Source organism: Type-D symbiont of Plautia stali, assembly GCF_001485335.1.
GTDB classification, from domain to species: domain Bacteria; phylum Pseudomonadota; class Gammaproteobacteria; order Enterobacterales; family Enterobacteriaceae; genus Pantoea; species Pantoea vagans_C.
The window spans coordinates 115,343-164,604 of the sequence record NZ_BBOC01000001.1; the positions used below are offsets into that span (position 1 = coordinate 115,343).

At 54.1% G+C, this 49,262-nt stretch carries 48 protein-coding genes and 3 pseudogenes (1 of these 51 cut by a window edge); 33 read left to right on the forward strand and 18 right to left on the reverse strand.

From position 1 onward, the window contains the following. The 4 genes and pseudogenes from PSSD_RS00515 to PSSD_RS00530 all read right to left on the reverse strand — a co-directional run. A pseudogene (locus PSSD_RS00515) lies at positions 1–300 on the reverse strand (DUF4747 family protein); it reaches 592 nt to the left of the window's first position. 434 nt (positions 301–734) lie between these two features. After that, complete coding sequence (locus tag PSSD_RS00520) at positions 735–1,013, reverse strand: ogr/Delta-like zinc finger family protein (RefSeq protein WP_058968064.1); 279 nt, start codon at positions 1,011–1,013, stop codon at positions 735–737. Then, complete coding sequence (locus tag PSSD_RS00525) at positions 1,013–1,564, reverse strand: phage polarity suppression protein (RefSeq protein WP_058968067.1); 552 nt, start codon at positions 1,562–1,564, stop codon at positions 1,013–1,015. The genes PSSD_RS00520 and PSSD_RS00525 overlap by 1 nt, the downstream gene beginning before the upstream one ends. Beyond that, entirely contained in the window at positions 1,561–2,283 is a 723-nt protein-coding gene (locus PSSD_RS00530; RefSeq protein ID WP_058968070.1) for a phage polarity suppression protein, read from the reverse strand. Before PSSD_RS00530 ends, PSSD_RS00525 begins: the two co-directional genes overlap by 4 nt. A gap of 534 nt (positions 2,284–2,817) precedes the next feature. Here PSSD_RS00530 and PSSD_RS00535 point away from each other — a divergent pair. The 7 genes and pseudogenes from PSSD_RS00535 to PSSD_RS00560 all read left to right on the forward strand — a co-directional run bounded on the left by PSSD_RS00535 (position 2,818) and on the right by PSSD_RS00560 (position 6,726). Continuing rightward, on the forward strand, positions 2,818–3,084 hold the full coding sequence (locus PSSD_RS00535; RefSeq protein WP_058968073.1) for a helix-turn-helix transcriptional regulator: 267 nt from the start codon (positions 2,818–2,820) through the stop codon (positions 3,082–3,084). Then, positions 3,081–3,293 (forward strand): hypothetical protein, encoded by a 213-nt coding sequence (locus PSSD_RS00540; protein ID WP_058968076.1) that lies wholly within the window; start codon positions 3,081–3,083, stop codon positions 3,291–3,293. Before PSSD_RS00535 ends, PSSD_RS00540 begins: the two co-directional genes overlap by 4 nt. A gap of 7 nt (positions 3,294–3,300) precedes the next feature. Continuing rightward, positions 3,301–3,620: pseudogene (locus PSSD_RS28020) on the forward strand (ash family protein); the annotation flags it as partial. 24 nt (positions 3,621–3,644) lie between these two features. Further along, the gene (locus tag PSSD_RS28025; RefSeq protein ID WP_058968079.1) at positions 3,645–3,839 is read left to right on the forward strand and encodes a host cell division inhibitor Icd-like protein; all 195 of its coding nucleotides are present in this window, start codon (positions 3,645–3,647) and stop codon (positions 3,837–3,839) included. Next, complete coding sequence (locus PSSD_RS00550; RefSeq protein ID WP_058968082.1) at positions 3,836–4,060, forward strand: hypothetical protein; 225 nt, start codon at positions 3,836–3,838, stop codon at positions 4,058–4,060. Before PSSD_RS28025 ends, PSSD_RS00550 begins: the two co-directional genes overlap by 4 nt. Beyond that, positions 4,057–4,380, forward strand: a complete 324-nt coding sequence (locus tag PSSD_RS00555; RefSeq protein WP_058968085.1) for a DUF5375 domain-containing protein — start codon at positions 4,057–4,059, stop codon at positions 4,378–4,380. Before PSSD_RS00550 ends, PSSD_RS00555 begins: the two co-directional genes overlap by 4 nt. A gap of 12 nt (positions 4,381–4,392) precedes the next feature. Further along, a complete protein-coding gene (locus PSSD_RS00560; protein WP_058968088.1) occupies positions 4,393–6,726 on the forward strand; it encodes a phage/plasmid primase, P4 family in 2,334 nt (777 codons plus the stop codon). 37 nt (positions 6,727–6,763) lie between these two features. Here PSSD_RS00560 and PSSD_RS00565 read toward each other — a convergent pair whose 3' ends face one another. Beyond that, positions 6,764–6,970, reverse strand: coding sequence for a hypothetical protein (locus tag PSSD_RS00565; RefSeq protein WP_058968091.1), 207 nt, complete (start codon positions 6,968–6,970; stop codon positions 6,764–6,766). A 663-nt stretch (positions 6,971–7,633) separates the two neighbouring features. Further along, positions 7,634–8,317, reverse strand: a complete 684-nt coding sequence (locus PSSD_RS00570) for an O-methyltransferase (RefSeq protein WP_058968094.1) — start codon at positions 8,315–8,317, stop codon at positions 7,634–7,636. A 688-nt stretch (positions 8,318–9,005) separates the two neighbouring features. On the opposite strand from PSSD_RS00570, the gene PSSD_RS00575 reads away from it, so the two are divergent. The 5 genes from PSSD_RS00575 (at position 9,006) to PSSD_RS00595 (ending at position 12,277) form a co-directional block, all read left to right on the forward strand. Beyond that, positions 9,006–9,302, forward strand: a complete 297-nt coding sequence (locus PSSD_RS00575; RefSeq protein WP_039329941.1) for a contact-dependent growth inhibition system immunity protein — start codon at positions 9,006–9,008, stop codon at positions 9,300–9,302. Between the two features lie 111 nt (positions 9,303–9,413). After that, on the forward strand, positions 9,414–9,689 hold the full coding sequence (locus PSSD_RS00580; RefSeq protein ID WP_058968097.1) for a hypothetical protein: 276 nt from the start codon (positions 9,414–9,416) through the stop codon (positions 9,687–9,689). A gap of 404 nt (positions 9,690–10,093) precedes the next feature. Then, positions 10,094–10,948, forward strand: a complete 855-nt coding sequence (locus tag PSSD_RS00585; RefSeq protein ID WP_058968100.1) for a PA4780 family RIO1-like protein kinase — start codon at positions 10,094–10,096, stop codon at positions 10,946–10,948. A gap of 194 nt (positions 10,949–11,142) precedes the next feature. Next, positions 11,143–11,499, forward strand: coding sequence for a KPN_00521 family repetitive protein (locus PSSD_RS00590; protein ID WP_039329947.1), 357 nt, complete (start codon positions 11,143–11,145; stop codon positions 11,497–11,499). Positions 11,500–11,617: 118 nt separating this feature from the next. After that, on the forward strand, positions 11,618–12,277 hold the full coding sequence (locus tag PSSD_RS00595; RefSeq protein ID WP_058968103.1) for an epoxyqueuosine reductase QueH: 660 nt from the start codon (positions 11,618–11,620) through the stop codon (positions 12,275–12,277). 35 nt (positions 12,278–12,312) lie between these two features. Here the strand turns inward: PSSD_RS00595 and PSSD_RS00600 are convergent, their stop codons facing one another. Both PSSD_RS00600 and mgtA read right to left on the reverse strand, forming a co-directional pair. After that, a complete protein-coding gene (locus tag PSSD_RS00600) occupies positions 12,313–12,990 on the reverse strand; it encodes an SDR family oxidoreductase (RefSeq protein WP_058968106.1) in 678 nt (225 codons plus the stop codon). 159 nt (positions 12,991–13,149) lie between these two features. Continuing rightward, positions 13,150–15,876, reverse strand: a complete 2,727-nt coding sequence (mgtA, locus tag PSSD_RS00605; protein ID WP_058968109.1) for a magnesium-translocating P-type ATPase — start codon at positions 15,874–15,876, stop codon at positions 13,150–13,152. Positions 15,877–16,707: 831 nt separating this feature from the next. On the opposite strand from mgtA, the gene PSSD_RS00610 reads away from it, so the two are divergent. The 5 genes from PSSD_RS00610 to PSSD_RS00630 are packed head-to-tail and all read left to right on the forward strand — an operon-like array spanning position 16,708 to position 21,741. Continuing rightward, positions 16,708–18,354, forward strand: a complete 1,647-nt coding sequence (locus tag PSSD_RS00610; RefSeq protein ID WP_235589169.1) for an ABC transporter substrate-binding protein — start codon at positions 16,708–16,710, stop codon at positions 18,352–18,354. After that, the gene (locus tag PSSD_RS00615; RefSeq protein ID WP_039333518.1) at positions 18,354–19,406 is read left to right on the forward strand and encodes an ABC transporter permease; all 1,053 of its coding nucleotides are present in this window, start codon (positions 18,354–18,356) and stop codon (positions 19,404–19,406) included. The genes PSSD_RS00610 and PSSD_RS00615 overlap by 1 nt, the downstream gene beginning before the upstream one ends. Beyond that, positions 19,403–20,260, forward strand: a complete 858-nt coding sequence (locus PSSD_RS00620; RefSeq protein ID WP_058968112.1) for an ABC transporter permease — start codon at positions 19,403–19,405, stop codon at positions 20,258–20,260. The genes PSSD_RS00615 and PSSD_RS00620 overlap by 4 nt, the downstream gene beginning before the upstream one ends. After that, positions 20,250–21,083 carry an ABC transporter ATP-binding protein gene (locus PSSD_RS00625; RefSeq protein WP_058968115.1) on the forward strand — a complete coding sequence of 278 codons (834 nt, stop codon included), beginning with the start codon at positions 20,250–20,252 and terminating at the stop codon, positions 21,081–21,083. Before PSSD_RS00620 ends, PSSD_RS00625 begins: the two co-directional genes overlap by 11 nt. After that, complete coding sequence (locus PSSD_RS00630) at positions 21,076–21,741, forward strand: ABC transporter ATP-binding protein (protein ID WP_039333525.1); 666 nt, start codon at positions 21,076–21,078, stop codon at positions 21,739–21,741. Before PSSD_RS00625 ends, PSSD_RS00630 begins: the two co-directional genes overlap by 8 nt. 95 nt (positions 21,742–21,836) lie before the next feature. On the opposite strand, the gene PSSD_RS00635 is transcribed toward PSSD_RS00630, so the two are convergent. The 8 genes and pseudogenes from PSSD_RS00635 to PSSD_RS00665 form a co-directional block, all read right to left on the reverse strand. Continuing rightward, on the reverse strand, positions 21,837–22,622 hold the full coding sequence (locus PSSD_RS00635; protein ID WP_058968118.1) for an ABC transporter ATP-binding protein: 786 nt from the start codon (positions 22,620–22,622) through the stop codon (positions 21,837–21,839). Continuing rightward, entirely contained in the window at positions 22,622–23,467 is an 846-nt protein-coding gene (locus PSSD_RS00640) for an ABC transporter permease (RefSeq protein WP_058968682.1), read from the reverse strand. Before PSSD_RS00640 ends, PSSD_RS00635 begins: the two co-directional genes overlap by 1 nt. Positions 23,468–23,487: 20 nt before the next feature. After that, entirely contained in the window at positions 23,488–24,447 is a 960-nt protein-coding gene (locus PSSD_RS00645; protein WP_058968121.1) for an ABC transporter substrate-binding protein, read from the reverse strand. A gap of 46 nt (positions 24,448–24,493) precedes the next feature. After that, positions 24,494–24,631, reverse strand: coding sequence for a hypothetical protein (locus tag PSSD_RS27680; RefSeq protein ID WP_156138073.1), 138 nt, complete (start codon positions 24,629–24,631; stop codon positions 24,494–24,496). A 116-nt stretch (positions 24,632–24,747) separates the two neighbouring features. Continuing rightward, positions 24,748–25,170 (reverse strand): hypothetical protein, encoded by a 423-nt coding sequence (locus PSSD_RS00650; RefSeq protein ID WP_038645291.1) that lies wholly within the window; start codon positions 25,168–25,170, stop codon positions 24,748–24,750. A 96-nt stretch (positions 25,171–25,266) separates the two neighbouring features. Next, complete coding sequence (mmuM, locus tag PSSD_RS00655; RefSeq protein WP_058968124.1) at positions 25,267–26,202, reverse strand: homocysteine S-methyltransferase; 936 nt, start codon at positions 26,200–26,202, stop codon at positions 25,267–25,269. Then, positions 26,192–27,600 (reverse strand): annotated as a pseudogene (mmuP, locus tag PSSD_RS00660) (S-methylmethionine permease). Before mmuP ends, mmuM begins: the two are co-directional and overlap by 11 nt. 135 nt (positions 27,601–27,735) lie before the next feature. Beyond that, positions 27,736–28,074, reverse strand: coding sequence for a DUF2002 family protein (locus PSSD_RS00665; RefSeq protein WP_058968127.1), 339 nt, complete (start codon positions 28,072–28,074; stop codon positions 27,736–27,738). Positions 28,075–28,225: 151 nt separating this feature from the next. On the opposite strand from PSSD_RS00665, the gene PSSD_RS00670 reads away from it, so the two are divergent. The 11 genes from PSSD_RS00670 (at position 28,226) to emrB (ending at position 40,658) form a co-directional block, all read left to right on the forward strand. Then, the gene (locus PSSD_RS00670) at positions 28,226–28,543 is read left to right on the forward strand and encodes a DUF883 family protein (protein ID WP_039333539.1); all 318 of its coding nucleotides are present in this window, start codon (positions 28,226–28,228) and stop codon (positions 28,541–28,543) included. 334 nt (positions 28,544–28,877) lie between these two features. Continuing rightward, positions 28,878–29,120, forward strand: a complete 243-nt coding sequence (locus PSSD_RS00675) for a redoxin NrdH (RefSeq protein ID WP_038645282.1) — start codon at positions 28,878–28,880, stop codon at positions 29,118–29,120. Between the two features lie 4 nt (positions 29,121–29,124). Further along, on the forward strand, positions 29,125–29,529 hold the full coding sequence (gene nrdI / locus PSSD_RS00680) for a class Ib ribonucleoside-diphosphate reductase assembly flavoprotein NrdI (protein ID WP_039333544.1): 405 nt from the start codon (positions 29,125–29,127) through the stop codon (positions 29,527–29,529). Beyond that, positions 29,508–31,646 (forward strand): class 1b ribonucleoside-diphosphate reductase subunit alpha, encoded by a 2,139-nt coding sequence (gene nrdE, locus PSSD_RS00685; protein ID WP_072214929.1) that lies wholly within the window; start codon positions 29,508–29,510, stop codon positions 31,644–31,646. The genes nrdI and nrdE overlap by 22 nt, the downstream gene beginning before the upstream one ends. 8 nt (positions 31,647–31,654) lie before the next feature. Further along, entirely contained in the window at positions 31,655–32,614 is a 960-nt protein-coding gene (nrdF, locus tag PSSD_RS00690) for a class 1b ribonucleoside-diphosphate reductase subunit beta (protein WP_039333577.1), read from the forward strand. A gap of 446 nt (positions 32,615–33,060) precedes the next feature. Beyond that, complete coding sequence (proV, locus tag PSSD_RS00695) at positions 33,061–34,257, forward strand: glycine betaine/L-proline ABC transporter ATP-binding protein ProV (protein ID WP_058968133.1); 1,197 nt, start codon at positions 33,061–33,063, stop codon at positions 34,255–34,257. Continuing rightward, positions 34,254–35,456: a glycine betaine/L-proline ABC transporter permease ProW gene (gene proW, locus PSSD_RS00700; RefSeq protein WP_058968136.1), complete on the forward strand. Its 1,203-nt coding sequence runs from the start codon at positions 34,254–34,256 to the stop codon at positions 35,454–35,456. Before proV ends, proW begins: the two co-directional genes overlap by 4 nt. Before the next feature lie 63 nt (positions 35,457–35,519). After that, positions 35,520–36,515: a glycine betaine/L-proline ABC transporter substrate-binding protein ProX gene (gene proX, locus PSSD_RS00705; RefSeq protein WP_039333554.1), complete on the forward strand. Its 996-nt coding sequence runs from the start codon at positions 35,520–35,522 to the stop codon at positions 36,513–36,515. Between the two features lie 737 nt (positions 36,516–37,252). Further along, positions 37,253–37,783, forward strand: coding sequence for a transcriptional repressor MprA (gene mprA / locus PSSD_RS00715; RefSeq protein ID WP_039333557.1), 531 nt, complete (start codon positions 37,253–37,255; stop codon positions 37,781–37,783). 149 nt (positions 37,784–37,932) lie between these two features. Beyond that, on the forward strand, positions 37,933–39,105 hold the full coding sequence (emrA, locus tag PSSD_RS00720; protein WP_058968685.1) for a multidrug efflux MFS transporter periplasmic adaptor subunit EmrA: 1,173 nt from the start codon (positions 37,933–37,935) through the stop codon (positions 39,103–39,105). A gap of 14 nt (positions 39,106–39,119) precedes the next feature. Further along, a complete protein-coding gene (gene emrB, locus PSSD_RS00725) occupies positions 39,120–40,658 on the forward strand; it encodes a multidrug efflux MFS transporter permease subunit EmrB (protein WP_153011384.1) in 1,539 nt (512 codons plus the stop codon). Between the two features lie 39 nt (positions 40,659–40,697). On the opposite strand, the gene PSSD_RS00730 is transcribed toward emrB, so the two are convergent. Next, positions 40,698–41,816, reverse strand: coding sequence for a tRNA/rRNA methyltransferase (locus tag PSSD_RS00730; RefSeq protein ID WP_039333562.1), 1,119 nt, complete (start codon positions 41,814–41,816; stop codon positions 40,698–40,700). Positions 41,817–41,972: 156 nt separating this feature from the next. Between PSSD_RS00730 and trxC the strand changes: the two genes are divergently transcribed. The 5 genes from trxC (at position 41,973) to PSSD_RS00755 (ending at position 47,703) form a co-directional block, all read left to right on the forward strand. Continuing rightward, positions 41,973–42,392, forward strand: coding sequence for a thioredoxin TrxC (gene trxC / locus PSSD_RS00735; protein WP_039333564.1), 420 nt, complete (start codon positions 41,973–41,975; stop codon positions 42,390–42,392). A gap of 76 nt (positions 42,393–42,468) precedes the next feature. After that, positions 42,469–43,173: a tRNA-uridine aminocarboxypropyltransferase gene (locus tag PSSD_RS00740; RefSeq protein WP_058968145.1), complete on the forward strand. Its 705-nt coding sequence runs from the start codon at positions 42,469–42,471 to the stop codon at positions 43,171–43,173. A 76-nt stretch (positions 43,174–43,249) separates the two neighbouring features. Next, on the forward strand, positions 43,250–45,907 hold the full coding sequence (locus PSSD_RS00745; protein WP_058968148.1) for a bifunctional acetate--CoA ligase family protein/GNAT family N-acetyltransferase: 2,658 nt from the start codon (positions 43,250–43,252) through the stop codon (positions 45,905–45,907). Positions 45,908–46,023: 116 nt separating this feature from the next. Then, positions 46,024–47,379 carry a CDP-diacylglycerol--serine O-phosphatidyltransferase gene (gene pssA, locus PSSD_RS00750; RefSeq protein WP_058968151.1) on the forward strand — a complete coding sequence of 452 codons (1,356 nt, stop codon included), beginning with the start codon at positions 46,024–46,026 and terminating at the stop codon, positions 47,377–47,379. 3 nt (positions 47,380–47,382) lie between these two features. Further along, positions 47,383–47,703 carry a YfiM family lipoprotein gene (locus tag PSSD_RS00755; protein ID WP_058968154.1) on the forward strand — a complete coding sequence of 107 codons (321 nt, stop codon included), beginning with the start codon at positions 47,383–47,385 and terminating at the stop codon, positions 47,701–47,703. A gap of 3 nt (positions 47,704–47,706) precedes the next feature. On the opposite strand, the gene PSSD_RS00760 is transcribed toward PSSD_RS00755, so the two are convergent. Further along, complete coding sequence (locus PSSD_RS00760; RefSeq protein ID WP_058968157.1) at positions 47,707–49,011, reverse strand: MFS family transporter; 1,305 nt, start codon at positions 49,009–49,011, stop codon at positions 47,707–47,709. Positions 49,012–49,262 lie beyond the last annotated feature (251 nt).

The window sequence follows — 49,262 nt, forward strand, 5'->3', positions numbered from 1 at the left end:
TCAGGAATATTTATCCTTCCTTTTTCTTCATCAGAGGCTATATCTTTTTTTACAATATCAAACCAGTCACCATTGATATCAATATCTGTATACTTTAGTATTTCCCCCTCGTAAGGTTCTGTATAAACCTGTCCTTTCTTATATGCATAAAAAAGAAAGAGTTGCAAATGAGTCCCCCCTTAAATTCACATCAATAGCGTTTTTCTTTGCCGCCCTAAATAACTCGACGTATTTTTTTGGTGAGTGAGGATGTATTGTTATATTCACTGCTCCATAAGTTAATTTTTTTGCTCTCGCCATTTTTATTTTTTCATTCCTTATCAATTAGAAAAATTATATATACACTGAAGATTTAATAAAAACCACGTATTAACGTGCATAAGCAAATAATTAAATGACATAAAAAGTTACATTCATATTCATTCTGAAGCTAAGCTCATTTGATAACCGCTGCTAACTAGTCCTTTCAACAATCGAAGGCTTAATCTCTCAAATCATTGCCAGCGCGCACTCGTACCCCCGCCACGCCTGCCCGCTTCATTGAGTGGTTTTCATGCACATGCATGAATGGCCATATGCCGCGCCGCTACTGGGCTGATGTGCCGGTCATGAGTGCCTGAGACTCATGCGTTTTCATGCAGCATAGACATGCAGTCGTGAGCAGAGAGGCCAGCCAGGAAAAAGAGGCGTAAAAAAACCGGCGCAGTGGCCGGTTCAGACTTAGCAGACAAGTTTCAGGCGGGTGACTGTTGCCGGGTAGACAGTTTACTGGCAGAACCATATCGCCCCAGCGTCTGCGGCTGTCGCGCAGCGCTCAGCGTTTCCGTTTTGGGTTCAGATTCCGCTGGCTTCTGCGGCTTCATGATGATTTTCTCGACGCTCTCCAGCGCGGTAAACGTGCAGGAGCAGTCAAGGTTGGTGCACTGATACCAGGTGCGCTTGACGGTCGCTGACTCGTAGGCGCTTGTGCGGGTGTGTGCGGTGGTGCCGCACTCCGGGCATTTGAGAGCCATTACGCGCCCTCCTGTGGTAGCTGGTTCAGACGCTGCGTAAAGCGCAGGTGCTGTGCGGGTGTGTAGCTGCCCTGGCAGTCGCCCAGCATACCAGCCTCCGGGGCAAGGCCCGTTTCGGCCAGCGTGCCCTGGTAGGCTGCTGCCACCGCCGGTCGCGCCCTTTGCACCTCGCGGGCCACAGCGCTGCGCAGCAGCCGGGCGGCTACTTCCAGCCCTCCGGGGCCATTCAGGAAGGGGGCCAGCGCGGAGGTAAGCGCCGGGCCGTGTTCGCTCATAAAGCCGCTGAGCGCGTCTTCCGTGCAGGCTTCCAGCACAATCCGCTGTGCATAGACACCCTCACGGGCAGCGCAGTTAATCTGCCAGTCCAGCACCGCGATGCGCTCGCGCAGCTCTGGCACGCGCTCACTGTAATCAGTCGTTTTTTCGCCAGCCGTGAGCAGGTTATCCAGCGCCGTTACGGCCTCCTGACGCTTACTGAGGTGCGCCTGCCACTGGCTGCGGGCGGCGCGGAACTGCTCCAGCGCCTGCGCGGGTGTGGTCGCAACGGTCATTGTGCCTGCTCCTTCTGTGCCATTTCGCGACGGGCAAGAATTTTATGACGTGCTGCGGGAGAGGGGCTGTTTCTGTAGTCAGAATGTGCGCCGCGCGCAGGGAACGTCCCCGCGAGCTTAAACACGTCGTCTTCCGGGAGGGCATCACGCACCAGCGCAGGGTCAGTGATGTTCCGGGCGACAAAAGTCTTCAGCACCGTATCCGGGTCGTTCACGCTGTCCACTTCGCCAATACCGGCGCTGGCCTGACGCCCCAGCGTTATTTTCAGCAGGCTCAGCGTCTGAATAAGCTGCTGGCCGTGCGCGTCCATAAACATCTGCCAGAGCTGCATGGCGCGAAGATTCACAAGGTCGCTGTGCGCGCTGATGTAGGCGAGTGCGCGCTCGCTGGTTTCCCACGGCAGTAACTCATTCTCCTGTGCGTGCAGGGCCAGCAGGGCATCAAACTCCTCGAGCGACTCGCGGTCGAGCGCAACCTCAGCGCGCAGCTTCTTCATCTCCGGCGTCATCACGCCGCCGTTCTCACGGAACAGCCTGCGCCATTCGTCATTCTGGGCGGTCGCATTTGCTTCGGTCTCAGCGCGGCGCTGGCGGATGATGTCGCGCTGAGTGGCGGCGGCCTCCTGCTTAGTGCGTGCATCAAGCCATGCGGCTTTGGCGGTGCTGACTTTTTCCAGGGCGGTCTGGGTGCTGGCGGGTAAGTCGGTTGTGTGGGACATATATGCTCCTGTCGGGTCGGTTGGGATAAGTCAATTGTGCCGGGGCTGGCACAGGCGCTGCCACCGGGCGGCGTTGTATGACGGACCAGACAAAAGCTTTCTTTCTGGCGAGCCAGGAAAAGGTCTCACGAGAGCCGTTCATCAGCTTTCAGTTTTATATAAATCCTTCACTATTATTCACCTTAGTAAAAAAATAGTAAATACAGTTAATTAAAGGGTGAAGAATCGAGAAATGATTGTTCACCCACTGTTCACCATTCTTCACCAGTGAATTTCAGAGAAATGTAAATTTTAACCATCCATGCCTTTTAATTATTAATTTTCGATAGTTTTATCCTATGTAAATTTTTGGACCAGGGGTAAATAAAGACTAATAAGCACTAATAAGACTGAGAGGTCAGAAATCAAGCGAAAAGTGCCATCATCTGCACAATTTCACCTTGTTGCTTTGGCAGTAAATATGCTGAAAATAAAGAGCTACCCGACGCCGTTCGTATCCGTGCGGCGCTTAATGGACTCAGAAAGAGGTAGCTTATGCACACTGCTTTATCCGCTCATTCTTCCGCCCCGGCGGTCCCGGCTATGCCATTATCTCACCCGGTTCAGGAGCGTTTTATGCGCCTGCCGGAAGTGATCCACGTCTGCGGCCTGTCCCGCTCAACCATCTACGACCTTATCAGCCGCAGCGCCTTCCCCGCGCAGGTGTCGCTGGGAGGGAATAACGTGGCGTGGCTGGCAAGTGAGGTCAGCGCCTGGATGAACGAACGTATCGCCGCGCGCGGTCAGGAGCGTACAGTATGATCCGGCTGAACATTGAAGGCACCACTCATCACCTGTCCGTGGAGGACGCGAAGCAGCTGGCGCTGGCCATTGCCGCTGAGGTGGACATGCCCGGTCAGCCGCAGCGCTTTCGCGGCACAGGCCTCAGTTTCCGCATTTCGCGCAGCGAAGCGGCACACTCAGATACGCAGGTATTTTCCCGCGACGGCATCACCCTCACCGACTGCTGAGGTGTCTATGCCGCTTTCTTCTTTCACTCCCGGCTTGCGCGCCGGGGGCTTTCCCTGGTACAGTATTTTCGCTGTCGCAAAATCGGCAGCCGGGATTGGCGTCCTGAATATAACGTTGGCGACACCAGACGCGCCTTGCGTCTTTTTTGTGTCTGTGCCTTGATGCACCCATTTATCGGGCGACGGTTCTGTATCCGTCGCGCCGTCTGCGTAATGGTGGCTCAGGCGGGGGCTTCTCACGAAGCGCCGGTTTCCAATGTTGCCGGTTACGCCAACCCCGTCTGGGCTACCACCAGTGAAATTGGCGTTTCCGGTGGTAGCTGTTCGCTACTAACATTGGAGACTGCCCTTATGGCTACGGTCCTTATTTCCCCATACCCTCAGTTTGTCTTTGTTTTTGCTGCCGTGCGCCGCTGTCAGCGCAATTCCCGTGTTCAGATGCTGCGCGCTACCGCTACCAACGAGCGCGCCGCCCGCCAGCTGCTTGCCCGCGACTACGTGCTGTCCCTCGCCTGCCGTCTGCCGACTGCGGAGGTGCGCGCATGAGCCAGATTACGATTTCCACCGACGACCTGACGCGCCTTGAGCACCTGCGCAACGCCGGGCGCTTCGTCAGCGACATGACCGCTTTTCAGGAATGCCACGAACTACCGCTGCCTGCACAGCGCGCGCAGCTGGCCTCACTTGTGTTTCTTATCACCGAGCAGCTCGACGGCGTAGTGACCCGCTGCCACGACAGCTGGATGAATGATGAGGTGACGCCATGAAAATCCGCACCCTTTCCTCTGACCTGCACGCCGCGCTGGCCCGTCGCGCGGTGGCCTGCGCCTGGCTCACCCTGTGCGGCGAGCAGCAGCGCTACCCCGGCCTGACGCTGGCGCGACTTGAGCGCGCCATTGAGACCGAGCTGGAAGGATTCTACCTGCGGCAGCACGGGCGCCTGCACGGTCAGGAAATTGCCTGTGCCCTGCTGGACGACATGCTGGCAGCCGGACCGCTGAAAAGCGCGCCGGGGCTGAGCTTCTTGGGTCAGGTGGTGATGGATGAGCTGAGCGGGCGTATTCACGACGCGCCGACGCTGCACTGAGAGGAACGAATAATGAAGAAAAAGGTTTCAGAAGCGGCCGCCGCCGCACAAGGCCACTGGCCCCGCATCCTGCCCGCGCTGGGTCTGAAGGTGGTGAAAAACCGCCATATACCCTGCCCGGTGTGCGGGGGGAAAGACCGTTTCCGCTTTGACGACCAGGAGGGGCGCGGCACCTGGCACTGTAACCAGTGCAGGGCCGGTGATGGTCTGGACTTGGTGAAAAAGGCGCTCGGCATCAGCCTGGCCGAGGCCGCCGAACGCGTCAACGCCCTGACCGGCAACCTGCCGCCCGTGACCGGGGCCGCTGGCGCTCCCGCAGAAGCTGAAGACAGCGGGGCCGCCCGCGCTGCCGCTGCCACGCTCGCACAGCAGCTGTTCAGCTCAGCGCGTGAAACCAGCGGTAACGCCTACCTGTCCCGCAAGGGCTGGCCGGAGCATTCCTGTCTGACGCTTGCTAAGCCTCACAAAGTCGCCCTGACGACCTACAGTCCCGGCGATGTTGTCGTGCCCCTGCACGACATGACCGGCGCGCTCGTTAACGTGCAGCTGATTAACGCGGAAGGTATCAAGCGCACGCTGAAGGGCGGACAGGTGAAAGGAGCCTGCCACGTTCTCAGCAGCGATAAGCCCGCCAGGCGCATCTGGCTCGCGGAGGGCTACGCTACCGGCCTGACGGTGCACAACCTTACCGGCGATGAGGTATGGATTGCGCTGTCGTCCGTTAACCTTCTTTCTCTGGCTGGCCTCGCCCGTGAAAAACACCCGTCGCTGCCGCTGGTCATTGCCGCCGACCGCGACCTGAACGGCGACGGCCAGCGTAAGGCAGCGCAGGCCGCCGCAGCCTGTAACGGAGTCGTGGCCCTGCCGCCGGTGTTTGGCGACTGGAACGACGCTTATACGCAGCACGGTGAGGCCGCGACCCGGCAGGCGCTGACGGAGGCCGCTGCGCCTCCCGCTGCCAGCCCGTTTGACGTGATGAGCGAGGCGGAGTTTTCGGCCATGAGCGCCAGCGAAAAGGCGGAGCGCGTGGCGGAGCACTACCTCAGCAATCTGGCCGTGGACGCCAGCGGGGAAATTCTCTGCCGCTACGAGGCCGGGGCGTGGAAGGTGATTTCCGGCAACCAGTTCGGGCGCGACGTGGCGAAGCTGTTCCAGCGCCTGCGCGCACCGTTCTCGGCGGGCAAGGTAGCGGGGGTGGTGGATACGCTGAAACTGATGCTACCGCAGCAGGACGCGCCGCAGCGCCAGCTGATTGGCTTTCGCAACGGCGTGCTTGATACGCGCAGCGGCACGTTCAGCCCGCACCGCCGGGAAAACTGGCTGCGTACCGTCAGCGACGTGGACTATACCCGTCCGGTAGAGGGCGAAACGCTGGAGAGCCACGCGCCCCAATTCTGGCAGTGGCTGGACCGCGCCGCCGGGCGAAGCGCGGAAAAGCGCGACATTATTCTGGCCGCGCTCTTTATGGTGCTGGCGAACCGCTACGACTGGCAGCTGTTTCTCGAGGTCACCGGCCCCGGCGGCAGCGGCAAGAGCATTATGGCGGAAATCGCCACCATGCTGGCCGGGCCGGATAATGCCGTGTCGGCCACCATCGAGACGCTGGAATCCTCGCGCGAGCGCGCGTCCGTCATCGGTTATTCGCTAATCCGCCTGCCCGACCAGGAGAAATGGAGCGGCGACGGCGCGGGCATCAAGGCGATTACCGGCGGCGATGCGGTGTCGGTGGACCCGAAGTACAAGGACGCCTATTCGACCCACATTCCGGCGGTGATTCTGGCGGTGAACAACAACCCAATGCGCTTCACCGACCGCAGCGGTGGCGTATCGCGCCGAAGGGTAATCCTGCACTTCCCGGAAATCATCCCGGCGAACGAGCGTGACCCGCAGCTGAAGGAGAAGATACAGAACGAGCTGCCCGTTATCGTACGCCAGCTGATGCAGCGGTTCAGCCAGCCGCAGGACGCCCGCGCGCTGCTCCAGTCACAGCAGAACTCCGGGGAAGCCATGCGCATCAAGCGCGACGCCGACCCGATGGTAGACTTTTGCGGCTATCTGTTTGCGACCGCCGAGCCGAATGGCCTGCACATGGGTAACGCCAGCATCCGGCCCCTGCAACCCCGTCGCTACCTGTATCACGCCTATCTGGCGTATATGGAAGCGAACGGTTACCGCAACCCGCTCAGCATGAAGTCGTTCAGCCAGGCGCTGGAAAGCATTTTGCGCGAGTACGGGCTGAACTACCTGAAGCGCCGCACGAAGTCAGGCATACAGACCAACCTTGACCTGACGGACGACAGCAACGCCGACTGGCTGCCGAAGTGCGACGAAGCAACAGCAGCATGACTAACATAACCGGCGCAAGCCGGTTTCTTTTTGCTGGTCAGTCGCGCAGTTTAGACAGCTTATGAAGGTGCAGCGCTACCGGGATAAGTAATCCAAAGAAGACCAGTACTCCCAGACTCATCATCGGTTCAGCAGGCAACCGGAAAACGAGCGCGATAATTTCACCGCCCCCAACGCACACAAAAAGCAGAATGAAAACGATGAGCAGCGAATTCAGTTCGAAGAGCCTGTCCGTCAGCTTCATGCCAGTACCACCTTAATTGCAGGATTTCTTATGTTTTAAAAGAATATGTTTATTTTTTTAGCTTACTATCAGCGGGATGGCAATAATAAAACTTAACGCTGGCTAACATATGAAAGTTTAGTCTGGACTGCCATAACGCCTGTCAGATACCACGGTTTCATGCATTCACAGGCATCAGGAACGTACCAGACGAGGCTTTTTGAGGTGCATTATCAGGAATAAGGCTGTGCATAAAACCATCATAAAGAAGGGGTTGAAACATCAAAATCATCATCTTATATTTGCTAAATCCAATACCTGAGTGAAATGCTCAGGTATTGGATAACGACATACTCACATTGCTCTTATAGGTTCGCCCGCAGCATTCCTCCTGCGGGCATTTTTTATGCGCCGTTCAGCAAAATCCGCCAGCAAATGAGAGTTGGCTTAACCCAGCAACATCTGGCGTCACACAATGCTTAATTGCATGTGACTTGACTACCCGTTTGCATTTTACTTGACCTTCGCCAACAAAATGCAACCAAGTTGACAGGCAGCTAAGAGCGAAAAGCGGACATTTTGGATATAACTCATAGAAATTATGAGCAGCACAGCTTTGATAATCATTTAGAAATTGTGACTAAAAGCTGGCGGTTAGTGAGTTTTTCCTAATGATAAATATCATCATCGGGCTTTAACGATAGCCATGACGAAACCATCCCATCCTTTTTCACCAACAGTCTGTACTGCTGTCGCTTCAAGGCGCTCATCCTCAGAAATCATTTCGACAAATTCTCGCAGACCTTTAACGTTCGGATCTTCACTACTGGAGTCGATAACACTGCCACCGCGCACAGTGTTATCTCCTACGATAACAGTGCCTTGTTTCGACAGTTTGATAGCCCATTCAAGATAGTGGGGGTTATTCACTTTATCGGCATCGATAAAAATCAGGTCAAAGGGAGCATTAAGTGTGGGTAAGACATCAAGTGCCGCTCCTCTATGCAATGTGACACACTCAGCCAGCCCCGCTTTGTTTATATTCTGGCGAGCAACCTCTGCATGGTGCTCGTTGAATTCAATTGTCGTTACGCTTCCATGTGGTGGGAGAGCCCTGGCCATCCATAAGGTGCTATACCCCCCAAGCGTGCCTATTTCAAGAACACGGACGGCACGCGACATTTGAATGAAAATCGCCAGCATTTTTCCCTGTAAAGCAGAGACATCATGTGTGGGCAATCCCTGTTCTGTGTTATTGGCGAGAGCGTATTTTAAATCTGCATCTTCAGGAGCGAGCTTTTCAGAAAACCAGGCATCTACCTGGGCCCACTTATCAGAATCTTGTGAAGGATAATCTGGAATTCGCATATGAAATTTATTCTCCTTAAAAACTCTATGGAAGTTTAATCGTCATTTGTTACATCTGTCGCCTATACCGATCCTGTTTGAAGATTAAAATCAGCAACGGCCGCTCCTGGCACACAGCTGCCGGTCACGCAATGCCATGACTCCCCCCTCAGCATCAGTGGCGATTTTTTGTTGGCGATGGTCAAGTAAAATGCAAACGGGTAGTAAAGTAATTGCAAATACCCAACACAGTCGCGGTGATCTGCCCGGGATGGAATTTGGCATAAGGGGCCATCCTTCACCACTGGTGCATGATTAATGGGATACTTCATCCAATGATCACCAATTATCGTCATGATTTTAAAGGACAATATTCAAAGGTGTAGAGTGTGAAGGATTTTTCATAAAATCATTTTTTATTGTCACGCTTATGGAGCTGGAAGTGGCTCGTTTTACATGGGAAAAAGCCATTGGTATACGTATTGGTATATTTTGAAAGTTGAATTGACAAACAACCTATAATTTTCAATAATTTATAAATCAAAATCAAACTCCGCCAGCCCACCAAAATTCTCCATCGGTGACACCAGAGTCATCCGATGAAGTCCTAAGAGCCCGCACGGTGAAAGCCCTGCGGGCTTTTTTGTGCCTGTAATCTTCCGGGATGCTAAGCTCGAATCTAATGAGATTTGGCAGGCTTAAGGTACAAATGCAAAACTTCCACTTTCTAGACCAACTGATTTTCGGTTATTTCAACCAGGACGCCGACATCATCAATGATGGAGAAGACACAATCGAAGGGACCGTTCAAATATTCAAAAAATCAGCGCCAGATTGGATGCTGAAAGATCTGGTTGAAGAAGTTGATGATTTCATCTCCACCTATGCTGATGGTGTAGAGGAAGAGTTCAAGAAACGATACGAGTTTGATTTTGCACCTGAACTATGGGAAACCACTGTTCATGAATTCCTGATGACTGTACGTCAGATTTGCTCACAGAAGTGACGCTTTCAGGAGTACATTTCCTAATGAGAAAAAATAATAGGTACACGATAGACACACGGAAGAAAACTGCATTAAACAAATAATGTACAGAGCGTGGTACGGAGTACAACGATGATCTCTAAAGAAAAGGCATTACAGATAGCGAAAGAATATGCTGTTAAAAGCGAAAATGCCTGGGATGAGAATTATCATGAAGCAGAGGAAGCCGTTTTGCATGGAGAGCCTGTCTGGATCATTTCCACCTCAGATATAAAATATAACGACGAACTTCCTTGGATGTTAGATCACTTCCCAAATCCAGTTTATTACTATATCAGAATGACCGATGGCAGCTGTATTGCCACAGGAAATAGAAGAAATGAATCTCAACTAATCGATAAAAAATAAAATATCGACCCCATCATTCTCCTTTAACATGACTTCTTCTGAAGTTTTTTTTGGAGGATGGCTTTTATCCTGTTCCAAATCTTGAAACTTTGGGTCCTGAAACTGTGAGTCAAATACGGGGGGTTGTAAGGTCTGTATTCCAGTCACTCTCAATAGGACAAGACGATTACATTAAAGCCCACACAGACTATGTTATGCAAGCCATTAAGGCTCCATCTTAACTCCAGAGTCATCCAATGAATCCCTAACAGCACTCACGTTGAAAGCCTTGTGGGCTTTTTTGTGCCAATGGTTTTGTGGGATGATGTAACAAGCATCTACAACTATCGATGCTCGTTAGGTTTTTCCATGCAACTCACCATGTTCTTGATGCGGAAAGCCTCTTAAATAAGGTATAAAGCCGCATGAAAATTCCAAACCGAATCCAACCTCTGGTCGATGATGGCCTGATTGATAACGTGCTTCAGCGGCTGAAAAGCGGCAAAGAAGCTGACGTTTACACCGTGCTGTGCGGTGACAAAGTTCAGTGTGCCAAAGTTTACAAAGAGGCATCGCAACGCAGCTTCAAGCAAGCCGTGCAATATCAGGAGGGGCGTAAAGTTCGCAACTCCCGTAGCGCCCGTGCTATGCAGAAAGGCTCCAAATTTGGACGCAAGCAGCAAGAGGACGTCTGGCATACTGCTGAGGTGGATGCACTGTTTCGCCTCGCTAAAGCCGGCGTGCGCGTGCCAGAGCCTTATATGTGTCTGGACGGTGTGTTGTTGATGGAACTGGTTACCGATGCAGATGGTGCCGTTGCACCTCGTCTGAGCGATATCATGCTGTCGGAACAGGAAGCGTTGGCTGACTTCGACACCATGATTCGTAATATCGTGCGCATGTTATGTGCCGGGATCGTGCATGGCGACCTGTCGGAATTTAATGTACTGCAGGATGCTCAAGGTCCGGTGATCATTGACCTGCCGCAAGCGGTGGATGCAGCGGCGAATAACCACGCTGAATCGATGTTCGCGCGCGATGTCAATAACATCACCGCCTATTACGGCCAGTTTGCCCCACAAATCCTGGCAACGCGTTTTGCTAAGGAAATCTGGCAGTTATATGAAGACGGAAAGTTAACGCCAGAAACGCCATTAACCGGGCACTTCGTGGAAGAGGTTCATGACGTGGATATGGATTCACTGCTGGACGAGATCATTTCTGCTGAAGATGAGTATTATGAGCGCCAGCGTGCGGCTAAAGAGCGTGATGAAGAATGATGGTGCCTGCATAACTCTCATCGCGCTCAACACTACCCTCTGATAAATCTTCAATCGGCTTGCTGCCACTGCACATTTTTCGCGCCATCCAAACCTAATGATTCAATTAAGGTTATTCCTGGAGCCAATTCTGGCTGAGCGTGCCATTGTTAGCTACGCTCATAACTCACAGAGCGATTGATGAGGGAATATTCATGAAAAAGACAATTATTGCTGTATCGGCCCTGCTGCTGGCTTCTTCGGCTTTTGCCGCGACTACACATGCAACTGACGAAACCGTAGCGAACGCACAAGCGGGCGCAAACACCGCCAAAGAAAAACTGCACAAAGCGCAGCATCAAGGCGAAGAGCAGAAGCTGAAAGCGCAGCATGCTGCTGAAGGTAAGAGCAACAGCACCACCAGCAAAATCAGCGAAGGCGCTCAAAAAGGTTGGAACAAAACCAAAGAAGGCACCGAGAAAGGCGTTGATGCCACCAAAGAAGGTGCAACCAAAGGCTGGAATGCTACCAAAGAAGGTGCCAGCGATTTGAAGAAGAAAGTGACTGAGTAATTTCTTCTCACTGAATACCGAAAGGCCGCGATTGCGGCCTTTTTTGTTGCCTGCGCCTTTGCGTCCTCAACCATATCCACTTACACTCAGCCCAACACTCCATTAACCAGATTCTCTTATGTCTGACACCTTCAAACGCCAGCCCCTGCCCTTACCCAACGGTCACAACAAAGTGCTGTTGCACTCCTGCTGCGCGCCTTGCTCGGGGGAAGTGATGGAAGCGATGCTGGCTTCCGGTATCGATTACACCATCTTCTTCTACAACCCAAACATTCACCCATTGAAAGAGTACGAGCTGCGTAAAGAGGAGAATATCCGCTTTGCTGAGCAGTTTGGCGTGCCTTTCGTTGATGCCGATTACGATAAAGACAACTGGTTTGAACGTGCACGTGGTATGGAATGGGAGCCGGAGCGCGGTGTGCGTTGCACCATGTGTTTTGATATGCGTTTTGAACGAACCGCACTGTACGCGCATGAAAATGGCTTTCCAGTGATCACCAGTTCGCTGGGCATTTCACGCTGGAAGGATATGAAGCAGATCAATGACTGCGGCGTCCGTGCAGCCGCGCACTATCCCGATATGCTGTATTGGGAATTTAACTGGCGTAAAGGCGGTGGATCCTCGCGCATGATCGAGATCAGCAAGCGCGAGCGTTTCTATCAGCAGGAGTATTGCGGCTGCATCTATTCACTGCGCGACAGCAACCGTCATCGCGTGGCCAGCGGTCGCGAGCGCATTGAAATTGGCGTGCAGTATTACACGCCAGACGAAGAGTAAATAACCTGCTGGCAACCACCAGCAGGCCGTCATTATCACCAGGCCAATACTCTGCCGCTGTAATCGACATAGTGATGTCCGCCCTGCCCGGCAAAACCATCCATCTGTGCCACTAACCCCTGCGCACTTTCAACGGCGGTGATATCCGCATCGTCGCCACCCATATCGGTTTTCACCCAGCCCGGATGCAGTGACAGCAAGGTGGTGCCACGCGAGGCCATCTGCTGAACCAAGGCGCGGCTCAGCATGTTGAGCGCAACCTTACTGGCCGAGTAATAAGGGCGAAGCGCCTCGGGATTTTCGGTCAGGCTACCGAGGCGTGATGTGGTGATGCCGAGCACGCCCTGCTTTTCCTGCAGTAGTGGCAACAGACCTTCAGCCATGCGGATGGGGGCCACCGAGTTGGTCATAAACAGCTGCATTAACTCGTCATCACTGGTGGCGATCAGCTCCATCGAGTCCGGACCGAGAATGCCAGCATTGATCAGAGCACGATCAAAGTGCTGGCCTTTAAGTTGCTGAAGTAAGTGCTCACGCTGAGTGGCGATGGTGATATCCAGTGGCATCCAGCGTAGCTTCTCATGCTGATAAGACACGGCGGTGCTGCGATAAGTGGCGGTTACCTCCCAGCCATCGGCGAGCAGTTGTTGTACCACCGCCAACCCAATCCCCTTTGAAGCACCAATAATCAACGCGCGTTTTGCTTGGCTCATTTTTCCCTTCCCGCAGTTAAAAGGCAAAAAGGGCAGGATAACCTGCTCTTGGTTTCACTAACGTAACACCAACGTTAGCACAATGATCACCACCATCATTATCAGCAGGTGGCACACCACCTTATCGAGATTCCGTTTCCGCATAGTGCCTCCATGGGTTTAGAACCACTGGCCGAAGCGTTTGATGTACAGCGTTTTCATGCCCTGTGCGACGACGCAGTAACCGAGTAATGTCGCCACCAGCCATGGGAAATATGACCATGGCAGCGGCACCAGTCCCACCATGCTGCCCAGCGGAGAAAATGGCAGCAGAATACCGGCAATCATCACGCATGCGGTGGCGAGCAGCACCGGCAATGCAGCCCGGCTCTGAATGAACGGTATTTTCTGCGTGCGCAGCATATGCACCACCAGCGTCTGAGACAGCAAGCCTTCCACAAACCAACCTGACTGGAACAGCGACTGCATTTCAGGTGTGTTAGCGGCAAACACGTACCACATTACGGCAAAAGTGGTGATATCAAAGATTGACGATGTTGGCCCAATCCACAGCATAAAGCGTTTGATATTACGCGCGTCCCATTTACGCGGTTTGCGCAGGAACTCGCGATCCATTTTGTCCCAAGGCAATGCCAGCTGAGACAGATCGTACATCAGGTTCTGGATCAGCAGATGAATCGCCAGCATCGGCAGGAACGGAATAAAGGCGCTCGCCACCAGCACGGAGAACACGTTGCCGAAGTTGGAGCTGGCGGTCATGTTCAGATACTTGATGATATTGCCGAAGGTCTCGCGTCCTTTCATCACTCCCTCTTCCAGCACCATCAGATCCTTCTCCAGCAGGATGATGTCAGAAGACTCTTTGGCGATGTCTGCGGCGCTGTCGACTGAGATGCCCACATCGGCATCACGCAGCGCGGGTGCATCATTAATGCCGTCGCCGAGGAAGCCAACGGTATGCCCTTGTTGTTGCAGCGCGCGCAAAATGCGTGATTTCTGCAACGGTGTCAGTTTGGCAAACACTGCACTCTGCGCGGCGGCGTTAGCCAGCTGCTCATCGCTCATCATGGCAATCTGGTCGCCAGTGACGATATCTCCGCTATCAATCCCCACCTGCTGGCAGATGCGCGCGGTGACCACCGGATTATCGCCGGTCAACACTTTGACGCTGACGCCGTTTTCGCGCAGTGCGGTAATCGCTTTGGCGGCACTCTCTTTCGGTGGTTCAAGGAAAGTCAGCAGCCCTTCTACGGTTAACCCTTGCTCATCCGCTACGTTCAGTGCCTGCTGCAAGCCGGGCTCCTCCAACACACGGCTGGCGACCAGCAATACACGGAAGCCCTGTTCGTTGTATTGATGTGCCAACGCCAGCAGCTCTGCACGACGTTTTTCGTCGAGCGGTTGAACCAGTTTCCCTTCACGCTCGGCGGTGGCGATGCTCAGCATCTCTTCCACTGCACCTTTGCAAATCAGCATCTGTTGGTTGAGGCGACGATCGCGCACCACCACTGAAACGCGACGACGCACAAAATCAAACGGCAGCTCATCCACTTTGGCGTAATAGTCGCCCATGTCAGCACTGATACGATCTTTGCCATAACGCAGAATCGCGCGGTCCATCAGGTTTGGCGTGCCGCTCTGATAATGGCTATTGAGCCAGCTCAGCATCAGCACGCGGGAGTTTTCAACCCCGGCGCAATCCAGATGATGTTCAAGGATGATGTTGTCCTGCGTCAGCGTACCGGTCTTATCGGTACACAGGATGTCCATCGCCCCCAGGTTTTGAATCGCGTTCAGCCGTTTCACAATCACTTTACGGCGTGACATGGCGATAGCGCCTTTCGCCAGGTTGGAGCTGACGATCATCGGCAGCATTTCCGGTGTCAGGCCAACCGCGACCGCCAGAGCAAACAGCGACGCATCCAGCCAGTCGCCTTTGGTCAAACCGTTAATCAGCAGCACCACCGGCACCATCACCAGCATGAAGCGGATCAGCAGCCAGCTCACGCTATTGACCCCACGATCAAATGCCGTTTGCGTGCGGTTACCGACGATTGATTTCGCCAGGCTGCCAAAGTAAGTTTCGCTACCGGTAGCCACCACCACTGCTTTGGCACTGCCGCTGGAGACATTGGTGCCCATCAGACAGACGCTGCCCAGCTCCAGCAGTGAAGCGCCCTGATCACTCGCCCCGGCTCCTTTGCTGGTGACATGACCGGTGACGTCATATTTCTCAACCGGCAGGGATTCACCGGTCAAAATCGCCTGGCTGATAAACAGGTCACGCGAATCCAGCAGACGAACATCAGCAGGCACCAGATCGCCCGCAGAGAGATAGATAATGTCACCCGGCACCAGCGTGGCGATATCCACTTCCTGTTTGACCGGCGGCTGCTGCGCGGATTCACGGCGCATCACGGTGGCAGTGGTGCGCACCATGGACTTCAACGCCTGCGCGGCTTTATTAGTGCGGAATTCTTGCCAGAAGCGCAGCAAACCGCTGAGCGTTACCATCGTCACAATGATGATGACACCGGTCAGATCGGTCTCCTCGCCTTTGCGCATCGGCATCCAGTAATCGGTGAAAAAGCTGACTGCGGCCAGCGCCATTAATACGTAGATAAATGGGTTGTTAAACGCCTGAAACAGCTGAATCAGCGCCGGTGGCGCTTTATCATGTTCCACCTGATTACGGCCGTAGACTTCCAGACGCGCTTCGGCTTCACGTTCACTCAACCCCAATGCATCACTACGCAGGCGCACCAGTGTTTCATCAGCGGTGAAACCCGCTTCGTCTTCAATCAGATAGCGCGGTGTTTTTTGGCGTGGCTGGCGCACGCTGTTGTTCCAGGCTTTTTTGTCCTGGTTGAGTTTCATGTCAGTCATGATGACATTCCTCTTTTTTTACGGCAATAAAAGTCCCTGCGCGTTGAGCGCATAATGTGGGATAAATTAAATTAACGGCTTAGCGTTATATGATTAAAAATTACCTGTCGGGAATTTCCATATTACCTCCCGGAAATAAGGGCGAAGAAAATCGCTCGTTTAAATAAACGAGAAATGAATATTACGATGTCGATTCCGCTACTGAATGCAGCCCTCAGACCGCCCAAAATTTTCTATGGACGTAACAGGGCATGCGCCAGTAACGGCTAAATCTGCACGCTGAAGATCAGCGCGCGCATCGAGGCGGAGGGAAAAGTGCGTTTAAAATCATGTGCATGATGAAATCCCCACGGGTTTCAGCCCGTTACAACCAGTTTTAAAGGGAACAATCATCAGAGAGAGGTGAGGATTGCTGCCCGCCGTGTTGGCAAGCAGCGACAAAAGAATTCGCGCGTCAGCTTGCCTTGTATTGCCATCTTAAAGGGTGACTGTCCAACTGAATTCTCCTGTTTGAAGTTGGCGCTATTATATTCCCGAAGGAAGCGAAGTAAAGTTAATTATTCCCGTTGCGTTATTCATTTAATTTTCGTTGCGATTTGGTTGATAGAAGCGGGAAAAACACGCGCGCGAACCACATCCTGCGGCATCAATACCCCCTGTTTAACAAGCTTATACCCAAAATAATTCGAGCTTCAGGAAGGCGGCAAGTGCATGAATCCTCAGGAGCTTACTGAAGTAAGTGACTGAGGTGAATGCACGTAGCCAACGCTCCTGAAACTTGAAGTATGAAGGGTATATAACTGAACTAACGCACTTAGAACCGCAAAGCATATGCATAGCCATAAATTGACTATTCTTCATTACGCCGCTCTCGTAAACTCGCGTTACTTTTTTAAGGCAAGGAAACAACATGAAAAAATTATTCCCTCACTGCTGGCGTTATCGCTGGTAGCCGCCTTCTCTGCTCAGGCCGCAACACCTAAGGATACGCTGGTGATTGCGCAGTCGACTGATGATGCTGATAGCTTCGACCCCGCACAGGGCTTTGAACTGACCACAGTGCAAGCGTTCACTAACATCTATCAACGATTGGTCCAGTCTGACCCGACCAATCCCACGGATTTGAAACCCACGTTGGCCACTTCATGGACCTCAGGCAGTGATAATCGCAGCCTGACTTTTGAACTGCGCAAAGGCGCGCAATTCGCCAGCGGTAATCCGCTGCGTCCGGAAGATGTCATCTTCTCGCTGGGCCGTGTAGTGAAACTGAACCTCGACCCTTCCTTTATCCTGACCCAACTGGGCTGGAATAAAGATAACGTCGATACTTTCCTGAAGAAGGTCGATGACAATCATGTGCAGATTAGCTGGAGCGCCAACGTCAGCCCGGCCTATGTGCTGAGCCTGCTGTCTGCCCCGGTTTCATCGATTGTTGATGAGAAAACCGCACAAGCCAACGCGAAAAACGGCGACTTCGGCCACGCGTGGCTGGGCACCCACTCTGCCGGCAGCGGCCCGTATCAGATTCGTAAAGTGGTGCTGCATGAAGTGGTGCTGCTCACCGCCAACCCGACGTCACCGGCTGGCGCACCGAAGCTGAAAAACATCTTAATCAAGAACGTGCCTGAGCCAGCTGCGCGTCGCTTGCTGCTGGAGCAGGGCGATGTGGATATCGCACGTAACCTCGGCGCTGACCAAATCGCCGCGCTGAAAGACAAAGCGGGTGTGAAGACCGAAGCGATTCCTATGGCCTCGCTCTATTACATCCAGTTCAACGTCGGTGAGAACCCGGTGCTGAAGAATCCTGCGCTGTGGGAAGCGGCCCGTTACTTGTTCGACTATAAAGGCATCGCCAACGATCTGCTGAAAGGCCAGTTCGAAGTCCATCAGACTTTCTTGCCTAAAGGTTTCCTCGGCGCGCTGAATGATACGCCGTACAGCTACGATCCGGAAAAAGCCAAAGCCATTCTGAAGAAAGCGGGCCTGACCAACGTCAGCTTTAAGCTCTCCACCAGCAACCAACCGCCGTACCTGGATATCGCTCAGGCGTTGCAGGGCAGCTTTGCCAAAGGTGGCGTGAAGGTGGAAGTGCAGCCGGGTCTGAGCTCTGAAGTGTCAACCCGCGTGAAGGCGCACCAGTATGAAGCCACGCTGAATGCCTGGGGTGCGGACTATTTCGATCCGAACACCAATGCCGCCTCCTTCGCTTACAACCCAGAAGATGGCAGTAAAACCATTGCCTACCGCTCTGACTGGCATATTCCAGAATTGAGCAAGCAGACGCTGGCGGCCACCGCCGAAGCCGACAGCAACAAGCGTGTGGAACTGTACCAGGCAATGCAGCGTGAAGTGCTGAAAAACTCACCGTATGTGATCGGTTTGCAGGCACGTAACCTGATTGCACTGCGCGATAACCTGAAAGGCTATGTGCAGGGGATTAACCCAGACATGGTGTACTACTCGCAGGTTTCTAAGTAATGGCAGTGTCTGCTTCACAGGCCGGGTTCGCCCGGCCGCTCTGGCAACGCTTTAGCCGCCTGCTCACCAGTGTGTTATCACTGCTGGTGACGTTGGTAGGTTTGTTAGCGTTCACTTTCATGTTGTCGCACCTGTCGCCGGTCGATCCGGTACAGCAAATCGCGGGCGATCACGCCAGCGAAGCAACTTATGCGCAGGTGCGTCACGATCTCGGTCTCGATCAGCCGGTACTGGTACAGTTCTGGCGCTATATCAGCCATCTGGCCCAGGGCAACTTAGGGCTTTCGCATCTCACCAATCAGCCGGTGAGCGCGGATTTGATGCGCACCTTTCCAGCCACTATTGAACTGGCCACTTGCGCGATGATCTTTGCCGCCGTGTTTGGCATTACGCTGGCGCTGCTGGCGGCGTGGAAGCCGGGTAGTGTCATTGATAACGTGGCGCGTTTTATTTCACTGCTTGGCTATTCAGTACCGGTGTTCTGGCTGGGCCTGCTCGGTCTGCTGCTGTTCTACGCGGTGCTGCACTGGTCTGCGGGACCGGGACAGCTGGATGATATCTGGATCTACACGCTGGAGCCGAAAACCGGCTTTGTGCTGATCGATAGCTGGCTGTCTGGCGATCCTGAAATGTTCCGCAATGCGATTGCGCACCTGTGGCTGCCGGTGGTGATTCTCGGTCTGCTGGCGATGGCCGGCATTACGCGCCTACTGCGCGCGGCGCTGCTGGAAGAGAGCAGCAAAGAGTATGTGATTCTGGCGCGCGCAAAAGGCGCAGGCCGCACTCGCATCTTGTTACGCCATATCTTTCCCAACGTCCTTGGCACGCTGATCACCGTCATCGCCCTCTCGTACGCCACACTGCTGGAAGGCTCAGTGTTAACCGAAACGGTATTTGCCTGGCCAGGTGTTGGACGCTACATGACGAACGCGCTGTTTTCCTCGGATACACCCGCGATTCTCGGCTCGACCCTGCTGATTGGCAGCTGCTTTATTCTGCTTAACGCCGTGGCCGATGCCTTAACCTGGTTAACCGATCCGAGAACCCGATGACTCAACAACTCTCTGAACTGGAAACCCTGCGGCCACGCCGCCGCCGTGCACGCGTCACCTCGCTCACCATTGGCTTGACGCTGGTGTTGATTGTAGTGGCGATGGCGCTGTTTGCCCCGCTGCTGGCCCCGTTCGATCCTAACGCGCAGGTGATTGCCCAGCGCTTGCAGTCCCCTTCTGCCGTGCACTGGTTCGGTACCGATGGCTTTGGCCGTGATTTACTGTCACGCGTGATCTACGGCGCGCGGCCGACGCTGCTGCTGGTGTCGCTGATTCTGCTGCTGACCATTCCGGTTGGCCTGCTGGTTGGCATCACGGCGGGCTATGTCGGCGGCTGGACCGAGCGCGTGCTGATGCGCATCACCGATATCTTCCTGTCACTGCCGAATCTGGTTATCGCCCTGGCGCTGGTTGCCATGCTCGGTCCGGGTTTGATGAACGGCGCGCTGGCGCTGGCGCTAACCAGCTGGCCGCCATTTGCCCGTCAGGCACGTGCTGAAACCCTGGCGTTACGCCGCAGTGATTATCTGGCTGCCGCTCGCATGCAGGGCATTACCGGTCTGCGCCTGATGTTCGGCCACATTTTACCGCTGTGTTTACCGACAGCCGTGGTGCGCGCCGCACTGAGTCTCGGTGGCATCATCTTGTCTGCTGCCGGTCTGGGCTTCCTCGGCATGGGCGTGCAACCGCCGACCGCCGAATGGGGTTCAATGGTCGCGGAAGGCAGTAAAGTGATTTTCGATCAGTGGTGGGTAGCCGCCGCGCCTGGCGGTGCGATTCTGTTTGCCAGCCTGGCGTTTAACCTGACAGGCGATGGCCTGCGCGACCGACTGGATACTCGTCATGCCAAATGATCTGTTAATTGATACCCAAGGGCTGACCATCCGCAGCGAAGATGCACTGCTGGTGGATAATATCGCTTTCCAGATTGGCCGTGAGCGCGTGGCGCTGGTCGGTGAATCCGGTTCCGGCAAATCACTCACCGCCCGCTCACTGATGGGTTTGCTGTCACCCGCTCTGCATCTGCAAGCCGATTGTTTGCAGGTGGCGGGAGCTGATGCGCTGTCACTGAGTGAACGTGACTGGATCACCCTGCGCGGTGGCAAAGTGGCGATGGTGATGCAGGACCCGAAGTACGCGCTGAATCCGACGCGTACTATCGGCTGGCAGGTAGAAGAGCCACTGGTGCTGCACCGCAAAATGAGCCGCTCAGAACGCAAAGCCAAAGTGTGCGAGATGCTTGAGGCGGTTGGCCTTCCCGAGCCTCGCCAGTTGATGAAACGCTATCCTCATCAACTCTCTGGCGGTATGGGGCAACGCGTGATGCTGGCGATTGCGCTGATCACCGATCCCGATCTGCTGATTGCCGATGAACCGACTTCAGCGCTCGATCACGCGATGCGCGATCAGGTGCTGGCGCTGATCCGTCGGTTGGTCGAGCAGCGCAATATGGGGTTGCTGCTGATCAGCCACGATCTGCAGCAGGTTTCCGAACACTGCGATCGGGTGATGGTGATGTATAAGGGCCGCCTGCTGGATACCTTGCCTGCAGCGCAGCTTGCTCATGCCACCCATCCCTACACCCGCACACTGTGGGCGTGTCGTCCCAGCAAAGCGACACACGGCGAACGTCTGCCGGTGTTAGATCGTGCATCGCTGGAGAAGAGTGATGATTGAGTTAAGCCACCTCAGCGTGTCCCACAAACAGGGCTACGAGCTGCGTACCGTGGTGCATGATGTTTCGCTGCAGGTTGCGCCGGGTGAATGTTTTGGTCTGGTTGGGCCTTCGGGTTGTGGCAAGTCATCGCTGCTGTGGGTGATGGCCGGGTTGAATCCCTTCTGGAGCGGCACGATGCAGCTGGCAGGCACCGCAGTGCAACCGGGTAAAGCCTTTACCGGTCCACTGCGCCGTGATGTGCAGATGGTGTTTCAGGACCCTTATGCCTCGCTGCATCCGCGTCATCGCCTGCGCCGTACCCTGGCAGAACCGCTGAAAATGCTGAAGCGCGACAATATCGACGATCGCATTAATGACGGCTTCCGCCATGTGGGTTTGGATCCGGCGTTGGCGGATCGCTATCCGCATCAGCTCTCTGGTGGACAGCGGCAACGTGTGGCGATAGTACGCGCGCTGCTGCTGGAGCCGAAGATCCTACTGCTCGATGAGCCAACCTCAGCGCTGGATATGTCGGTGCAGGCGGAGATCCTCAACCTGTTGAACGATCTGAAGCAGAATGATGGATTGACCATGGTGCTGGTGAGCCACGATCCCGATGTGATCGATCATATGTGCGACCGTGCGGCGCATATGGCGCAGGGCCGAATAGTGGCTTAACCCCATCCTCCAATCGTAGCGGCGCGATTTATCGCGCATGTCGACATGGCTTACCAATGCGCAATACATTGCGCCGCTACACATTTTATCCCCGCTTAATGCGCCATCGCCTGCAGCGTTTCGCTGCGAATCGATTCGGTGACTGCGGCTTTGAGCGTCATAAATTCTGGTGACGTTTTGATGGTGTAATCCCGCTGCGCGTTAAAATTCACCGCCACTTCCTGTTTGATGCGGCCAGGGCGCGCGCTGAATATCGCCACTTTGTTCGCCATGAAAATCGCTTCATCAATGTCATGCGTCACAAACAATACGGTTTTGCGCGACTGCTCCCACACGGACAGCAACAGTTCCTGCATCATCACGCGCGTTTGGTTATCCAGCGCGCCAAAGGGTTCATCCATCAACAGCACTTTGGGATCGTTGGCCAGCGCACGGGCTATCGCGGTACGTTGTTGCATCCCGCCAGAGAGCTGACGCGGATAGTGCTGGGCAAAACCACGTAATCCCACTTGCTGGATGTAATAATCGCTGCGCTCTTTCTGCTGTGCCGCACTGAGACCGCGCTCCTGCAAACCAAAGCGGATGTTCTCTTCCACCGTCAGCCACGGGAACAAGGTGTAGCTCTGGAACACCATGCCGCGATCGGCCCCCGGCCCCTCCACGCTCTTGCCGTCCAGCCAGATTTCCCCGCGCGTTGGCGTATCCAAACCAGCGATGATGCGTAACAGCGTGGATTTGCCGCAGCCCGATGGCCCGAGAATGGTGATGAAATCATTCTCCTCCACCTGATAGTGGATCGGTTGCAGCGCCTGCGTTTGCTCGCCTTTCGGCCCGGTAAAAATGCGTTCGACACCGCGAACGTTAAGTTTGCTGTGCTTCATCACAAGGTACTCCATGCAAATAAGCGCCGGTTGAGCACTTTGAACAGATAGTCGGAGATCAGGCCAATGCAGCCAATCACAATGATGCCGAAAATGATCTGCCCGGTGTTAAGCAGCGCCTGGCTATCGACGATCATGTGGCCGATACCACTCTCCGATCCGATCAACTCAGCCACGATCACATAGGTCCACGCCCAACCCAGCACTAAGCGCAGCAGTTCGGCAATGCCCGGTGCCGCGCCCGGTATCAGCACGCGGCGCACGATCGAACGGTTGCTGCATCCCAGCGTGTAGGCGGCTTCAACCAGATCGCGCCGCGCACCACTGACGGTCACCGCTACCATTAAAACGATCTGGAAGAATGAGCCGATAAAGATCACCAAAATCTTCTGCGTTTCACCAATACCGGCCCACAAGATCAGCAACGGCACAAATGCCGAAGCCGGTAAGTAACGGCAAAAGGAGACGAAGGGTTCGAGAAAGGCTTCCCAGGTTTTATAGGCGCCCATCATGATGCCCAGCGGCACACCAATCAGCGCGGCCAGTAAGAAGCCGGCCAGCACGCGCATCACCGTCATGCCGATATCCAACGAGAAGTTGTATTCGGTGAACAACACCACGCCCTGCTGAAGCATGGTAAGTGGATCCGCCAGAAACGTGGGCGATACCATGCCGCCCAGCGTCACCAGCGTCCACACCGCGATGAACAGCACAAAGAACGCCACGCCGAGCGCGATACGCAAGCGCAGCGAAATGGCTTTCAGCGGCACCATTAACGGGTTATGCCAGCGCGTGGGCGCATCGGGCAGTGACGCAGGCGGGCTTACCGGTTGGCTTTTGCTCATCTCCATCTCCTTTCTCCTGCTTACTGCACGAAGCTGGCGTCGTACAAGCTTTTCACGTCTGGCATTTTCTTGATCACACCCGCGCGCAGCAGCAGCTTGCCCGCTTCATCGCTAAAGGTTTCAATCTCACCGTTAAAGAACTTTTTGTTCTCCTCTGGCCCCTGCCAGCGCAAGAAACTGGCTGATTCGGCAAACTCTTTGCCGGTGGATTTCACCGCAGCCCCCATGATTTCGTTGGACTTGTCAGGCTGCTGTTTGATCATTTCCAGCGCATCGTAATAGCTGGCCACCAGCGCTTTGGCGGCGTCCGGGTGCGCTTTCAGGAAGGTCGGCGTACAACCCAGCGTGTCCATCACCATCGGATAATCCAGCGTGGTGGCGAGGATTTTCCCCGCCTTGGGTTGATTGCGGATCACCGATAAATAGGGTTCATAGGTGACCGCCGCGTCGTTCTGACCCGCCGCGAAGGACTGCGCAGCCGCCTGTGGCGCCATGGTGGCCAGACGCACGTCTTTCATCGTCATGCCGTTTTTATCTAGCATCCACGCCAGCAAGAAGTAAGGCGAGGTACCCGGTGCATCCACCGCGATGGTTTTGCCTTTCAGATCTTTGATGCTGGTGATGTCACTGCGCGTGGCGAGGCCATCCGCGCCGTAGGATTTGTCCAGCTGGACGATCTGCTTGATCGGCACGCCTGCCGCGTTCCAGGAGATATAAGTTTCCACAGTGGTTGCAGCACACTGGATGGTGCCGGAGGCCACTGCCAGATGTCGGCTGCTTTGCGGGATCATTTTCACATCGACATCAAGACCATGCTTTTTGAAGATCCCGGCCTTATCCGCCAGCGTTAGCGGGGCAAAACCGGTCCAGCCGGAGATACCGATAGCGATTTTGGTGTCAGCGGCTTGCGCACCCAAAGCACTGGCGCAAAGTACCGCTGCGGTTAACACACGAACAACATGTTGTACTGGCTTGCCCATCTTCCACTCCTGATAAAAGGTGATGAAAAACAACGGTTGTATAGTCTTATCTATACAAGCCAAGCAATGCCTGTGCCAGAACAGTAAAGCCAGAGGTGGTGCGGTGGTGTCGTGGGTTGATGCACCGGAGCGGTGCATCAATAGCGGGAAGTTTGGTCATGCTGGTGCGCCACCGTTTAGTCATAGCGGCGCGCACCGGTCAGCGTTTCATCGTTGCGGCGCAATTTATTGCGCATCGGTCAGCAATGTATGAAGCCCAAACAAGCGTGATAAATCACGCCGCTACGGTCCGATGAGGATTTAACCGCCGCGCGCACCCACCACGTTCAAACGTGGCTGCGGATGTTCAGGTTTCAGGTCGTACATGCCGCCATAGAACGGATCGACCAGCAACCAGCCGGGGAAGCCCAGCAGAGGAATATTACCCAGCAGATACCACAGGTTGGCACTGGCCTCGATCGGCAGCGTCACCGGCACATAGCCTGGGCTCTCCAGCATCACCTGATAGTGTTTCTTACCGAAGTAGTTGCCGGTGGATTTTGCCAGCTCGACGGTTTGTGGCGTATAGCCCTGTGCCACGGCGCGTCCCGTCTCATCCTGCACGGTGAAGCGCGCGCCCTGCGGCACAGAGTCAATTTTTACCGGCTGCGTTTCCGTGCCCACAATAGTGGCACAGCCGCTCAGCAGCAGCGCAGTGGCAGGAAGAAGGTGTCGCAGGTTCATAGCAGGTCCGCTTTAGCATCAGATAGGACAGTCTAAACTGCCCTATTCCGCTTTTCACTCGCCTCAATCGCGCTATCAATGCTGCTTTTCTGGTCTTTATTGCGGTTGACAACAGGCGGCAATCGCCGCGATATCCTGCGGTGTGGTACGGCAGCAGCCGCCAATCAAGCGTGCGCCCGCCTGTTGCCACTCGGGGAATTTATCCTCTAGCGTGCAACCCGACGGTGCCGAATGCCAGGTTTTGCTGCTGGCATCGTACTGCTCGCCAGAGTTGGGATAGACCAGCAACGGCTTGCCACACAGCGCCTGCAAAGTTTGCAGTGCCGACGTCACGCTCTCCAGTGCCACGCAGTTGATGCCAATCGCCACCACTTGTGGCGCAGCATTGACCAGCTCGGCCACCTGGCTCAGCGGCGTGCCATCACTGATATGTTGCGCATCGCGCAGCGTAAACGAGAACCAGGCGCTGCTGTCGGGGAACTCTGCCAGCAAACTCACCAGCGTTTGCGCTTCTGCAAACGACGGTAAGGTTTCACAGGCCAGCAGATCCACACCCGCATCCAGTAAGGCTTTGACCCGTGGACGGTGGAAGGCTTTCATCTCCGCTTCTGGCAGCGCGTAATCGCCACGGTACTCGGCACCATTTGCGAGGTAGGCACCGTAAGGTCCTACCGAACCGGCCACCAGCAACGCGGCTTCACTGCCTGATGTAGCCCGGTAATCATCACGCGCACGCTGTGCCAGCTTGACGCTTTGAGTAATGAGATCCAGAGACTGGGCTTCATCCAGGCCACGCGCCGCAAATCCTTGCGGGGTGGCCTGATAGCTGGCAGTGATCGCCACGTTGGCACCTGCAGCAAAGTAGTCATGGTGCACCTGATAAATCAGCTCAGGGTTTTCCACCAGCACTTTGGCAGACCATAACGCATCAGCCAGATTGCAGCCACGTGCTTCCAGTTCGGTTGCCAGTGCGCCGTCTAAAATCAGCGTGTCATGTTGAGTTAACGCTTCTGCCACAGGATTACGCGACATTATTGGCCCCCTCGGCCTTCAGGTTACGTCGATGCGTCACATGGTATGCGGCATAACAGAACAGTACAAACGGAATGCCGCACCACAGCGCAATTCGCTGTGACGGATCGAAGGCCAGGCCTACACATGCCAGCAGACACAGTAGGAAGCCGAGAATCGGTGTCAGCGGATACAACGGCGCACGATAGGTCAGCTGCTGCAGCGAACCGCCTTCCGCCAGATGGCGACGGCGGAATACATAGTGCGATGCACAGATGCTGAGCCACACCGCCACCACGGCAAAGCCGGAGATCGCAGAGAGTGCCACGAACACGGTATCGGGGGCGATCACGCTGGAGAACAGCGCCAGCAAGCCACCAATCATACTGACGGTGATCGCCAGCACCGGAATACCGCGACGATTAACCTGCGCAAAACAGCGCGGCAGCGTGTTCTCATTCGCCAGTGACCACAGCATGCGGCCCGAGGCGTAAAGGCCGGAGTTCGCCGCTGAGAGGATAGCGGTGAGGATCACGAAGTTGAAGATATCCGCTGCATAAGGAATACCGATTTTTTCAAACACCAGCACAAACGGGCTTTTGACGATGCCGGCCTGATCCATCGGAATCAGTGCCGCAAGCACGAATACCGTACCAATGAAGAAAATGATGAGACGCGCGACCGTGGTGCGGATCGCCAGCGGCAACGCTTTCTGCGGCTGTTCCGTCTCTCCGGCGGCGATGCCAATCAACTCGGTGCCAGAAAAAGCGAAGTTCACTGCCACCATGGTCATCAGAATCGGCAAGGTGCCGTGTGGCAGCCAACCGGATGCCGTCAGGTTATGCAGACCCGGTGCCGCGCTGCCATCCTTCATCGGAATAAAGCCGAACATGGCACCCGCGCCGAGAATGATAAAGGCGATGATGGTGATCACTTTAATGATTGAGAACCAGAACTCCCCTTCCGCAAAGAAGCGTGTCGAGACGATATTGAGCAGATAGATGGCAATACAGAACACCAGACACCACAGCCATACGGGCGTGGTCGGGAACCAATACTGCATACAGAATCCCGCGGCCGTCAGGCTGGAACCGAGCGCCACAGTCCACGTCAGCCAGTAGAGCCACGCCACCGTGTAACCGGTCGCCGGGCTGAGATAGCGTGCGGCATAGACGTGGAAAGCACCGGTTTCCGGCATCGCCACCGCCAGTTCTCCAAGGCACACATCACCAACCACACCACCAGCGCACCAATCAGGTAGGCCAACAGCGTACCGGCTGCCCCGGTGGTCGAAATGATATAGCCGGTGTTGAAGAACAGTCCGGTACCGATGACACCACCCAGCGACAGCATCACCAGATGCCGCACTTTCATGGTGCGCTTAAAGTTGTCCTGTGAAGGCGTTTCCTGCGTTTGCATTAATTTTATCCGTATGGACGTCTGAACATCTATATGGACACAGGGTTATACGCGCCAGCGTGGCAATTTGCAACGTGGCAAAAGATGGGGATTTATCAAAACAGCGGTGCGGCCCCGTGCGAGCGGGGCGCAGTATCAGGCGCCAAATACGCCTTGCAGATAGCGCTCAAGCGCAATGCGCGAGCTAAAACCGTGTGGGATACCGTAATGCTCTTGCGATTCACCCATCAGATACAGCGGAAACTGCGTGTAGTGATCGCAGGTCTTCATTTCTGAGGCGGGCTCAGCGAAGTGCTGACTTTTTTCTTTCAGCGTGGGGTGAATAATCAGTGCCGTTCGTCCCATGCGCGCTTCGCGATTGACGTAGACATAATTCTCACCACGACGATAGCCGTAGATTTTTGGCGTCAGGGCATCCATTTCGAACCCTGCTTTTTCCAGTACGCGCGCTACCTCATCCGGACGTAAATACATGCTTGCTCCTCTCTTCTCACAGCCCCGCAACCTTACAACAGCGCGACCACTCAGGACATTCGGAATTTCCCTAAAGCCTGGCAAACGCCTGCGTTTAATCACGTTTCGTCTACACTGAGTATTACTTGTTAAATCAAAGGGAGCGAAAAAAATGTTCAATCGCGTAAGCAAAAACGATGACATTGATATCAATCAGGATGTAAACGAGCTGGCCGATTCGCTCGAGGCATTACTTAAATCTTACGGCAGCGAAGCCAAAGATGAAGTGGACAGTGCGCGCAGTAAGGCACAGTCGCTGCTGAAACAAACCCGCGCAAAACTGAACGGTAGCCAGGGTCGTGTGACGCAAGCAGCGAAAGACGCCAGCTATCAGGTTGACGCCTATGTGCATGATAAACCCTGGCATGGCGTGGGCGTCGGTGCAGCGGTTGGTTTGGTGCTTGGTGCGCTGCTGATGTCACGTCGCTAAACACATCTTAGTGTTTAAAGAGAGCCTCGCAGATGCGGGGCTTTTTTGTGCCCGCACGGCACTTTAACCGCATAAAATTTGACCTAAAACGTCCCCTCTTCGCCTTTACAAAAAAATTTTCGGGCCTGGAAGGCGCATGATCTCTGACGTTAGCGATTATCTGAAGATTAAAATACAAAATCCCTATATCTGGTGGGCTTGACCGCCACGAACACTACATCTAGTATTCAACCCATCAACTCGCAACCAGATGTCGTCAAGGACGAAGTTCGCAGCAAACAGGATTTTGCTTCGTATCTCGCAAACTGACCGCAATCAAAGGGAAATACGAATCATGCGCATTATTATTTACACTAAGAACAACTGTGTCCAGTGCAACGCGACAAAAAATGCCATGGACCGTAAAGGTATCGACTATCAACTGATCAACCTCGATACCCAACCGGAAGCCATCGACAACCTCAAATCCCTTGGCTACCGCCAGGTGCCAGTGGTGATGACACACGACGACCACTGGAGCGGCTTCCGCCCTGACAAAATCGCCAGCCTGCGCCAGCTCGCTGCTGTCGGGGGATAAAGCGATGTTCCCACTGGTCTACTTCTCTAGCCAGTCGGAAAACACGCACCGATTCATCACTCGTCTGGGCTTTCCTGCTTGCCGCATTCCGATTGATGGCAAGCAGCGCCTGCACATCGACCAACCCTATATCTTAGTGGTGCCGAGCTACGGCGGCGGCAGTGCGCGGGGGGCGGTGCCCAGACAAGTGATCCAATTCCTTAATGATGACGCTAACCGACGCGGTATCCGCGGGGTGATCGCTGCCGGAAACCGCAATTTCGGTGAAGGCTACTGCCTGGCGGGCGACATCATTGCGCAGAAATGTCAGGTTCCTTATCTCTACCGCTTTGAGCTGATGGGAACCCCCGACGATATCGCTAATGTAAAAGCGGGAGTAACCCAATTTTGGCAACGACAGACACCCTAAACAGCACGCAGTTGGACTACCATGCGCTCAACGCCATGCTGAACCTGTATGACGCCGATGGCCGCATTCAGTTCGAGAAAGATCACGAGGCCACGCGTCAGTTCTTTTTACAGCACGTCGAGCCGAATACCGTCTCCTTCGCTTCTGCGGGCGAGCGTCTGCGCTATCTGGTCGCCGAAGGCTACTACGAAGCCGAGGTGCTGAATCAGTACGAATTTTCCTTTCTGTGCCAACTGCATGATGAAGCCGATGCCTGGGGTTTTAACTTTCACACCTTCCTCGGTGCCTGGAAGTTTTACACCAGTTACACACTGAAAACCTTCGACGGCAAACGCTATCTGGAAACCTTCGAGCAGCGCGCCTGCATGGTGGCGCTGACGCTGGCGCGTGGCAATAAGAGCCTGGCGCGTGAATTGCTGGCAGAAATGCTGAGCGGCCGCTTCCAGCCGGCGACGCCAACCTTCCTCAACTGCGGCAAACAGCAGCGTGGCGAGTTAGTCTCGTGCTTCCTGCTGCGTATTGAAGACAACATGGAGTCGATCGGTCGCGCGGTGAATTCGGCGCTGCAGCTGTCTAAACGCGGCGGTGGCGTGGCGTTCCTGCTGTCTAACCTGCGTGAATCCGGTGCACCGATTAAGCGTATTGAGAACCAATCTTCCGGCGTGATCCCGGTGATGAAGATGCTGGAAGATGCCTTCTCTTATGCCAACCAGCTCGGTGCCCGTCAGGGTGCGGGCGCCGTGTGGCTGAATGCGCATCATCCCGATATTCTGCGCTTCCTCGATACTAAACGTGAAAACGCCGACGAGAAGATCCGTATTAAAACGCTGTCGCTCGGCGTGGTGATCCCGGATATCACCTTCCAGCTGGCGAAAGAGAACCGCGATATGGCGCTGTTCTCTCCGTACGATGTTGAACGCATCTACGGTAAAGCATTCGGCGACATCAGCATCAGCGAGCTTTATGACGAAATGCTGGCGGACGATCGCATCACCAAGACCTTTATCAAGCCGCGCGATTTCTTCCAGACACTGGCAGAGATTCAGTTTGAGTCTGGCTATCCGTACATCATGTATGAAGATAGCGTGAACCGCAGCAACCCGATTGCCGGTCGCATCAACATGAGCAACCTGTGCTCGGAGATTTTGCAGGTCAACAGCGCCAGCGAGTTCCATGACGATCTCAGCTATCGCCGCATCGGCAAGGATATCTCCTGCAATCTCGGCTCGCTGAACATTGCCCACGCGATGGACTCACGCAATCTGGCACAAACGGTGGAAACCGCGGTACGCGCACTGACGGCGGTATCGGAGATGAGTGAAATCAACTCGGTGCCATCGGTCGCAGAGGGCAACCGCCGTTCACACGCGGTGGGCTTGGGTCAGATGAACCTGCACGGCTATCTGGCACGTGAAGGCATGGCGTATGGCGGTGAAGAGGCGCTGGACTTTACCAACCTCTACTTCTATTGCGTGACCTATCACGCTGTGCGGACCTCTAATCTGCTGGCGCAGGAACGTAAACAGAGCTTTGACGGCTTTGCCCAGTCGCAGTATGCCAATGGCCACTACTTTGATAAGTACGTTGAACGTGTATGGCAGCCGCGCACCGCGCGCGTAGCCAAAATCTTTGCTGATGCCGGGATTGCATTACCCACTCAGGCGGACTGGCAGGCGCTGCGTGAGTCGGTGATGCAGCATGGTCTGTATAACCAAAACCTGCAGGCGATCCCGCCGACCGGTTCGATCTCCTACATCAACCATGCGACATCCAGCATTCACCCGATTGTGTCGCGTATTGAGATCCGTAAAGAGGGCAAAACCGGTCGCGTTTACTATCCGGCGCCGTTTATGACTAACGACAATCTGGAGCTGTATCAGGATGCTTACCAGATTGGCCCAGAAGCGATTATTGATACCTACGCCGAAGCCACGCAGCACGTCGATCAAGGCTTGTCGCTGACGCTGTTCTTCCGCGATGACGTCACCACGCGTGATATCAACAAAGCGCAGATTTATGCGTGGAAAAAAGGCATCAAAACCCTCTATTACATTCGTCTGCGTCAAATGGCGCTGCAGGGGACTGAAGTACAAGGCTGCGTCTCCTGCTCACTGTGATGAAAACTATGCAACTTAAACAAATTCAAGCAATTAACTGGAACCGTATCCAGGACGATAAAGATCTCGAAGTATGGAACCGATTGACCAGCAACTTCTGGCTGCCGGAAAAAGTGCCGCTCTCCAACGATCTGCCCGCGTGGCAGTCACTGGATGCGCAGCAGCAGCAGCTCACCATCCGCGTGTTTACCGGTTTGACGCTGCTCGACACCATCCAGAACGTGATCGGTGCGCCGGGTCTGATGGAAGACGCCATCACGCCTCATGAAGAGGCGGTGCTGTCGAATATCAGCTTTATGGAAGCGGTACATGCGCGTTCGTATAGTTCGATTTTCTCTACGCTGTGTAATACGGCTGATGTCGATGCCGCCTATCGCTGGAGTGAAGAGAACGAAGCGTTACAGAACAAGGCGAAGATTGTGCTGGAACACTATCGCGCCGAAGATCCGCTGAAGAAGAAAATCGCCAGCGTGTTTCTGGAATCCTTCCTGTTTTACTCGGGTTTCTGGCTGCCGATGTACTGGTCGAGCCGCGGTAAATTAACCAACACCGCAGACCTGATTCGCCTGATCATCCGTGACGAAGCGGTACACGGTTACTACATTGGCTACAAGTATCAGAAAGCGCTGGAAAAAGTGGATGATGCGCGCCGTGAAGAGTTACAGCAGTTCGCCATCGATTTGCTGCTGGCGTTGTATGAGAACGAAGTGGTGTATACCGAAGCGCTGTACGATGATGTCGGCTGGACGGAGGAGGTGAAAACCTTCCTGCACTACAATGCCAACAAGGCATTGATGAACCTGGGTTATGAGGCGCTGTTCCCGGCGGAACTCACCACGGTAAATCCGGCCATTCTCTCAGCCTTGTCACCGAATGCTGATGAGAACCACGATTTCTTCTCCGGGTCAGGCTCTTCCTATGTGATGGGGAAAGCGGTTGAAACCGAAGATGAGGACTGGAATTTTTAAGTTACATTTCTGCTTTCGGGCACTTTTCCCGTCGCATTATTTGACTCAGGGGAGGCCTTCAGGCCGCCCCTCCACAGAGCTTACGATATATCCACCCAAAAAAGCCAATATTCGCACGCTATTTCCTTTCTTTTTCCTTCATTATTTTGTCACTTTAGCGCCATCTATTTGTCCATTATATCGCCCACTTAACCCCAATTTATTCGCATTTCAGCCAGCAATTGACATCAAACCGGGTAAATTTCACAAAAAAATCGAAAAAAATTGATTCGCGCTCATCCCTTGTGAGCACTGGAATTATCGCCCCTTCACGAAGCTCTCAACGCGTCAATATTCCCATTTAGGGTTGTCAGATATTCTCACTATGCTAGGTTATAGGGCGCTTAAATTTAATCGAGACCACAACAAGAAATAGTGAAACATTTAACCGGGAAATTAATGACGGCATGGCAATTAAACTTGAAGTAAAGAATTTATATAAGGTATTTGGGGATAACCCCGAAAAGGCATTTAAGCTGATTGATAAAGGTGAAAGCAAAGAGACTATTCTGGCGAAAACCGGTCTTTCACTCGGCGTCAAAAATGCCAGTCTGGCCATTGAAGAAGGCGAGATCTTCGTCATCATGGGGCTCTCCGGTTCGGGGAAATCCACCATGGTTCGCCTTCTCAATCGTCTGATAGAGCCCACTCGTGGCCAGGTTATCATTGACGGTGTCGATATTGCCAAAATATCGGACGCTGAACTGCGTGAAGTACGCAGAAATAAGATCAGCATGGTATTCCAGTCCTTCGCATTAATGCCGCATATGACAGTACTGAATAATGCAGCCTTCGGCATGGAATTAGCGGGCGTGCCGGTACAGGAACGTCAGGATAAAGCGCTGGAAGCATTGCGTCAGGTAGGATTAGAAAATTATGCGCACTCCTATCCCGATGAACTCTCCGGTGGTATGCGTCAGCGTGTGGGATTAGCCCGCGCGCTGGCCATTAATCCGGATATTTTATTGATGGATGAAGCCTTCTCAGCACTCGATCCACTGATTCGTACTGAAATGCAGGATGAATTGGTAAAATTACAGGCAAAACACCAACGTACCATCGTCTTTATTTCCCATGACCTCGATGAAGCTATGCGAATTGGCGACCGTATTGCCATTATGCAAGGCGGTGAAGTGGTGCAGGTCGGCACACCCGATGAAATCCTCAATAATCCTGCTAACGATTACGTGCGTACCTTCTTCCGTGGTGTGGATATCAGCCACGTGTTTAGCGCCAAAGATATTGCTCGCCGCAGTGCTGGCGCGCTAATCCGTAAAGCTGCCGGTTTTGGCCCTCGTTCGGCGATCAAACTGCTGCAGGATGAAGATCGTGAATTTGGCTATGTGCTGGAAAAACAGAAATTTGTTGGCGTGGTGTCCACTGATTCGTTGAAAGCGGCACTGGCAGCGGGCGAAGGTCTGGATAATGCGTTACTCGAAACACCGTTAGCGGTTCCTGCTGATACCTCACTGAACGATCTGCTGTCCCATGTGGCACAAGCGCCCTGCGCCGTACCCGTGGTCGGTGAAGACAATCAGTATGTCGGTATCATTTCCAAAAGCATGCTATTGCGCGCTTTAGATCGTGAAGGAGCCCAGTCATGAGTGAACAAACAGCCAATCCGTGGGATAGCGCCAGCCAGACCACACCGCAAGCCACCACAACAGATTCCAGCGCAGCCGCCAGCAGCAGCGATCCCTGGTCGAGCAGCGGCAGTGCCGCTCCAGCAGACTCCGGTTCAAGCGCAGGTTCCGCTGACGCCTGGGGCAATGCCTCCAGTACCGGCTCAGATGCAGCCAGCAGTGGCGGTCACGACGCTGCCACCTCTGCTGCTGGTAACAGTGACTGGCTCAGCAGTGCACCTGCGCCAAAACCAGAGCATTTCAATATTATGGATCCCTTCCATAACACCATGATTCCGCTGGACCGTTGGGTGACGGAAGGCATCGATTGGGTGGTAAACCATTTCCGCCCGGTATTCCAGGGCATTCGTGTGCCGGTGGATTACATCCTCAGCGCATTCCAGAACTTATTGATGGGTCTGCCCGCACCGGTTGCCATTGTGCTGTTTGCCCTGATCGCCTGGCAAATCGCTACGCCAGCAATGGGTATCGCTACGCTGATTTCACTGGTGCTGATCGGCATGATTGGTGCCTGGTCGCAGGCGATGGTCACGCTGGCATTGGTCCTCACCGCCCTGCTGTTCTGCATCATCATCGGGCTGCCGCTGGGGATTTGGCTGGCACGCAGTGAGCGCGCCGCGCGTATTGTGCGCCCGTTGCTGGATGCCATGCAGACTACGCCAGCCTTCGTTTATCTGGTACCGATTGTGATGCTGTTCGGTATCGGTAACGTGCCGGGTGTGGTGGTGACCATTATCTTTGCCCTGCCGCCCATTGTGCGCCTGACCATTCTGGGCATTAAGCAGGTCCCTGCCGATCTGATTGAGGCGAGTGAATCCTTTGGTGCCAGCCCACGTCAGATGCTGTTCAAAGTGCAGTTGCCGCTGGCGATGCCGACCATCATGGCCGGTGTAAACCAGACGCTGATGCTGGCGCTGTCGATGGTGGTGATTGCCTCAATGATCGCGGTTGGCGGTCTTGGCCAGATGGTTCTGCGCGGTATTGGCCGTCTCGACATGGGCCTCGCCAGCGTAGGCGGTGTGGGTATCGTGATCCTCGCCATCATACTCGACCGCCTGACGCAGTCGGTCGGTCAAGACAGCCGCAGCCGTGGCAGCCGTCACTGGTACAACACTGGCCCGATTGGCTTGCTGCTGTGCCCCTTCAGTAAAAAAGCCTGATTTTTTTGGACGGCCCGTTGAGGCCGTCCGTCTCCGACGCCACACGTAAAATAAGGAATGACTATGCGCAAGACAGCTCTATTCGCCGCCGTCCTGACGACGTTTGCCGCGACGCACGTGTCCGCCGCCGACCTTCCGGGTAAAGGCATTACCGTTAAACCCGCCCAGAGCACCATTTCCGAAGAGACCTTCCAGACGCTGCTGGTGAGCCGCGCCCTGGAAAAACTGGGTTATACCGTCGATAAGCCGAGTGAAGTGGATTACAACGTGGCGTACACCACCATCGCCGCGGGTGACGCCACCTTTATGGCGACTAACTGGAAACCGCTGCACGATGATATGTACGCCGCAGCGGGTGGCGATCAGAAGTTTTACCGCGAGGGCACCTATGTTACCGGTGCGGCCCAAGGCTATCTGATCGATAAAAAAACGGCTGACCAATATCACATCACCAACATCGAACAGCTGAAAGATCCTAAAATCGCCAAGCTGTTTGATACCAACGGTGACGGTAAAGCCGATCTCACCGGCTGTACGCCGGGCTGGGGCTGCGAGGCGGTCATTAACCACCAGATTGATGCCTATAAGCTGAGTAACACCGTTGAGCACAATCAGGGTAACTACTCGGCGATGATCGCCGACACCATCACGCGCTTCAAACAGGGTAAACCGATTCTGTATTACACCTGGACCCCGTATTGGGTGAGCGACGTGCTGAAACCGGGCAAAGATGTGGTATGGCTGCAGGTGCCATTCTCCTCAATGCCAGGCGCGCAGAGCAAAGTGGATACCAAATTGCCTAACGGCATGAACTATGGTTTCCCGGTGAACACCATGCATATCGTGGCGAACAAGGCCTGGGCGGAGAAGAATCCGGCTGCAGCCAAGCTGTTTGCTGAGATGAAGCTGCCACTGGCTGATATCAATGCCGAGAATGCCGCGATGCATGCAGGTCATGCTTCTGAAGCCGATATCAACAGTCATGTTGATGGCTGGATCAAAGGCCATCAGGCCCAGTTTGATAAGTGGATTCAAGACGCGCAGGCTGCTGCGAAGTAATGTCGTGGGCGGCCTGAAGGCCGCCCCTGAAGCTTTAACCGCCTTGCCCCAGCCAGATGTGCGCTATAGCGCACTGGTACGTCCTGTTAATTAACACACCATTGTAATAATTTTTTGGGTTACTATTACCCATATATGATTATTGACACCTTTCTGCCGCAATGAACGCCGTCAAACTGCAACGCCATTACGCGTTAGCTGCATTGATGTCTGCTGTTCGCGCTTTTCTGCTTGCTGACCCTCTTACCGGTCTCATCGGTAACACTGTGCAATCTCCTCGCATGGTGAAATTACGTCAGATCACTCACAAAAATCGTCATTTTCACTGGCACCATTTTTTCGGGCCGGACGTCAAGCAATCACATATTAACCATTTGATTTATAATCATAACATTTTTCATAAAAGTGTTTAGAAAGCGTAAAGACACGTCCAAAATAGTGAGTGATACTATTCATTGATGATTGAGTTTGTTATGGTTAGCAGCACAGTTATTCACCACAGTTATTTTTTCTCGCGAAATTATTTATTCACAAAAAGGTTTCGCGAGGCGAATTGATGACAATGTGACCATGCAAAGTGGCGAGTTGTCAGGGCGAAGTGCCCAGGGTTACGGAATGACCTGGACGCCAGATGTTGACAATGTGATCGTGCGAACAATCACTGGCGGAAAATATGACTACGCTTAATCTGTCACCATCCTTACTATACCAGTTGCAACTAAGAGGTTTTTTTTAAAATGGAAAGTTCGTTTTCCCCCATTGAACAGATGCTAAACATCCGTGCTAACCGCCATAAAGATTTTCCGTTGCAGGAAATCATCCTGACTCGCCTGTGCATGCATATGCAGGGCAAACTGTTGGATAACCGCAACAAGATGTTGAAGGCGCAGGGAATTAACGAGACCTTATTCATGGCGCTGATCACCCTGGATGCGCAGGAAAATCAGAGCATTCAGCCGTCAGAACTGAGCTCCGCGCTGGGTTCTTCACGTACCAATGCCACCCGCATTGCCGATGAACTGGAAAAGCGTGGCTGGATTGAGCGTCGTGAGAGTGAAAATGACCGCCGCTGCCTGCATTTGCATCTGACCGAGAAAGGTAATGATTTCTTACGTCAGCTGCTGCCACCACAGCATCAAAGTTTGCAGTATCTGTGGTCCTCGCTCTCTACCTCTGAGCAGGATCAGCTGGAGTCGATTACGCGTAAGCTGCTTAACCGCCTTGATAAGATGGACGAAGATCAGGTTATCGCTTCCCTGTCGCGCTAATAGCAAGAAGTGCGACACAATCACCTTCCGAAATCGCTATTTTAATCCCCTTTTATCCGGCCAGCGTCTAAAACGCTGGCTTTTTCGACTCGGAGATCCGTGTTGATGGATCGACACATCCCGACCAAATGGAAAACGTGGAGAACAACATGAGTGCGACAGCGGAAGCTCAAAGCCCGCAACAGCCAGCGAATAAAAAGAAGAAGCGCAAAGGTGTGCTGATCCTGCTGGCTATCGTGTTTGTACTGATTGGCGTGGCGTATCTGGCTTACTGGTATCTGGTGTTGCGCCATTTCCAGGAAACCGATGATGCCTACGTTGCGGGAAACCAGGTGCAGGTGATGGCACAGGTTTCCGGTAGCGTGAATAAAGTCTGGTTTGATAACACCGATCGCGTGAAAAAAGGCGATGTGCTGGTCTCGCTGGATAAAACCGATGCGGAACAGGCTTTTGAAAAAGCGCAGACCGCGCTGGCCACCAGCGTACGTCAGACTCATCAGTTGATGATTAATGGTAAGCAGTATCAGGCCACCATTAAACTGCAGCAGACGGCGTTGGACCAGGCTGAAGCCGACCTGCAACGCCGCATACCGCTGGGTGCCTCGAATCTGATTGGCCGGGAAGAGTTGCAACACGCACGTGATGCCGTTGCGACCGCAAAAGCGCAACTGGATGTCGCCGTTCAGCAATACAATGCGAACCAGGCGATGATCCTGAATACCGATTTGGCTAATCAGCCGGCGGTGAAGCAAGCCGCGGCCGAACTGCGTGATACCTGGCTGGCGCTGCAGCGTACCGACATTCGCAGCCCGATTGATGGCTTCATTTCACGTCGTAGCGTACAGGTAGGTTCTCAGATCTCCACCAGCACGCCTCTGCTGGCGGTGGTGCCTGCCACCAATTTGTGGATTGATGCCAACTTCAAAGAAACGCAACTGTCTGGTGTGCGTATTGGCCAACCGGCTACGGTGGTCAGCGATATCTACGGCGATGATGTGGAGTATCACGGTAAAGTCGTGGGTCTGGATATGGGTACCGGTAGCGCCTTCTCACTGCTGCCCGCACAGAACGCCACGGGTAACTGGATCAAAGTGGTTCAGCGCTTGCCGGTGCGTATTGAGCTGGACCCACAGCAAGTGGCCGAGCATCCGCTGCGTATTGGCCTCTCTACCCTGGTGAAAGTGGATACCCAGAATAAAGACGGTGCCACATTAGCCAGCAGCGTGCGTTCGCAAGCCGCTTATGAAAGTAATGCACTGGCAATCGACCTTGCGCCGGTTAATCAGCTGATTACTGACATCGTTCGTGCCAACGCCGACTAATTTCGCGGGAGGCTGTGATGGCACAAAAACCGCTTGAGGGAGCGCCGCTGGTCCTGATGACCATTGCCTTATCACTGGCAACGTTCATGCAGGTGCTGGACTCCACCATCGCTAACGTGGCGATCCCGACGATCGCCGGTAACCTCGGTGCCTCGAACTCACAGGGCACGTGGGTGATTACCTCATTCGGGGTGGCAAACGCCATCTCGATCCCGATCACCGGTTGGTTGGCCAAACGGATTGGCGAGGTGAAGCTGTTTACCTGGTCTACCATTCTGTTTGTGCTGGCTTCGTGGGCGTGCGGCATGTCAGAGAGCCTGGAGATGCTGATCTTCTTCCGCGTCATCCAGGGTGTGGTGGCTGGTCCGTTGATTCCGCTGTCGCAAAGTTTGCTGCTGAATAACTATCCCCCCGCGAAGCGCAGTGTGGCGCTTTCGTTGTGGGCGATGACGGTGATCGTGGCACCGATCTGCGGTCCGATTCTGGGCGGCTGGATCAGTGATAACTACCACTGGGGCTGGATCTTCTTTATCAACGTGCCGATCGGTGTGGTGGTGGTGTTACTGACACTGCAAACCCTGCGCGGCCGTGAAACCAAAACGGAAATTCGCCCGATCGATATGGTCGGTCTGGTGCTGCTGGTGGTGGGGATTGGCTCACTGCAGGTGATGCTGGACCGCGGTAAAGAACTGGATTGGTTTAGCTCGACAGAGATTATTGTTTTGGCGGTGGTCGCCGTGGTGGCGCTGTTGGTGCTGCTGGTGTGGGAGCTTACCGATGACCATCCAATAGTTGATTTGTCGCTGTTTAAAAAGCGCAACTTTACCATTGGGTGTTTGTCGATCAGTCTGGCTTATATGCTCTACTTCGGCTCGATCGTGCTTCTGCCGCAGCTGTTGCAGGAGGTATACGGCTACACCGCCACCTGGGCAGGTTTGGCATCGGCTCCGGTCGGGATTATCCCTGTCATCCTGTCGCCGATTATTGGCCGTTTCGCCCACAAGCTGGATATGCGGCGTTTGGTGACCTTCAGCTTTATCATGTACGCCGTCTGTTTCTACTGGCGTGCTTACACCTTTGAGCCGGGGATGGATTTTGGTGCGTCGGCATGGCCGCAGTTTATTCAGGGCTTTGCCGTGGCCTGCTTCTTTATGCCATTGACCACCATTACGCTGTCGGGATTACCGCCAGAGCGCATGGCGGCAGCATCAAGCTTGTCGAACTTTGTGCGTACGCTGGCCGGTTCTATCGGGACCTCGATCACCACCACCATGTGGACTGACCGTGAATCGATGCACCACAGCTATCTGTCGGAATCGGTGAATCCGTTCAACCCCAATTCGCAGCAGATGTATGACCAACTGCAAAGTATGGGTATGACGCAACAGCAGGCTTCAGCTTATATCGCGCAGCAAATTACCAATCAGGGTCTGATTATCTCAGCGAATGAGATCTTCTGGGCTTCGGCAGGGGTGTTTTTGATCTTGCTGGTGCTGGTGTGGTTTGCGCGTCCGCCATTCGGTGCGGGCGGTGGCGGCGGTGGCGCGCACTAAGTTTGCAAATAAAAACGGGCCTGAGCGGCCCGTTTTCTTTTATGCGTTCTGACGCCACCACTCGGCAAGCAGAATACCGGTTGCGACCGATACGTTAAGGCTTTCAACGTTGCCTGTACCACCAATCGACAGGCTAATATCGCCTTGCTGGAAGGCGCTGTCGGACAGCCCTTCACGCTCCTGACCTAATACCAGAACCATCTTCGCTGGCAGTTCAGCTTTCGCCAGTGGCGTGCCTTCATGGCTGGAAGTGGTGACGATGGTGTAACCGGCTTTACGGAAGGCTTCGAGGCCACTGGCAAAACTTTCACCACTGATCGCCTGCACATGCTCAGCACCACCTTCTGCGGTGCGGACTGCCGCGCCCGACTCCAGCAGGGAGGCATCGTTCACCAGCAAACCTTTAACACCGAAGTGGGCGCAGCTGCGCATGATGCCGCCCAGGTTGTGCGGATTGCTGACATCTTCCAACGCCAGTACGCAATCTTTGGTATCGGCCTTTTTCAGCCACTCGGAGACTTCCATACCCATGCGCTTCTTAATAATGAAGCACACGCCACCATGGTGTTCAGTGCCTGAAGCCTTGGTCAGCTCGGCATCATCCACCACATGATAAGCTTTACGGTTGGCCGCTAACCAACGTAGGGTTTCACGGAAACGTGGCGTCACGCTCTGGATAAACCAGGCACGCACAATGCTTTCCGGACGGCTGGCAAACAGCGCCTGACAAGCATTCTCACCATAAACGCGCGTCTCTTCCTGACGCTGACGACGGATCTGCTCGGGATCAATCACCGGCTTGTTGCTTGCCGCGTCATCAATCTGGCTGTCATCGGCCACTGGCGGGCGTGAAACGGTGCGCCACGGTGAATCACCAAAGCTGCGGTTGTCATCACGATCGTCGCGGCGACCAAAGCTGCGGCCACGTTCGCTGTTGCGCGCATCACGCTGAGCGGAACCCCGCCCCGCTGGCGCACCGCTACGGCCACCCTCTTCATTATTACGTGCGCTGCGAGGGCCAGAACGACGATTATCTTCCTGGCGCGCAGCAGGACGGCCGCCTTTGCCGGTACGGGGATTGGGCTTTTGCCCTGCATCCTCATCACGTACATACATCACTTTTACCTTGCCGCTTTTGCCTTTAAATTCGTCGTTCATCTGTTCCTCCAGCATTGAGAGCGCGAAGATTACCTGATGTGTCGGTGCTTAGCTATCAACTATTGAACCTATTGGGCAATCCAGATTGAGCATAGCACTCAACCTTTTCATAATGTCCGACAATCATGATATTTACAGGTCCGGTTAGAGGTGACGATGAATACTGTATGTGCCTCCTGTCAGGCAACGAATCGCGTTCCCGAGGAGCGTATTACCGATGGCGCGAAATGTGGTCGCTGCGGTGAGCAATTGTTTAATGGTGAAGTCGCGAATGCCACCGCCGCCACGCTGGATAAATATTTGCAGGACGACCTGCCGGTGGTCATCGACTTCTGGGCGCCCTGGTGCGGCCCGTGCGTCAACTTCGCACCGGTGTTTAAAGATGTCGCCGACGAGCGGCGGGGCAAAGTACGTTTTGTGAAGGTGAACACCGAGGCTGAACCCACTCTCAGTGCGCGTTTCCGTATTCGCAGCATTCCTACCATCATGTTGTTTAAAAATGGCGAAATGGTCGACATGCTGAACGGTGCCATGCCTAAAGCGCCGTTCAACGAGTGGCTCGACGAGTCACTGTAACCCTTTTGAGACCAGCCCTGTGCTGGTCTTGCTTTGTGGCATCCATTACACTGTCGTTTTTCCTGCCTGCGATCCTATGTCTGAAAATGCCGTCCTGCGCTTACGTGCGCAACGTTTAGCGCGTGCTACACGCCCCTTTCTTGCCCGAGGCAACCGCGTATTGCGCTGCCAGCGCTGTCTTTTACCGAAAAAAAACTGCCTGTGTGCCACGCTGCAGCCGCAGCAAGCGCGCAGTCGTTTTTGTCTGGTGATGTTCGACACCGAACCGATGAAGCCGAGTAATACAGGGCGTCTGATTGCCGATGTGTTGCCTGATACGCTGGCATTTGGCTGGTCACGCACTGAACCGGATGAAGCTCTGCTGGCGATGATGAAAACCACCGATTATCAACCGCTGGTGGTGTTTCCAGGCTCTTATGCCGATGCCGAGCGTGAAGTGCTCACCACGCCACCGCTCACGGGCAAGCCGCCACTGTTTATCATGCTGGATGGCACCTGGACCGAAGCGCGCAAGATGTTCCGCAAAAGCCCGTGGCTGGATGCCTTCCCGGTGATGTCCTTGAATGTCTCCACCCCCTCACGCTATACGCTGCGTGAAGCCCGCGGCGAAGGGCAGCACTGCACCGCTGAAGTGGCTGCCGCGCTGCTGGAACAGGCTGGTGATATTCAGGCTGCACAAGCGCTACAACAACATTTCGAGCATTTCCGCCATGCGTATCTGGCGGGTAAACCGCACCATCCTGTGCACTATCAGCAATCACTATTGAATAGCGAAATCTAAAGCCTGCGATCCACGAGTCGGCAAGTAGACTAAAAAGCGTTTACAATCATGCCAGTCTTGATGTCAGGAGCGGATGATGAGCCAACGTGGTCTGGAAGCACTGTTACGACCTAAATCCATTGCGGTAATTGGCGCGTCGGTACAACCGGGACGCGCCGGCTACTTTATGATGCGTAACCTGCTGGCGGGTGGTTTTAGCGGCCCAGTACTGCCGGTAACACCGAAGTACAAAGCAGTCAGCGGCGTACTGGCCTGGCCGGATATTGCCAGTCTGCCGTTTGCGCCCGACCTCGCCATCATCTGTACCCATGCCAAACGAAATCTCGAGCTACTGCAGCAACTGGGTGAAAAAGGCTGCAAGGCCTGCATCATTCTCTCCGCTCCTGCCAGCCAGCTAGAAGAATTAAAAGCCTGCGCCAGTCAGTGGCAAATCCGACTGCTCGGCCCCAATAGCCTGGGATTACTGGCACCATGGCAGGGACTGAACGCCAGCTTTTCTCCCGTACCCATCGCTAAAGGGCGTATTGCGTTTATCTCCCAGTCGGCGGCGGTCTCCAACACCATTCTTGACTGGGCGCAACAGCGCAATCTGGGCTTTTCCTGGTTCATCGCCTTGGGCGACAGTCTGGATATCGACGTGGATGACCTGCTGGACTTCCTCGCGCGTGATGGCAAAACCAGCGCCATTTTGCTTTATCTCGAACATCTCAGCGATGCCCGCCGCTTTGTTTCAGCATCACGTAGCGCATCGCGTAATAAACCGATTTTGGTGATTAAAAGCGGACGCAGCCATCAGGCGCAGGCCATGATCGGTACGCGCAGCGGACTGGATGCCGCCTGGGATGCAGCGATTCAGCGTGCAGGTCTGCTGCGGGTGCAGGATACGCATGAACTGTTTACAGCGGTGGAATCGTTGAGCCATATGCGCCCGCTGAAGGGCGACCGTTTGATGATCGTCAGTAATGGCGCAGCGCCTGCAGCACTGGCACTGGATGAGCTGTATGCGCGTAATGGCAAGCTGGCCACGCTAAGCGAAGACACTTTGCAGGGGCTCGCGGGATTACTGCCGGAAGGGGTTGGACGGGGCAATCCGCTGGATTTGAAGGACGATGCCACACCGGCACGCTATGTCGCCTGCATCGAGCAACTGCTGGATAGCCATGAACTGGATGCACTGATGATTATTCATGCCCCGAGCGCCGTCTCCCCGTCGAGTGAAACGGCTAATCAGATTATTGCCGCGGTGGCGAAACATCCCCGTGGTAAGCAGGTGACGCTTCTCACCAACTGGTGCGGCGAATATTCATCTCAGGCGGCTCGTCGTGCCTTTACTGAAGCAGGCATTCCAACCTGGCGTACGCCTGAAGGCACGGTTACTGCGTTTATGCATCAGGTTGAGTATCGACGTAACCAGAAACAGCTGCGCGAAACCCCGGCTTTACCTGTCGGCTTGACGCAAAACAGCGCGCAGGCGCATCAGCTGATTCAACAAGCGCTGGACCAGGGAATCACCACACTGGATACCCACGAAGTCCAGCCCGTGCTGCAAGCCTACGGTTTGTCGACGCTGCCAACGTGGATTGCGAGCGATAGCCAGGAAGCCGCCAGCATCGCCGACCAGATTGGCTATCCGGTGGCGCTTAAACTGCGCTCACCCGATATCCCGCATAAATCCGACGTTCAGGGGGTCATGCTGTATCTGCGAAGTACGGCTGAAGTCGAACAGGCGGCAGAGGCCATTTTTGATCGTGTGCGTCATACCCATCCCCATGCACGCATTGATGGGCTGCTGGTGCAGAGTATGGCGAACCGCGCGGGCGCGCAGGAACTTCGCGTGGTGGTGGAACAGGATCCGCTGTTTGGCCCCATTATTATGCTGGGTGAAGGTGGTGTGGAGTGGCAGCCAGATAAGCAGGCTGCCGTTGCCCTGCCGCCACTGAACATGACGCTGGCGCGTTATCTGGTGATTCAGGCGATGAAAAGTGGCAAAGTGCGCAGCCGCAGCGCGTTGCGCCCACTGGATATCGCGGGCCTTAGCCAGTTGTTGGTTCAGGTTTCCAACCTGGTGGTGGATTGCCCGGAAATCCAGCGGCTGGATATCCATCCCCTGCTCGCTTCCGCCGATGAGTTCACGTTACTTGATGTCACTCTCCAGTTAGCCCCCTTCAACGGCGATAACGAGACCAGACTGGCTATCCGCCCTTATCCGCATCACCTGGAAGAGCAGGTCGAACTGAAAGATGGCCAACACTGTCTGTTCCGGCCGATTTTACCTGAAGATGAACCGCAGCTGCGCGCCTTTATCGCCCAGGTGACCAAGGAAGACCTCTATTATCGTTATTTCAGTGAGATCAACGAGTTCACCCATGAAGACCTCGCGAATATGACGCAGATCGATTACGACCGTGAAATGGCGATTGTTGCCGTACGGCAACATAACGGCAGCGAAGAGATTATTGGGGTGACGCGTGCTATCTCTGATGCCGATAACATTGATGCCGAGTTCTCTGTATTGGTGCGTTCCGACCTGAAAGGACTTGGGATGGGCAGACGTTTGCTGGAAAAGATGATCCGCTACACGCGCGATCATGGCCTGCAACAATTGAACGGTATCACCATGCCACACAACACCGGCATGATTACGCTGGCACGAAAACTCAATTTTCGTGTGAATATTCAATTGGATGATGGGATTGTCAGCCTGAATTTGCCGCTCGGCGAATCCCAGGGCTGACCTGTACAGAAAGGTAAAAATCCTCCTTATCGTGCCGGTTGATGTTATTATTTAACGTTAGGATCATGATTTGATGGCAAAAGGCCATGCAATGAACAGAGAAGAAGTGCACTGTGATGTTGTCTAAATTCAAACGCAATAAACACCAACAACACCTCGCACAGCTGCCTAAACTGTCACAATCCGTGTCAGATATAACCACGCTTTACTCGCCTGCCGAGTTCCGTGAGACCCTGCTGACGAAAATTGCCACGGCAGAGAAGCGCATTTGCATTACTGCGCTGTATCTGGAAAACGATGACGGCGGTCGGGGGGTGATGCAGGCACTTTATGCTGCGCGCCAGGCACGTCCAGAGCTGGATATCAGCATTCTGGTGGACTGGCATCGTGCGCAGCGAGGCCGAATTGGTGCCGCGCGTGGGCTGACGAATGCCGACTGGTATTGCGAAATGGCCGCTCAGCATCCAGATATCGCGATTCCGGTGTATGGCATCCCGGTGAATACCCGTGAGGCACTCGGCGTACTGCATCTGAAAGGCTTTATCATTGATGATACGCTGCTGTATAGCGGTGCCAGTCTCAATGATGTTTATCTGCATCAACATGATCGATATCGCTATGACCGCTACCAGCTGATCCGCAATCCAAAGCTGGCCGATACGCTTTACGCCTGGATTTGCGAGAATCTTAAGCAGTCTGATGCGGTTAACCGCCTCGATCAAACTGAACGCCCATCTAGCCCTGAAATCAAAAATGAAACCCGTCAGTTCCGTCAGGATCTGCGCAGTTTTAACTATCAGTTTGCCGGGGATGCCGATAACGAGTCATTGGCTGTTACACCATTGGTTGGGTTGGGTAAACGCAGCTTACTCAACAAAACCATCTTCCACCTGATGCCCTGCGCAGAACGTAAACTGACGCTCTGTACTCCCTACTTCAACCTGCCAGCCATTCTGGTGCGTAACCTGATCCATTTACTGCGTCAGGGTAAAGAAGTTGAGATCATCATCGGTGATAAAGCCGCCAATGACTTTTACATCCCACCTGAGCAGCCGTTTAAAATCATCGGCGCCCTGCCCTATTTGTATGAGATCAACCTGCGACGTTTCCTGAGCCGCTTGCAGTATTATGTGAATAACGGGCAGCTTACGGTGCGCTTGTGGAAAGATGGCGAGAACAGCTATCACCTCAAGGGGATCTGGGTCGATGATCAGTGGATGATGATCACCGGCAATAACCTCAATCCTCGCGCATGGCGACTGGATTTGGAAAACGCGGTGCTGATTCACGATCCCAAAAATGAGTTGGCTGAGCAACGCGAGAAAGAGCTGGCACTGATTCGCCAGCACACCAGCGTGGTTAAGCATTTCCGCGAGCTGGAGAGCATTTCTGATTACCCTGCGAAAGTCCGCAAGCTGATCCGCCGTTTGCGCCGTATCCGTATTGACCGCTTAATCAGCCGCTTGTTGTAACCGATGCGTGCGCTCATCCTCTGCGTGGTTTTAAGCTGTAGTGGATGTGCGCATGTGGCGCAGGATAACTGGACTGGCAGAGATAAAGTGGAGCACTTCTTCTCTTCTGCTGCTTTGGCCGCTGCGGGGAGCGAAATTTCCCAACATCAGCATCAAGGACGGGGACAGAATCTGCGGTTTGGCTTTCTGTTCTCACTCAGTTTTGGTGTGGGAAAAGAGTGGTATGACAGCCGCTCAGCAGGGAGCGGCTGGAGTTGGAAGGATCTCAGCTATGATGTGGCAGGTGCAGCGACAGGCATTGCACTGTGGAATCTGAGCCAGTAATCATCACAGCGAAATGCCCTTGCCTTTACGATGCAGCATAAGCGAAACCAGGAACGCCAACGCGCCCATCGCCGAGACATACCAGAAGAAGCTGGTTTCAATTCCCTCTTTCTTTAGCAGTAACGCCACGTATTCTGCCGAACCTCCAAAGATCGCATTCGCCACTGCATAAGACAGACCCACACCGAGCGCACGGACTTCTGGTGGGAACATTTCCGCTTTAAGGATACCGCTGATGGCGGTGTAAAAGCTGGTGATGATCAGCGCCAGCATGATTAATGCAAACGCGGCGAAACTGCTTTGAACATTCTGCAGCAGCATCAGGATTGGTACAGTACAAATCGCCGCACCCGCGCCAAAGATCATCATTGAAGATCGACGACCAATCTTGTCAGAAAGCGCGCCCACGATCGGCTGAATCAACATGAAGACCAATAACGCGCCGGTCATCAGTCCACTCGCGCTACGGGCATCCATACCCGCGGTATTAACCAGATACTTTTGCATGTAAGTGGTGAAGGTATAGAAGCTGAGCGAACCTCCGGCAGTAAACCCGAGCACCATCAGGAAGGCACGAGAGTGGTTGCGCAGCAGGCCAAAGATACTACCCGCATCACGGTGTTCGCGGTTTTTCTTCTCGGAAGTTTCATTCAGTGAGCGACGCAACCAGAGCGCGACAACAGCCAATACCGCCCCGAGGAAGAACGGAATGCGCCAACCCCAGCTGCGTAGCTCTTCATCACTCAATATCTGCTGTAGAACCACGACAGTCAGTACTGCCAACAGTTGGCCACCAATCAGCGTGACGTATTGAAAGGATGCGTAAAAGCCTTTACGGCCTTCCAGCGCCACTTCGCTCATGTAGGTAGCGCTGGTGCCGTACTCGCCTCCCACCGATAACCCTTGAAACATACGCGCCAGCAATAAGATCACCGGTGCCGCCACACCAATTTCGCCATAGCCCGGTAGACAGGCGATCACTAACGATCCCAGACACATCATGCAGACGGAGATCAGCATGGAATTTTTACGCCCATGTCGGTCTGCAATGTAACCAAATAGCCAGCCACCAATCGGGCGCATCAAGAAACCCGCAGCAAATACGCCGGCTGTTTGCAGTAATTGCGTGGTGGTGTCGCCTGTTGGAAAAAATACATGAGCAAAATAGAGAGAAAAAAATGAGTAAACGTAGAAGTCGAACCATTCGACCAGGTTGCCTGAAGATGCGCCAACAATCGCCCAGATGCGTTGTTTGTTACTTACCACCGATGCTGTCGGCGCCATTTTTTGTTGTAGTGAATCAGTCATGTCTTACCTCTTTCCTTGCGATAAATTAATGCCAAAGGATTGATTAAAGCATTTGTGAGTCGGTTTCGGGAAATATAGCGGGGTGGATGTGACAAATTGTGATGCTGAAAGGGGTTTTAGGGTGAGTTTTTCACTGATTTTCATGCAAATTCATTGTCCTGCAGACGTGCATTCAGTGATCTAAAGACGTACATTCAGTGTTCTACAGACGTAAAAAAGCCCTGAACTTTCGTTCAGGGCTTCTTCACTTG

What these genes read in the sequence shown, in the direction of transcription:
- PSSD_RS00520 (WP_058968064.1), bottom strand. Translation starts at nt 1,013, where the DNA reads ATGGCTCTCAAATGCCCGGAGTGCGGCACCACCGCACACACCCGCACA.
- PSSD_RS00525 (WP_058968067.1), bottom strand. Translation starts at nt 1,564, where the DNA reads ATGACCGTTGCGACCACACCCGCGCAGGCGCTGGAGCAGTTCCGCGCC.
- PSSD_RS00530 (WP_058968070.1), bottom strand. Translation starts at nt 2,283, where the DNA reads ATGTCCCACACAACCGACTTACCCGCCAGCACCCAGACCGCCCTGGAA.
- PSSD_RS00535 (WP_058968073.1), top strand. Translation starts at nt 2,818, where the DNA reads ATGCACACTGCTTTATCCGCTCATTCTTCCGCCCCGGCGGTCCCGGCT.
- PSSD_RS00540 (WP_058968076.1), top strand. Translation starts at nt 3,081, where the DNA reads ATGATCCGGCTGAACATTGAAGGCACCACTCATCACCTGTCCGTGGAG.
- PSSD_RS28025 (WP_058968079.1), top strand. Translation starts at nt 3,645, where the DNA reads ATGGCTACGGTCCTTATTTCCCCATACCCTCAGTTTGTCTTTGTTTTT.
- PSSD_RS00550 (WP_058968082.1), top strand. Translation starts at nt 3,836, where the DNA reads ATGAGCCAGATTACGATTTCCACCGACGACCTGACGCGCCTTGAGCAC.
- PSSD_RS00555 (WP_058968085.1), top strand. Translation starts at nt 4,057, where the DNA reads ATGAAAATCCGCACCCTTTCCTCTGACCTGCACGCCGCGCTGGCCCGT.
- PSSD_RS00560 (WP_058968088.1), top strand. Translation starts at nt 4,393, where the DNA reads ATGAAGAAAAAGGTTTCAGAAGCGGCCGCCGCCGCACAAGGCCACTGG.
- PSSD_RS00565 (WP_058968091.1), bottom strand. Translation starts at nt 6,970, where the DNA reads ATGAAGCTGACGGACAGGCTCTTCGAACTGAATTCGCTGCTCATCGTT.
- PSSD_RS00570 (WP_058968094.1), bottom strand. Translation starts at nt 8,317, where the DNA reads ATGCGAATTCCAGATTATCCTTCACAAGATTCTGATAAGTGGGCCCAG.
- PSSD_RS00575 (WP_039329941.1), top strand. Translation starts at nt 9,006, where the DNA reads ATGCAAAACTTCCACTTTCTAGACCAACTGATTTTCGGTTATTTCAAC.
- PSSD_RS00580 (WP_058968097.1), top strand. Translation starts at nt 9,414, where the DNA reads ATGATCTCTAAAGAAAAGGCATTACAGATAGCGAAAGAATATGCTGTT.
- PSSD_RS00585 (WP_058968100.1), top strand. Translation starts at nt 10,094, where the DNA reads ATGAAAATTCCAAACCGAATCCAACCTCTGGTCGATGATGGCCTGATT.
- PSSD_RS00590 (WP_039329947.1), top strand. Translation starts at nt 11,143, where the DNA reads ATGAAAAAGACAATTATTGCTGTATCGGCCCTGCTGCTGGCTTCTTCG.
- PSSD_RS00595 (WP_058968103.1), top strand. Translation starts at nt 11,618, where the DNA reads ATGTCTGACACCTTCAAACGCCAGCCCCTGCCCTTACCCAACGGTCAC.
- PSSD_RS00600 (WP_058968106.1), bottom strand. Translation starts at nt 12,990, where the DNA reads ATGAGCCAAGCAAAACGCGCGTTGATTATTGGTGCTTCAAAGGGGATT.
- mgtA (WP_058968109.1), bottom strand. Translation starts at nt 15,876, where the DNA reads ATGACTGACATGAAACTCAACCAGGACAAAAAAGCCTGGAACAACAGC.
- PSSD_RS00610 (WP_235589169.1), top strand. Translation starts at nt 16,708, where the DNA reads ATGCATAGCCATAAATTGACTATTCTTCATTACGCCGCTCTCGTAAAC.
- PSSD_RS00615 (WP_039333518.1), top strand. Translation starts at nt 18,354, where the DNA reads ATGGCAGTGTCTGCTTCACAGGCCGGGTTCGCCCGGCCGCTCTGGCAA.
- PSSD_RS00620 (WP_058968112.1), top strand. Translation starts at nt 19,403, where the DNA reads ATGACTCAACAACTCTCTGAACTGGAAACCCTGCGGCCACGCCGCCGC.
- PSSD_RS00625 (WP_058968115.1), top strand. Translation starts at nt 20,250, where the DNA reads ATGCCAAATGATCTGTTAATTGATACCCAAGGGCTGACCATCCGCAGC.
- PSSD_RS00630 (WP_039333525.1), top strand. Translation starts at nt 21,076, where the DNA reads ATGATTGAGTTAAGCCACCTCAGCGTGTCCCACAAACAGGGCTACGAG.
- PSSD_RS00635 (WP_058968118.1), bottom strand. Translation starts at nt 22,622, where the DNA reads ATGAAGCACAGCAAACTTAACGTTCGCGGTGTCGAACGCATTTTTACC.
- PSSD_RS00640 (WP_058968682.1), bottom strand. Translation starts at nt 23,467, where the DNA reads ATGAGCAAAAGCCAACCGGTAAGCCCGCCTGCGTCACTGCCCGATGCG.
- PSSD_RS00645 (WP_058968121.1), bottom strand. Translation starts at nt 24,447, where the DNA reads ATGGGCAAGCCAGTACAACATGTTGTTCGTGTGTTAACCGCAGCGGTA.
- PSSD_RS27680 (WP_156138073.1), bottom strand. Translation starts at nt 24,631, where the DNA reads ATGACTAAACGGTGGCGCACCAGCATGACCAAACTTCCCGCTATTGAT.
- PSSD_RS00650 (WP_038645291.1), bottom strand. Translation starts at nt 25,170, where the DNA reads ATGAACCTGCGACACCTTCTTCCTGCCACTGCGCTGCTGCTGAGCGGC.
- mmuM (WP_058968124.1), bottom strand. Translation starts at nt 26,202, where the DNA reads ATGTCGCGTAATCCTGTGGCAGAAGCGTTAACTCAACATGACACGCTG.
- PSSD_RS00665 (WP_058968127.1), bottom strand. Translation starts at nt 28,074, where the DNA reads ATGTATTTACGTCCGGATGAGGTAGCGCGCGTACTGGAAAAAGCAGGG.
- PSSD_RS00670 (WP_039333539.1), top strand. Translation starts at nt 28,226, where the DNA reads ATGTTCAATCGCGTAAGCAAAAACGATGACATTGATATCAATCAGGAT.
- PSSD_RS00675 (WP_038645282.1), top strand. Translation starts at nt 28,878, where the DNA reads ATGCGCATTATTATTTACACTAAGAACAACTGTGTCCAGTGCAACGCG.
- nrdI (WP_039333544.1), top strand. Translation starts at nt 29,125, where the DNA reads ATGTTCCCACTGGTCTACTTCTCTAGCCAGTCGGAAAACACGCACCGA.
- nrdF (WP_039333577.1), top strand. Translation starts at nt 31,655, where the DNA reads ATGCAACTTAAACAAATTCAAGCAATTAACTGGAACCGTATCCAGGAC.
- proV (WP_058968133.1), top strand. Translation starts at nt 33,061, where the DNA reads ATGGCAATTAAACTTGAAGTAAAGAATTTATATAAGGTATTTGGGGAT.
- proW (WP_058968136.1), top strand. Translation starts at nt 34,254, where the DNA reads ATGAGTGAACAAACAGCCAATCCGTGGGATAGCGCCAGCCAGACCACA.
- proX (WP_039333554.1), top strand. Translation starts at nt 35,520, where the DNA reads ATGCGCAAGACAGCTCTATTCGCCGCCGTCCTGACGACGTTTGCCGCG.
- mprA (WP_039333557.1), top strand. Translation starts at nt 37,253, where the DNA reads ATGGAAAGTTCGTTTTCCCCCATTGAACAGATGCTAAACATCCGTGCT.
- emrA (WP_058968685.1), top strand. Translation starts at nt 37,933, where the DNA reads ATGAGTGCGACAGCGGAAGCTCAAAGCCCGCAACAGCCAGCGAATAAA.
- PSSD_RS00730 (WP_039333562.1), bottom strand. Translation starts at nt 41,816, where the DNA reads ATGAACGACGAATTTAAAGGCAAAAGCGGCAAGGTAAAAGTGATGTAT.
- trxC (WP_039333564.1), top strand. Translation starts at nt 41,973, where the DNA reads ATGAATACTGTATGTGCCTCCTGTCAGGCAACGAATCGCGTTCCCGAG.
- PSSD_RS00740 (WP_058968145.1), top strand. Translation starts at nt 42,469, where the DNA reads ATGTCTGAAAATGCCGTCCTGCGCTTACGTGCGCAACGTTTAGCGCGT.
- PSSD_RS00745 (WP_058968148.1), top strand. Translation starts at nt 43,250, where the DNA reads ATGAGCCAACGTGGTCTGGAAGCACTGTTACGACCTAAATCCATTGCG.
- pssA (WP_058968151.1), top strand. Translation starts at nt 46,024, where the DNA reads ATGTTGTCTAAATTCAAACGCAATAAACACCAACAACACCTCGCACAG.
- PSSD_RS00755 (WP_058968154.1), top strand. Translation starts at nt 47,383, where the DNA reads ATGCGTGCGCTCATCCTCTGCGTGGTTTTAAGCTGTAGTGGATGTGCG.
- PSSD_RS00760 (WP_058968157.1), bottom strand. Translation starts at nt 49,011, where the DNA reads ATGACTGATTCACTACAACAAAAAATGGCGCCGACAGCATCGGTGGTA.